The 56,100-nt window shown below is 64.3% G+C and carries 55 protein-coding genes (1 of these 55 only partly in view); 26 read left to right on the top strand and 29 right to left on the bottom strand.

The genetic code is table 11. The features are described from left to right. The 5 genes from ACH488_RS12335 to ACH488_RS12315 form a co-directional block, all read right to left on the bottom strand. Positions 1-703, bottom strand: partial view of an SDR family oxidoreductase gene (locus ACH488_RS12335; RefSeq protein ID WP_397322557.1) — the 5' portion only. The gene continues 47 nt to the left of window position 1, outside the view; the window shows 703 of its 750 coding nt (coding positions 1-703); its start codon is at positions 701-703; its stop codon lies off the left edge, out of view. Between the two features lie 72 nt (positions 704-775). Continuing rightward, the gene (locus tag ACH488_RS12330) at positions 776-2,116 is read right to left on the bottom strand and encodes an MFS transporter (RefSeq protein ID WP_397324522.1); all 1,341 of its coding nucleotides are present in this window, start codon (positions 2,114-2,116) and stop codon (positions 776-778) included. Between the two features lie 58 nt (positions 2,117-2,174). Then, positions 2,175-3,188, bottom strand: coding sequence for a biotin-dependent carboxyltransferase family protein (locus ACH488_RS12325; RefSeq protein WP_397324521.1), 1,014 nt, complete (start codon positions 3,186-3,188; stop codon positions 2,175-2,177). After that, on the bottom strand, positions 3,185-3,922 hold the full coding sequence (locus tag ACH488_RS12320; RefSeq protein WP_397324519.1) for an allophanate hydrolase subunit 1: 738 nt from the start codon (positions 3,920-3,922) through the stop codon (positions 3,185-3,187). The genes ACH488_RS12325 and ACH488_RS12320 overlap by 4 nt, the downstream gene beginning before the upstream one ends. Before the next feature lies 1 nt (position 3,923). Further along, positions 3,924-4,712, bottom strand: a complete 789-nt coding sequence (locus ACH488_RS12315; protein ID WP_397324518.1) for a LamB/YcsF family protein — start codon at positions 4,710-4,712, stop codon at positions 3,924-3,926. 330 nt (positions 4,713-5,042) lie between these two features. On the opposite strand from ACH488_RS12315, the gene ACH488_RS12310 reads away from it, so the two are divergent. Both ACH488_RS12310 and ACH488_RS12305 read left to right on the top strand, forming a co-directional pair. Further along, a complete protein-coding gene (locus ACH488_RS12310) occupies positions 5,043-5,987 on the top strand; it encodes a LysR substrate-binding domain-containing protein (RefSeq protein ID WP_397324516.1) in 945 nt (314 codons plus the stop codon). A gap of 125 nt (positions 5,988-6,112) precedes the next feature. Then, positions 6,113-6,334, top strand: coding sequence for a hypothetical protein (locus tag ACH488_RS12305; RefSeq protein WP_397324515.1), 222 nt, complete (start codon positions 6,113-6,115; stop codon positions 6,332-6,334). 294 nt (positions 6,335-6,628) lie between these two features. Here ACH488_RS12305 and ACH488_RS12300 read toward each other — a convergent pair whose 3' ends face one another. Together ACH488_RS12300 and ACH488_RS12295 are read right to left on the bottom strand one after the other, a co-directional pair. After that, on the bottom strand, positions 6,629-7,303 hold the full coding sequence (locus ACH488_RS12300; protein ID WP_397324513.1) for a 4-carboxy-4-hydroxy-2-oxoadipate aldolase/oxaloacetate decarboxylase: 675 nt from the start codon (positions 7,301-7,303) through the stop codon (positions 6,629-6,631). Positions 7,304-7,313: 10 nt separating this feature from the next. Continuing rightward, on the bottom strand, positions 7,314-8,522 hold the full coding sequence (locus ACH488_RS12295) for an aspartate transaminase (RefSeq protein ID WP_397324512.1): 1,209 nt from the start codon (positions 8,520-8,522) through the stop codon (positions 7,314-7,316). 298 nt (positions 8,523-8,820) lie between these two features. On the opposite strand from ACH488_RS12295, the gene ACH488_RS12290 reads away from it, so the two are divergent. Next, the gene (locus ACH488_RS12290; RefSeq protein ID WP_397324511.1) at positions 8,821-9,438 is read left to right on the top strand and encodes a hypothetical protein; all 618 of its coding nucleotides are present in this window, start codon (positions 8,821-8,823) and stop codon (positions 9,436-9,438) included. Between the two features lie 173 nt (positions 9,439-9,611). Then, positions 9,612-9,968, top strand: coding sequence for a nuclear transport factor 2 family protein (locus ACH488_RS12285; protein ID WP_397324509.1), 357 nt, complete (start codon positions 9,612-9,614; stop codon positions 9,966-9,968). Here ACH488_RS12285 and ACH488_RS12280 read toward each other — a convergent pair whose 3' ends face one another. From ACH488_RS12280 to ACH488_RS12250, 7 genes are read right to left on the bottom strand one after another with little or no spacing between them, the layout of a single operon-like run. Next, the gene (locus ACH488_RS12280; RefSeq protein WP_397324508.1) at positions 9,969-10,403 is read right to left on the bottom strand and encodes a hypothetical protein; all 435 of its coding nucleotides are present in this window, start codon (positions 10,401-10,403) and stop codon (positions 9,969-9,971) included. Positions 10,404-10,448: 45 nt separating this feature from the next. After that, positions 10,449-11,252: an HpcH/HpaI aldolase/citrate lyase family protein gene (locus ACH488_RS12275; protein WP_397324507.1), complete on the bottom strand. Its 804-nt coding sequence runs from the start codon at positions 11,250-11,252 to the stop codon at positions 10,449-10,451. Continuing rightward, positions 11,237-12,022, bottom strand: a complete 786-nt coding sequence (hpaH, locus tag ACH488_RS12270; protein ID WP_397324505.1) for a 2-oxo-hept-4-ene-1,7-dioate hydratase — start codon at positions 12,020-12,022, stop codon at positions 11,237-11,239. The genes ACH488_RS12275 and hpaH overlap by 16 nt, the downstream gene beginning before the upstream one ends. Positions 12,023-12,026: 4 nt before the next feature. Further along, positions 12,027-13,115 carry a 3,4-dihydroxyphenylacetate 2,3-dioxygenase gene (gene hpaD / locus ACH488_RS12265; RefSeq protein ID WP_397324504.1) on the bottom strand — a complete coding sequence of 363 codons (1,089 nt, stop codon included), beginning with the start codon at positions 13,113-13,115 and terminating at the stop codon, positions 12,027-12,029. Positions 13,116-13,142: 27 nt separating this feature from the next. Next, positions 13,143-14,654: a 5-carboxymethyl-2-hydroxymuconate semialdehyde dehydrogenase gene (gene hpaE / locus ACH488_RS12260; protein ID WP_397324503.1), complete on the bottom strand. Its 1,512-nt coding sequence runs from the start codon at positions 14,652-14,654 to the stop codon at positions 13,143-13,145. Between the two features lie 12 nt (positions 14,655-14,666). Further along, a complete protein-coding gene (locus ACH488_RS12255; RefSeq protein ID WP_397324501.1) occupies positions 14,667-15,320 on the bottom strand; it encodes a GntR family transcriptional regulator in 654 nt (217 codons plus the stop codon). Next, positions 15,313-16,818 carry a fumarylacetoacetate hydrolase family protein gene (locus ACH488_RS12250; protein WP_397324500.1) on the bottom strand — a complete coding sequence of 502 codons (1,506 nt, stop codon included), beginning with the start codon at positions 16,816-16,818 and terminating at the stop codon, positions 15,313-15,315. The genes ACH488_RS12255 and ACH488_RS12250 overlap by 8 nt, the downstream gene beginning before the upstream one ends. 256 nt (positions 16,819-17,074) lie before the next feature. Here ACH488_RS12250 and ACH488_RS12245 point away from each other — a divergent pair, with 256 nt between their 5' ends. Next, complete coding sequence (locus tag ACH488_RS12245) at positions 17,075-17,779, top strand: alpha/beta fold hydrolase (protein WP_397324499.1); 705 nt, start codon at positions 17,075-17,077, stop codon at positions 17,777-17,779. Between the two features lie 79 nt (positions 17,780-17,858). On the opposite strand, the gene ACH488_RS12240 is transcribed toward ACH488_RS12245, so the two are convergent. After that, complete coding sequence (locus ACH488_RS12240) at positions 17,859-18,275, bottom strand: hypothetical protein (protein WP_397324498.1); 417 nt, start codon at positions 18,273-18,275, stop codon at positions 17,859-17,861. Positions 18,276-18,459: 184 nt separating this feature from the next. On the opposite strand from ACH488_RS12240, the gene ACH488_RS12235 reads away from it, so the two are divergent. From ACH488_RS12235 to ACH488_RS12220, 4 genes are all read left to right on the top strand, one after another. After that, positions 18,460-18,648: a CsbD family protein gene (locus ACH488_RS12235; RefSeq protein WP_397324497.1), complete on the top strand. Its 189-nt coding sequence runs from the start codon at positions 18,460-18,462 to the stop codon at positions 18,646-18,648. A gap of 316 nt (positions 18,649-18,964) precedes the next feature. After that, positions 18,965-19,234, top strand: a complete 270-nt coding sequence (locus tag ACH488_RS12230) for a GlsB/YeaQ/YmgE family stress response membrane protein (RefSeq protein ID WP_397324495.1) — start codon at positions 18,965-18,967, stop codon at positions 19,232-19,234. Continuing rightward, positions 19,227-19,484 (top strand): hypothetical protein, encoded by a 258-nt coding sequence (locus ACH488_RS12225; RefSeq protein WP_397324494.1) that lies wholly within the window; start codon positions 19,227-19,229, stop codon positions 19,482-19,484. The genes ACH488_RS12230 and ACH488_RS12225 overlap by 8 nt, the downstream gene beginning before the upstream one ends. 189 nt (positions 19,485-19,673) lie before the next feature. Further along, entirely contained in the window at positions 19,674-20,546 is an 873-nt protein-coding gene (locus ACH488_RS12220) for a helix-turn-helix domain-containing protein (protein ID WP_397324493.1), read from the top strand. A 131-nt stretch (positions 20,547-20,677) separates the two neighbouring features. Here the strand turns inward: ACH488_RS12220 and ACH488_RS12215 are convergent, their stop codons facing one another. The 3 genes from ACH488_RS12215 to ACH488_RS12205 all read right to left on the bottom strand — a co-directional run bounded on the left by ACH488_RS12215 (position 20,678) and on the right by ACH488_RS12205 (position 23,770). After that, positions 20,678-21,511: a DUF1206 domain-containing protein gene (locus ACH488_RS12215; protein ID WP_397324491.1), complete on the bottom strand. Its 834-nt coding sequence runs from the start codon at positions 21,509-21,511 to the stop codon at positions 20,678-20,680. 59 nt (positions 21,512-21,570) lie between these two features. Then, on the bottom strand, positions 21,571-21,771 hold the full coding sequence (locus ACH488_RS12210) for a hypothetical protein (RefSeq protein ID WP_397324489.1): 201 nt from the start codon (positions 21,769-21,771) through the stop codon (positions 21,571-21,573). A 100-nt stretch (positions 21,772-21,871) separates the two neighbouring features. Further along, complete coding sequence (locus ACH488_RS12205; protein WP_397324488.1) at positions 21,872-23,770, bottom strand: DUF2264 domain-containing protein; 1,899 nt, start codon at positions 23,768-23,770, stop codon at positions 21,872-21,874. Between the two features lie 175 nt (positions 23,771-23,945). Here ACH488_RS12205 and ACH488_RS12200 point away from each other — a divergent pair, with 175 nt between their 5' ends. From ACH488_RS12200 to ACH488_RS12180, 5 genes are all read left to right on the top strand, one after another. Beyond that, the gene (locus ACH488_RS12200; protein WP_397324487.1) at positions 23,946-25,052 is read left to right on the top strand and encodes a substrate-binding domain-containing protein; all 1,107 of its coding nucleotides are present in this window, start codon (positions 23,946-23,948) and stop codon (positions 25,050-25,052) included. 181 nt (positions 25,053-25,233) lie between these two features. After that, positions 25,234-26,541 carry an ABC transporter substrate-binding protein gene (locus tag ACH488_RS12195; protein WP_397324485.1) on the top strand — a complete coding sequence of 436 codons (1,308 nt, stop codon included), beginning with the start codon at positions 25,234-25,236 and terminating at the stop codon, positions 26,539-26,541. A 111-nt stretch (positions 26,542-26,652) separates the two neighbouring features. Next, on the top strand, positions 26,653-27,537 hold the full coding sequence (locus ACH488_RS12190) for a carbohydrate ABC transporter permease (RefSeq protein ID WP_397324483.1): 885 nt from the start codon (positions 26,653-26,655) through the stop codon (positions 27,535-27,537). After that, the gene (locus ACH488_RS12185; RefSeq protein WP_397324482.1) at positions 27,534-28,451 is read left to right on the top strand and encodes a carbohydrate ABC transporter permease; all 918 of its coding nucleotides are present in this window, start codon (positions 27,534-27,536) and stop codon (positions 28,449-28,451) included. The genes ACH488_RS12190 and ACH488_RS12185 overlap by 4 nt, the downstream gene beginning before the upstream one ends. Beyond that, on the top strand, positions 28,448-29,452 hold the full coding sequence (locus tag ACH488_RS12180) for a hydroxyacid dehydrogenase (RefSeq protein ID WP_397324480.1): 1,005 nt from the start codon (positions 28,448-28,450) through the stop codon (positions 29,450-29,452). Before ACH488_RS12185 ends, ACH488_RS12180 begins: the two co-directional genes overlap by 4 nt. 79 nt (positions 29,453-29,531) lie before the next feature. Here ACH488_RS12180 and ACH488_RS12175 read toward each other — a convergent pair whose 3' ends face one another. The 3 genes from ACH488_RS12175 to ACH488_RS12165 all read right to left on the bottom strand — a co-directional run bounded on the left by ACH488_RS12175 (position 29,532) and on the right by ACH488_RS12165 (position 33,634). Further along, on the bottom strand, positions 29,532-32,126 hold the full coding sequence (locus ACH488_RS12175) for a GH32 C-terminal domain-containing protein (protein WP_397324478.1): 2,595 nt from the start codon (positions 32,124-32,126) through the stop codon (positions 29,532-29,534). A 27-nt stretch (positions 32,127-32,153) separates the two neighbouring features. Continuing rightward, a complete protein-coding gene (locus ACH488_RS12170) occupies positions 32,154-33,359 on the bottom strand; it encodes a NosD domain-containing protein (RefSeq protein WP_397324477.1) in 1,206 nt (401 codons plus the stop codon). A gap of 80 nt (positions 33,360-33,439) precedes the next feature. Beyond that, positions 33,440-33,634 (bottom strand): hypothetical protein, encoded by a 195-nt coding sequence (locus ACH488_RS12165; RefSeq protein ID WP_397324476.1) that lies wholly within the window; start codon positions 33,632-33,634, stop codon positions 33,440-33,442. 557 nt (positions 33,635-34,191) lie between these two features. On the opposite strand from ACH488_RS12165, the gene ACH488_RS12160 reads away from it, so the two are divergent. The 7 genes from ACH488_RS12160 to ACH488_RS12130 all read left to right on the top strand — a co-directional run bounded on the left by ACH488_RS12160 (position 34,192) and on the right by ACH488_RS12130 (position 42,607). Further along, positions 34,192-35,478: an ABC transporter substrate-binding protein gene (locus ACH488_RS12160; protein WP_397324474.1), complete on the top strand. Its 1,287-nt coding sequence runs from the start codon at positions 34,192-34,194 to the stop codon at positions 35,476-35,478. An 84-nt stretch (positions 35,479-35,562) separates the two neighbouring features. Beyond that, on the top strand, positions 35,563-36,450 hold the full coding sequence (locus tag ACH488_RS12155) for a carbohydrate ABC transporter permease (RefSeq protein WP_397324472.1): 888 nt from the start codon (positions 35,563-35,565) through the stop codon (positions 36,448-36,450). Beyond that, on the top strand, positions 36,450-37,484 hold the full coding sequence (locus ACH488_RS12150; RefSeq protein ID WP_397324469.1) for a carbohydrate ABC transporter permease: 1,035 nt from the start codon (positions 36,450-36,452) through the stop codon (positions 37,482-37,484). Before ACH488_RS12155 ends, ACH488_RS12150 begins: the two co-directional genes overlap by 1 nt. Positions 37,485-37,568: 84 nt before the next feature. Beyond that, positions 37,569-38,609 (top strand): LacI family DNA-binding transcriptional regulator, encoded by a 1,041-nt coding sequence (locus ACH488_RS12145; RefSeq protein ID WP_397324467.1) that lies wholly within the window; start codon positions 37,569-37,571, stop codon positions 38,607-38,609. Between the two features lie 42 nt (positions 38,610-38,651). Then, entirely contained in the window at positions 38,652-40,217 is a 1,566-nt protein-coding gene (locus tag ACH488_RS12140) for a glycoside hydrolase family 32 protein (protein ID WP_397324465.1), read from the top strand. Positions 40,218-40,230: 13 nt separating this feature from the next. After that, positions 40,231-41,160 (top strand): carbohydrate kinase, encoded by a 930-nt coding sequence (locus ACH488_RS12135; protein ID WP_397324464.1) that lies wholly within the window; start codon positions 40,231-40,233, stop codon positions 41,158-41,160. A 40-nt stretch (positions 41,161-41,200) separates the two neighbouring features. Further along, positions 41,201-42,607 (top strand): NosD domain-containing protein, encoded by a 1,407-nt coding sequence (locus tag ACH488_RS12130; RefSeq protein ID WP_397324463.1) that lies wholly within the window; start codon positions 41,201-41,203, stop codon positions 42,605-42,607. Here ACH488_RS12130 and ACH488_RS12125 read toward each other — a convergent pair. The 3 genes from ACH488_RS12125 to ACH488_RS12115 form a co-directional block, all read right to left on the bottom strand. After that, positions 42,590-44,458 (bottom strand): acyltransferase, encoded by a 1,869-nt coding sequence (locus tag ACH488_RS12125; RefSeq protein ID WP_397324462.1) that lies wholly within the window; start codon positions 44,456-44,458, stop codon positions 42,590-42,592. The two genes, ACH488_RS12130 and ACH488_RS12125, sit on opposite strands and share 18 nt — an antisense overlap. Before the next feature lie 64 nt (positions 44,459-44,522). After that, on the bottom strand, positions 44,523-45,590 hold the full coding sequence (locus ACH488_RS12120; protein WP_397324461.1) for a LacI family DNA-binding transcriptional regulator: 1,068 nt from the start codon (positions 45,588-45,590) through the stop codon (positions 44,523-44,525). 59 nt (positions 45,591-45,649) lie between these two features. Continuing rightward, complete coding sequence (locus ACH488_RS12115) at positions 45,650-46,111, bottom strand: phage tail protein (RefSeq protein WP_397324460.1); 462 nt, start codon at positions 46,109-46,111, stop codon at positions 45,650-45,652. A 174-nt stretch (positions 46,112-46,285) separates the two neighbouring features. On the opposite strand from ACH488_RS12115, the gene ACH488_RS12110 reads away from it, so the two are divergent. After that, on the top strand, positions 46,286-47,515 hold the full coding sequence (locus ACH488_RS12110; RefSeq protein WP_397324458.1) for an ATP-binding protein: 1,230 nt from the start codon (positions 46,286-46,288) through the stop codon (positions 47,513-47,515). A gap of 84 nt (positions 47,516-47,599) precedes the next feature. Here the strand turns inward: ACH488_RS12110 and ACH488_RS12105 are convergent, their stop codons facing one another. Next, the gene (locus ACH488_RS12105) at positions 47,600-48,949 is read right to left on the bottom strand and encodes a protein kinase (RefSeq protein WP_397324457.1); all 1,350 of its coding nucleotides are present in this window, start codon (positions 48,947-48,949) and stop codon (positions 47,600-47,602) included. A 359-nt stretch (positions 48,950-49,308) separates the two neighbouring features. On the opposite strand from ACH488_RS12105, the gene ACH488_RS12100 reads away from it, so the two are divergent. After that, on the top strand, positions 49,309-49,902 hold the full coding sequence (locus ACH488_RS12100; protein ID WP_397324456.1) for a histidine phosphatase family protein: 594 nt from the start codon (positions 49,309-49,311) through the stop codon (positions 49,900-49,902). Positions 49,903-49,920: 18 nt separating this feature from the next. On the opposite strand, the gene ACH488_RS12095 is transcribed toward ACH488_RS12100, so the two are convergent. From ACH488_RS12095 to ACH488_RS12085, 3 genes are all read right to left on the bottom strand, one after another. After that, on the bottom strand, positions 49,921-50,205 hold the full coding sequence (locus ACH488_RS12095) for a hypothetical protein (protein ID WP_397324455.1): 285 nt from the start codon (positions 50,203-50,205) through the stop codon (positions 49,921-49,923). Between the two features lie 169 nt (positions 50,206-50,374). Then, positions 50,375-50,605: a DUF6458 family protein gene (locus tag ACH488_RS12090; RefSeq protein WP_397324454.1), complete on the bottom strand. Its 231-nt coding sequence runs from the start codon at positions 50,603-50,605 to the stop codon at positions 50,375-50,377. A 156-nt stretch (positions 50,606-50,761) separates the two neighbouring features. Continuing rightward, positions 50,762-51,742 (bottom strand): SDR family oxidoreductase, encoded by a 981-nt coding sequence (locus ACH488_RS12085; RefSeq protein ID WP_397324453.1) that lies wholly within the window; start codon positions 51,740-51,742, stop codon positions 50,762-50,764. A 132-nt stretch (positions 51,743-51,874) separates the two neighbouring features. Here ACH488_RS12085 and ACH488_RS12080 point away from each other — a divergent pair, with 132 nt between their 5' ends. Further along, positions 51,875-53,749, top strand: a complete 1,875-nt coding sequence (locus tag ACH488_RS12080) for a glycoside hydrolase family 15 protein (protein WP_397324451.1) — start codon at positions 51,875-51,877, stop codon at positions 53,747-53,749. Positions 53,750-53,950: 201 nt separating this feature from the next. Here the strand turns inward: ACH488_RS12080 and ACH488_RS12075 are convergent, their stop codons facing one another. Then, entirely contained in the window at positions 53,951-54,157 is a 207-nt protein-coding gene (locus tag ACH488_RS12075; protein ID WP_397324449.1) for a hypothetical protein, read from the bottom strand. A gap of 145 nt (positions 54,158-54,302) precedes the next feature. Between ACH488_RS12075 and ACH488_RS12070 the strand changes: the two genes are divergently transcribed. Both ACH488_RS12070 and ACH488_RS12065 read left to right on the top strand, forming a co-directional pair. Then, positions 54,303-55,169: a class II glutamine amidotransferase gene (locus ACH488_RS12070; protein ID WP_397324448.1), complete on the top strand. Its 867-nt coding sequence runs from the start codon at positions 54,303-54,305 to the stop codon at positions 55,167-55,169. A gap of 62 nt (positions 55,170-55,231) precedes the next feature. After that, positions 55,232-56,080: a hypothetical protein gene (locus tag ACH488_RS12065; RefSeq protein ID WP_397324446.1), complete on the top strand. Its 849-nt coding sequence runs from the start codon at positions 55,232-55,234 to the stop codon at positions 56,078-56,080. The last annotated feature ends 20 nt before the right edge of the window (positions 56,081-56,100 follow it).

Here is a 56,100-nt window from a genome sequence, read left to right as displayed (position 1 = left end):
TGAGCTCGAGCATGCCCACGTTCACGTGGCGCGGGGTTTCGATCGCGTAGTCCAGGGCGTTGACGATGTCGTCGGTGGTGAGGGATTCGTAGCCTTCGTAGTAGGTCTTCCAGGCCTCTTCCATGGCCTCGGGGGAGCCGCCCATGTTCCGGCCGAAGATTTCCGTCTCCACCCGGCCCGGGCAGATCTCGGTGACGCGGATGCGTTTGCCCACGGTGTCGTTGCGCAGCTGCCGGGAGATCTGGTGCACCGCGGCCTTGGTGGCGTGGTAGACCGTGTGGCCGTAGAAGTTGTACAGCCCGGCGATGGAGCTGATGTTGACCACGTGGCCCAGGTCCCGTTCCACCATGCCCGGCAGGACCAGGCGGGTGAGCTGGAGCAGGCCGCGCAGGTTCACGTCCACCAGTTCGTCGATGTCCTGTTCGGAGGAATCCAGGATGTTCCCGGGACGGGACACCCCGGCGCAGTTGACCAGTACGTCCACTTTGAGGTCCCCGACGGCGGCGGTCAGCGCTGCGGTGTCGGTCAGGTCCACCACGTGCGGGACAGCACCGGTGCGCTCGGCCAGTTCGGCCAGGCGTTCCTCGTTGCGGGCCACGGCGTGGACCGTGAGGCCGCGCTTGGCCAGGCGCTCAGCGATCGCGGCGCCCATACCGGTGGACGCACCCGTGACCAGGGCGGTGGTGTAGTCGGAAAATGACATGGGATCCTCCAAAAAGGTGGGAAAAGGGGCGGGCACCATCGCTCAGCGACAGCACCCGCCGGTTGTAGATACTTAGGCGTCGCGCAGTGGTTCGTGCGCGCGGTCCTTGACGGTGCTGACCGCAATGAGCGTGCCCAAGGCGGTGACCACTGCATAGAAGGCCGGCATGTAGATGTTGTTGGTGCTGCTGATCAGCCAGGTCATGAGCAGCGGTGCGGTACCACCGAACAGTGCCGAGGAGATGTTGTAGCCCACGCCGTAGGCGGAGTAGCGGACGCGGGTGGGGAAAAGTTCCACGAGCAGGATGTGGATCACAGCGGTGTGGCCAGCGAAGATGACGGCCATGATGCAGGCACCAAGGATGGCGAGGCCCATCTGGCCGGTGGCGATCAGCGCGTAGGACGGGATGCCAAGGACAGCCATGGCGATGGCCGAACCGGCAATGACCTTCTTGCGTCCCAGGCGATCGGACAGGGCGCCCATGAACGGGATGGCAATGCAGATAACCACGAGGCTGCAGGCAGTGACCAGCAGGGCTTCGCCGATGGTGAAGTTGAGCTGCTTGCCCTTGAGGAACGTGGGCATGTAGGAGAAGAGGACGTAGTAGCCGGAGCCGTTCATCAGCGGAATGAAGAGTGCCAGGAGCATGGCGCGGCGGTGGACCGGGCTGGCCAGGGCTTCCTTGAGCGGGTTCTTGGAAAGCCCGCCCTCTTCCTTGAGCTTTTCAAAGTTGGGGGTGTCGCTGATGGCCTTGCGGATGTACCAGCCGATGATGCCCATGGGGATGGCGACCAGGAACGGGATGCGCCATGCGAAGGAACCGAAGCCGCCGCCGTCGATCGCTGCCTGGGTGAGCCACGGGGACATGGCGTAGGCAACCAGGGTACCGGTGAGCAGTGCCGCGAAGGACGCGATCTGGGCGTAGGAGGTGATGATGCCGCGCTTGCCTTCGGGGGCGTGCTCAGCGAGGAAGGTCATGGCGCCGGCAGCTTCGCCGCCCACGGAAAAGCCCTGGACCAGGCGCAGGAGGACCAACAGGATGGGGGCAGCAATGCCGATGGCCGCATAGGGCGGGAGCAAGCCGATTCCAGCGGTGGCGACGCTGATCAGCATGATCACGAACACCAGTAGCTTCTGCCTGCCGATCCGGTCGCCGAGGTAGCCGCAAACGATGGCGCCGAGCGGACGGACGAAGAAGGAGACCGCGTAGCCCGCGAACACAAAGAGCAGAGCGTTGTCCGGGTTTCCGGGGGCCAGGAACACGAGCGCCAGCGTTCCCGCCATGAAGGCGAAAATACCGTTGTCGTACAGTTCCACGAAGATGCCAACACAACCTGCGGTGACAACCTTGCGGGTTTGGCGGCCTGTGAGCCGCTCATGCTGCTCCGGCGCAGCATTTGCTGGTGCGGTCATGACTTTTCCTTACTGGGGATGAACGTAGCAACGCCTACGGGTTACGAGGACAGGTTCTTCAGCTGCATGCCGCAACCGGCAGGTCCTGCCATTGGGGCCGGCATCCAATGCCGAGGAGTCCAAAAACGGTGGTGACGGATTCGCGGAGGGTTTCAAGCTGCGCCCGCGAGCGTCGATGGGCGGCAGTTGCGTCTGCCACCGAAGTCTTGCGGAAGCGGAGCTTGTCCCCCGGCCGCGCTTGGGCCAGGGCATCCAGTCCGTTGCTGGTGACTACTGCAAGGACCGGGTACCCGGCGGTGACGCCGCGTCCGCGGTGCAGGACCAGCAATTCTTCCCTGGAGGGAACCTCGACGGCGCCCACTGGCACACCGCGGGAAAGTACCTCGCCGCTTGAGGTTCTTTCCGGTAGTTCGCCGCCAAGTCGAAGGCCGATGTGGTTGCTGCGGCCGCTGACGGTGTATTCGGAGGAGAAAAGCAGTTCGCCGGATTCACCGAATTCGGTCACGTCTGGCCCGTCGGTTACGTCGACCAACAGGTTGGGTCCCATGCTGGGACGCTCTAGGCCCAACCGAAAGAGCGGGAGATCGAAGTAGGGTTGCCGCACCGGACCCACGGTGCGCCTGGTGGCAAGGGTGGTGCCTTCTTTGAGCTGCAGGCCGAAGCCCACCACCGTGTCCGGAGCGACGCTGTCCAGCAGTGTCTCCGCTTCCACCGAACCGTGAATTGCCAGGTAGGCGCGGAGGCCGCTGTGGATGCCACGGATGGAAACCGACTCGCCGGCGCGGACCGAAACCGGCTCCCACTGGCTGCACGGGCGTCCACCGACAGTGAGCGTCAAGGGCGCACCCGTTACCGCGATCAGGATGTCCACGCTGGTGGTCATGCGGAAGTCCAGGGCGGTGATCTCCACAAGGGGTTCGTTGTCCAGGTTGCCGGCCAGGATGTTGGCAGCACGAGCGGAGTACTGGTCCAGGGCACCATTCACGGGGAGCCCGAAACGGGGTCCACGGAAGCGGCCAAGGTCCGTGACCACCGAATTGCCGGGCTGCTGGATGCGGATTTCGCCGGTCATGGCCGTGCCTCCGCTTCCCGGGGTGCCAGTTCGTTGCCGGCCAAGGCGTGGAAGTCACGTACGTCGATCTGGCGGAACCGGAGGATATCACCGGGCTTGTAGGGGACCAATGGTTCGCGGCGGATGTTGAGCACGGTCAACGGGGTCTGGCCGATGACGCACCAGCCACCTGGTGCCACTGCCGGGGCAATGACGGCTTGGCGGCCGGCAACCGAGACGGCGCCGGCAGGAACGCTGAGCCGCGGATCCTTCAAGCGGGGCACGGGCTTGGGGAACGCCGGCCCGTCCATCATGGGGGAACCGGCGGGTGCGCCCAGGCAACGGATGGTGTACGTCTTCTCGGTGTGGAGGCGGATGACGTCCTCGGTGGAGATGCCTTGGTATTCGGCGACTTTCTCCAGGTCCGGGCCAAATTCGCCGCCGTAGACCACGGGAACGTCGAACTCACGGGGAGATGCCGCAGAACCTGCGGACCGACCGAGTTCGCCCAGGCCAAGCTTGACGAAGGCGCGCATCTGGCCGGCGGACACCATCACGGGATCGAACTCAACCAGCACGGAGTCGTAGGTGGGAACCGCAGCATGGAGGCCCTCGGCACCGCAGTCTTCCAGCCAGTCGGCCAGGCGGTGGACCGTCAGCCAGTTGTCTTCGCTGGCCGCCGAGATTGCAACCACCCGAAGCGCGGAATCACCCGATTCGTAGATCTCGGTAGGAGCCACTGTCAGGACGGACATGTCAGGCCGCCTTCCTCTTGGCGTCCATGACCTCGGCCAGCGGAGCAATGCGCACACCGGCTGCGATCAGCTCGGAGCGGATCAGGCGGGCGAGTTCCACGGCGCCGGGGTTGTCGCCGTGCAGGAGGACGGTATCGACGTCGATGTCCATGTCTACGCCGTTGGCGCAGCGGAGCTTGCCTTCGACCACCATGCGGAGGGTCCGCTCCACGATTTCTGCGGGGTCGTGGAGGACCGCACCGGGTTGGCTGCGGGGAACCAGCGTGCCGTCCTCCTGATAGGCGCGATCCACAATGCCTACGATCGCTACATCCAGCCCTGCTTCACGCGAGGCTTTGGCGAGTTCACCTTCCTGCGCCACGACGATGAGCTCGTTGTCCACGCGGGCGGCTGCCTCTGCGACGGCTTTGGCGTAGTCGGCACGGACGGCTACCAGGTTGCCCAGGCGTCCGTGGGGAGCAATGTGGGTCACTTTGGTGCCGTGGAAGGCCGCGAAGCCGTTCAGGGCACCCATTTGGTACAAGACATCGTTCTGGACCTCGCTCGCAGAAAGGCCCATGTCCCTGCGACCGAAGCCGCGCAGGTCGGGAAAGCTCGGGTGTGCTCCGATGCCGACTCCGCGGCGGACGCACTCGGCAACGGTTGCTGCCATGATGTCCGGATCGCCCGCGTGGAACCCGCATGCGATATTGGCGCTTGAGACGATCTCCAGGAGCTCCGAGTCGTCGCCAATGGTGTAGGCGCCGAATCCTTCTCCGAGATCCGCAACAAGATCAATCATCCGGTTCACGTGGTTCTCTTTCCGTGGTTCTGCAAATATGGTCCGGACAATAAACAGCCTTCAGAAAGGCAAAGGATAATTTCCGGAGAATGGCAATCGCTGCTGGAATTCCCAAGCGTCGCCGCAAGTTCTTTCCAAAAGTCTCGCATTGGTCAACCACGTTGCACAAAGACCTAATAGCTATCCCGTGATAGCTCTCCGTTATGACGTGCACCACCGTGGGCTGTGTCCGCGGTCCCACCAACCACGCGCTGGCAGTGCCGCTATATTTGATCATCGGGACTTGCCATCCTGGGACTCCCCCACCCGGCACTCGTGACTCCCAAGGAAGGTAGATCCATGGACACGCGGAAGCTCTCATACTTCGTCCAAATCGTTGATTCAGGGAGCATCACCAAAGCCGCTGCCGCCCTGCACGTGGCACAGCCGGCACTCAGCCAGCAGGTCTCGGCATTGGAAACGGACCTCAAGCAACGCCTGCTGATCCGCAGCAAGCAAGGGGTGGAGCCCACGGCGGCCGGCCACACGCTGTACCGACACGCGCAGTCCATCCTTCGCCTGGTTGAGCAGGCCAGGCAGGACGTGGCCACCTCCGGCGCAGCACCGTCCGGGCGCGTCTCGATCGCGATCGCGCCGTACAGCATGGCCTCGAGCCTGACGCCCCAGATCATCAGCGAAGTGGGACGGCGCTACCCGGACATCGTGGTCCACCTGACGGAGATCTTCGGCGGCGTCCTGAGCGAGGCCATCAAGAACGGGCGCCTCGACATGGCGCTCATCTACGAGCCTGGGAAGATCCGCGGCGTGCAGTTCACCACCATGATCGTGGAGGATCTTCACTTGGTGGTCCACCCTGACGTGGACCTGACCCACGGCAAGAGCACCATCACCCTCAAGGAAGCCAGCTCGGTGGGGCTCTTCCTGCCGGAAAAGAACCACACCTTGCGCCAGATCATCGAGAAGGGCATGGCAGACCAGGACCTCGAGCTCCGGCTGGTGGGCGAAGTGGAGTCCGTCCCCTCGCTCACCCGCCTCATCAGGGCAAACCTGGGCGGGACCGTGGTCCCCAAATCGGCGGCCGATGCCCTGTTCCCGGACCAGGACTTCAAGGTCCTGCGGATCGTCGAACCCGGGCTGCAGAGCAAGATTGCCCTCTGCACGCCGGACCACGAGCCGCTCTCCGAGGCTGCCTCGGCGGTGCTCCTGGTGGTCAAGGAGATGCTGCACCAGCAGCTGATCTCGAAGTATGGAACGGACCCGGTGCAGCTGCCCGCGCATCCATAACGAAGTCTTATCCGGACAGACAGCTTTGGTCTTATTCAAAACCGTGTGAGTTACCTAATATCGAATTAACAAGAAATTCGAAATACAACCCACGGAAACCGCGGGCCTGTTCAAAGGATAAAACGGTGAAAAAGATCAACTCGACCGGATGGGTTTCCAATCCAACCCGCGGAACGATCAGCGCACGTACCGGATTTCACTGCCCTCGGAATGGTTTCTGGCGTCCCATCGGCGGAGTCGGCGAACCCTTGTTCGTCTTCGAAGGCAGCCTGATGCCGGCCCACGCCGGAAACAGCATCGAATGGCACCTCGTGGACACCCGCCCCGGACACGCAGGCCTCGACTAAATCCCACGCACCCGCCGGCCGCCCCGCCAAACCCGGCCAGCCGCCGTCGTACGTCAATCACCGCCGCACCGCACCCAAGGCGCCCTGCCACGGACCCACAGTCCAGGCAAGGCGCCTTATTTGTGTGGCGCCTACTTGTGCCTGCGCCGGGCAACGGATTGTGCCCCGCCACGCCGCCCACAAACCGCGCCGGCCGTGTGGCCGTGCGGCCTGCAGCCTGCAGCCTGCAGCCTGCACAAGGCAACACACCAAAAGGGCCGGTCACCGAGGTGACCGGCCCTTTAGCGTGGAAATCTAGTCCTCTACCAGCAGGCCCTTCTGCTTGAGCTTCTCGGTGAGGCCGCACAGCTCAATGGTGTTGCCGCCGTCGTGGTAGAGCTTGATGAGCTCGCGCTCGTGGTCGTCGCGGGCCTGTGAAAGCGCGATGACTTCCTCGGCTTCTTCACGGCGGACCACAACCACACCGTCAGCGTCGCCGCGGAGGATGTCGCCCGGGTAGATGATCTCGTCGCCGAAGACGATCGGGTGGTTGATGGGGCCGAGGGTTTCCTTGACGGTGCCCTTGATGGACACGCTGCCGGAGAACACGGGCAGGCCCAGTTCAATCAGGTCCTGGGTGTCGCGGACGCCGGAGTCGGTCACCATTGCCGCAATGCCCTTGGCCTTCATGGCGTTGCCCAGGACGTCGCCGAACGTACCGGCCTCGGCCATTTCCTGCGCACCGACCAGCACGACGTCGCCGGCCTGTGCGTAGTGGATGGCCACCTGGAGCATGAGGTTGTCCTGCGGAGCGCAGGCAACGGTGACGGCCGGGCCACAGAAAGACATGGAGCGGTCGATCGGCTTGATCCTGGAGCTCAGCGCGCCGCGGCGGCCCTGGGCTTCGTGGATGGTGGCGGAGGAGAACTTGGCGAGGCGGGCGACGACGTCGGCGTCGGGGCGCTCGAACTTGGTCTTGACGTGGATCATTGCGGTTCCTTTAGTTGAGGGCGTTGACGGCATCGCGGATGGAGTCCACGCCGGCGTTGATGGTCTCCAGCGAGGTGGCGAAGGAGATCCGGAAGTACGGGCCCAGGCCGTAGGCCGAGCCTTGGATGACGGCCACGCGGGCGGCGTCCAACAGGTAGAGCGTGAAGTCCTGGTCGTTTTCGATAACGCGGCCGTCGGGCGCCGTCTTGCCGATGACGCCGGAGCAGTTTACGTAGGCGTAGAACGCGCCTTCCGCCGGAGCAACGGACAGGCCGTTGATCGAGTTCAAACCCTCGACGGCGGCATCGCGGCGCTTGCGGTAAACCTCCACGCTGTCGCGGACGAAGGACTGGTCGCCATTCAGTGCGGCGGCTGCAGCCGCCTGGCTGATCGACGACGGGCACGAGGACGTCTGCGACTGCAGCTTGTTCATGGCAGCGATCAACGGTGCAGGTCCCACGCCATAACCCAGGCGCCAGCCCGTCATGGCGTATGCCTTGGACACGCCGTTGACCAGCAGGATGCGGTCCTTCAGCGCCGGGGCCGCAGTGACCAGGCTGGTGACGCGGCCTTCGCCGAAGTAGACCTCGTCGTAGATCTCGTCGGTGAGGACGAAGACGTGCGGGTTCTCCTCGAGAACGGCACCGAGGGCCTCGAGTTCCTCACGGGAGTAGACGGCACCGGTGGGGTTGGACGGCGCGTTGAGGATGAGCCACTTGGTCTTCGGGGTGATGGCTTCGCGGAGGGCGGCCGGGGTGAGCTTGAAGCCGGTTTGCTCGCCGCACGGAACGATCACGGGAGTGCCGTCGTTGGCCAGGACCATGTCCGGGTAGGACACCCAGAACGGGGCCGGGACAATGACTTCGTCGCCTTCGTTGAGGGACGCCATAAGCGCGACGTACAGGACCTGCTTGGCACCGCCGCCGATGGTCAGCTGGTTCGCTGCATACGAGTGACCGGTGTCCCGCTGGATCTTGTTCAGGATGGCTTCCTGCAACGCGGGGGTACCGGTGACCGAGGTGTACTTGGTCTCGCCTGCGTTGATTGCCTCGATCGCGGCGGCCTTGATGTGGTCCGGGGTGTCGAAGTCCGGCTCGCCGACGGTCAGGTCGATGATCGGGATGCCTTCAGCTTTCAATTCGCGGACGCGGGCGGCCGCGGCGACGCTGGCTGAGGCCTTGATGCGGGTGACCCTCGACGCCGGCAGGAACTCGGACATGTCTCCTCCAGGAAAGTGGAACTCGGGACGCGCGGATTCGCGGATCCCTTTGTTCGAGACTAAGTACGTCCGGGGTGCCGTGGATAAGACCTAATGTGCGTGGATTCATAAGGGGGCCTTATGACGTGGGTCTCTTTGCGGGTTGTCTGAGCCTGAAACCGCATGATTGGGCGTAAATGGGTTCTCATCCATGCACTTTGCTTATGGGTTCACGCGGTATTGGTATTTCCACGGCCGGGTGGACGGTGCCTAGATTCGAGGGGTCAGCAGTGTCCGAATCCTGTTCGAAAGGGAGCCCATGCCAGCGCAAACCCGGCCATCCCAGCACGCGGCTGCGGCATCACCCACGGTCCCGACGGGTTCGGCCATCCTGACGGGTTCGGCGCGGTCCGGTGAATCGCACCAGGCCCAGGGGCGTTCGGCCACGGGCAGGTACACCTACCGCGCCAACTCCCAGGCACGCCCCGCATCAGCGCCCAACGCCGAGCACGCCAAACTCGCCCACGCGCTGGGCGTCCACCGGCAACTCCTCTCCCACGCCGCCAGTTCCATCAGGACGCTGACTGCGGCCAGGAACGACCTGATCGCGCAAGCAGTGGAGGACGGACTGTCGCTGGCCACCGTCGCAGCAGTCACCGGGGAAAACCTCCGTACCGTCCGAACCATAGCTCTGGCTTATGACGATCTGCACGTGAGCGGCCTCCCCCGCCAGGCCCAACTGGATGCGCTCAAGGCCAAGAGCCAGGAGTTGCACGCGGCCGAACACCATCGAGGGCAGATCACCGAGCGCCGGGAAGCACTGATCGTCATGGCCCTGCGCAACCAGGTGTGCGACGACCTTGAACTCGCTTCACTCACCGGCCTTACCCCGGACCACATCCGCCGCTCCACCCGGGGCATCGCCCGCCCGGCTTAGGGCACGGCTGCGGACTCCCCCACACTGCAGGCCCCGCATAAGGCGGGAAGGCAGCGGAAGCTGGCGGGCCGCCGTCGTACGTTTTCGCGGCAAGGGGGACAGACCGCAGGGCGCGCGACCACCAAACGGTACGGACCGTTGTCTCCCGGCAGCCGCGCCGGTAGAACAGAGTGATGAGCGACGTGAATTCGTGGATGGACCAATACCAGCGTGCGTGGACCTCGAACGAGCCGGACCACATCCGCGCGCTGTTCACCGAGGACGCCGTCTACAACACCCGGCCGCACGACCCGCAGGCCTGGCACGGGCACGAGGCAATCGTGAACGAGTGGACGGGCGATTCCTCCGACAAGCCCGAGGACTGGACCTTCGAGTGGACCCTCCTGGGCCAGGACGGGGACACCGCGTTCGTCCAGGGCCTGACCACCTATCTCAACGGCCAACCCGCCTACGACAACCTGTGGGTCATCCGTTTCGCCGAGGACGGGCGGGCGCGCGAGTTCACGGAGTGGTACATGGCGCGGAAATAGCTACCGGGGGCTGACCAGCACGTTGTCGTGGATCTTGGTCAGTCCTTGGAACTCCGGGCGGGAAGTGTCCACGCCGTCGTTGACCAAGGTGGACTCTGAACCGTCGACGCTGGTGACAGTGACAATCCGCTGAGCGATCCCGGCCGCCGAGCAACCCGTCACCCACCGCTCAGGAAGTCCGACGGGTACCACCGTCAAACAAACGGCGCCGGCGGTTTTGCTCCTGCCCGCGTAGTACTTCACATCGTGGTAGGTAGCGAGCAGCCGGGTCGACCCGGGCTCCACCTCAAAATCCACACCGGAAAGACCCACGGAATCCGGCAACGTATCCTCCGCCGTCGCCTCCCGGTCCAGCACCCTCAATCCCGCCGGCTGCGGCGTGCACGCGACAAGTACGGCCAACAACGCACACACCAACAAAACACGGCTCTTCATAGCTCTGCCCCCTCAGGCTGTAGATCGTTCGAGCCTACCCGAGGGTCAGTAGCTGTCCCGCTCGGCCTTCTCCGACGCCGGGATGAACGTCTTCGCGAAACCCTCCGACGCGCGGGCGAGCACGGCGACGTCCGCACCGACCAGCACGAAGGAGGCTCCGGCGTCGAGATAGGCACGGGCGGTGTCCGGGTTGAAGGCGTTGACGCCGGCGGGCTTGCCTGCCGCTTTCGCGGCTTCCAGGCAATGCTCGACGACGGCCCTCACCAACGGGTTTTCCTGCTGTCCCAGCAGGCCCATAGACGCTGCGAGGTCCGAGGGGCCGAGGAAGATGCCGTCCACGCCGTCCACTGCCAGGATCTCTTCCACGGCGGACGCGGCGGCCTCGGATTCGATCTGGACGGTGAGGCTGATGGTTTCCGATGCCGTGGCGAGGTAGTCCGGGACCCTGTTCCAGCGGGAGGCCCGGGCCAGCGCGGAGCCGACGCCGCGCACCCCGTGGGGCGGGTAACGGACAGCGGCGACGGCGGCAGCGGCCTCTTCAGCGCTGTTCACCATCGGGATGAGCAGGTTCTGCACCCCGAGGTCCAGGTATTGCTTGATGACCACGGTGTCGTTGACCGGGGGCCGGACCATGACCTGCAGCGGGTATCCGCTCACTGCGTGGAGCTGGGAGAGGATCGATTCGAGGCCGTTGGGGCTGTGCTCAGCATCGATCAGCAGCCAGTCCAGGCCGGAACCGGCACAGATCTCCGCCACGAGTGGACTTCCGGAGCACACCCACATCCCCGCGAGCGGCCGACCCGCTTCCGCAAGGGCGGTGTAGAAGGTTGGGGTCAGTTGAAGTGGCATGTGACAACTCCCAACGGTCCGTAGTCGGCGTGGACGGTATCACCTTTGTACACCCAGAGGGGCCGGGTGAACGAGCCTGCCAGGATGATGTCTCCGGCCTTCATCGAGTCCCCGTGCGCGGCGATTTTGTTGGCCAGCCAGTGGACCCCGTTGGCCGGGTGGTCCAGGACGCCGGCGGCCACTCCGGTCTCCTCGACGGTCTGGTTCTTGTACAGGATGGCCGAGACCCAGCGCAGGTCCACGGCATCCGGCTTCACTGGGCGTCCGCCGATCACCATGGCTCCCATCGCGGCGTTGTCCGAGATGGTGTCCACGATGGTCCGGCCCTCCATCTCGATCCTGGAATCCAGGATCTCGAGGGCCGGAACCACGTAATCGGTGGCGTTGAGGACATCGAAAATGGTGCAGCCGGGGCCTTTGAGCGAGTCTTTGAGAACGAAGGCGAGCTCCACCTCAACCCGGGGATGGGTGTACTGGTCCCAGGCTACGGAGCAGCCGGTTTCGAAGACCATGTCATCGAAGATCGCCCCGTAGTCCGGTTCGGTGATGCCCGTGGCGGCCTGCATGGCCTTGGACGTGAGTCCGATCTTCCGCCCCACCAACGTGCGGCCGGCTTCCTCGTTCCGCTGCCGCCACAACTGCTGCACGGCGTAGGAATCCTCCACCGTCATCTCGGGGTAGCGTGCGGTGAGCCGCGGCACCGGTTTACGGTTCCGGCCCGCTTCCACCAGTTCGTCGGCAATGGCTTCGATCGTCTTCGCGTCCAGCATGGTTTTAGACCTGCGCTCCCAGTTTGAATCCCTCTGCTGAATTGCCCTCGGTGGGACGGGTGTAGGAGAAACCGTCGGCGCCCACGGTCACGGCCATCTCCGACTTCTCTTCGCGTTCGATGATCGGCTGGGGGTTTCCGTCGAGGTCCAGGACGAGGGAGGCCTCGGTGTACCAGGACGGGACCACGGGGTTGCCCCACCAGTCACGGCGCTGGTTGTCGTGCACGTCCCAAGTGACGGTGGGGTTGTCCGGGTCGCCGGTGTAGTAGTCCTGGGTGTAGATCTCGATGCGGTGCCCGTCCGGGTCCAGGATGTAGAGGTAGAACGCGTTGGACACGCCGTGGCGTCCGGGGCCGCGCTCGATCCGGTCGCTGATGCGCAGGGCGCCCATCTTGTCGCAGATCTGGATGATGTTGTGCTTCTCGTGCGTGGCGAACGCGACGTGGTGCATGCGGGGTCCGTTGCCGCCGGTCAGGGCGGTGTCGTGCACGGTCTGCTTGCGGTGCATCCACGCGGCGTACGTGACGCCGTCGGCGTCCTTGATGTCTTCGGAGACGCGGAAGCCGAGGTCTTCGAGGTACTTCCGGCCGCGGGGGACGTCCGGGGTGACCTGGTTGAAGTGGTCCAGGCGGACAAGTTCACCGGCGGAGTACAGGTCGTAGCGCTGGGTGAGGCGCTCGACGTGCTCAACGTCGTAGAAGAACTCGTACGGGAAGCCCAGCGGGTCCTCGACCCGGACGGAGTCGCCCACGCCCTTGGTGAAGCCTTCCTTGCGGCGTTCCACCCGGCAACCGAGTTCGCGGTAGTAGGCCTCGGCGGCGTCCACTTCGGCGGGCGACTTCACCCGGTACGCGAACGCGGCGACGGCGGCTACCGGGCCCTTGCGCAGGACCAGGTTGTGGTGGATGAACTCTTCCAGGGAACGCAGGTAGATCGCGTTCTCGTCTTCCTCGGTCACGTGCAGGCCCAGGACATCGACGTAGAACTCGCGGGACTTGGCCAGGTCGGTGACCACGATGTCCATGTACGCGCACCGGACAATATCCGGGGCCGGGACCGTGGGGGTTGGGATGGGGCCGGTGAAGTTGCTCATGATGGTCTCTCTTCGTTGAAAGGTGGTTTAGGCGCCGAATTTGGGGGTGTGCACGGAACCGAGGGTGATGTGCACGGCCTGCTGGTCGGTGTAGAAGTCGATGGAGCGGTAGCCGCCCTCGTGGCCCAGGCCGGAGGCTTTGACGCCGCCGAACGGGGTGCGCAGGTCACGGACGTTGTGGCTGTTGAGCCACACCATGCCGGCCTCCACGTTCTGGGAGAAGTTGTGGGCACGGGTCAGGTTCTGGGTCCAGATGTAGGCCGCCAGGCCGTACTTGGTGTTGTTCGCCAAGGCGAGGGCCTCGTCGTCGTTCTCGAACGGGGTGATGGCCACGACGGGACCGAAGATTTCCTCCTGGAAGATCCGCGCGTCAGGTGCGACGTCGGCAAACACCGTGGGTGCGATGTAGTTGCCTTCGGGCAGGTGGTCGGGTCGGCCGCCGCCGGCGAGGAGGCGGCCTTCCGACTTGCCGATCTCCACGTAGGAGGCCACCTTGGCGTAGTGCTCGGGGTGGACCAGTGCACCCACCTGGGTCTTGGGATCGTGCGGGTCACCGACCACGATGTTCTTGGCCCGAGCGGCGTACTTTTCGCAGAACTCCTCGTAGACAGCGCGCTCAACGAGGATCCGGGATCCTGCGGTGCAGCGTTCGCCATTGAGCGAGAACACGCCGAACAGGGCCGAGTCGATCGCGGCGTCCAGGTCCGCGTCAGCGAAGACCACGCACGGGGACTTGCCGCCGAGCTCCATGGACAGGCCCTTGAGGTTGGCGGCGGCGTTGCGGAAGATCGTCTGGCCGGTGGTGGTCTCGCCGGTGAAGGAGATCAGCGGAACCTCGGGGTGCTTCACCAGCGCATCCCCGGCTTCTTCGCCCAGGCCGTTGACCAGGTTGAACACACCATCGGGCAGGCCTGCGTCCTTGAAGATGGTGGCCCAGAGCGACGCGGACAGCGGGGTGAACTCGGCCGGTTTGAGGACCACGGTGTTGCCGGTGGCCAGTGCCGGGGCAAGCTTCCAGGACTCGAGCATGAACGGGGTGTTCCACGGGGTGATCAGACCGGCCACACCGATCGGCTTGCGGTTTACGTAGTTGATCTGCGATCCCGGGACCTTCATGGCGTCATCGAACTGCGCCACGATCAGGTCCGCGAAGAAACGGAAGTTCTCCGCAGCGCGCAGTGCCTGGCCCTTGGCCTGGGTGATCGGCAGGCCGGTATCGAACGTCTCCAGCTCGGCGAGGCGGGCTTCCTGCGCTTCAACGGCGTCGGCGATCTTGTTCAGGACGCGGGCACGTTCGCGCGGCTTCATCTTCGGCCACGGACCATTCACGAACGCTTCGCGTGCAGCGGCGACAGCCAGGTCGATGTCTGCCTTCTGGCCTGCAGCGGCGGTGGCGTAATTCTGGTTGGACACCGGATCCAGGACATCGAAGGTCTTCCCGGAGACCGAATCAACGAACTCACCGTTGATGAAGTGCTGGATGTGCGTGGGCAGATCCTCGGGAACGTAATGCTTGGTGGTTTCTACGGAGGTCGTCATCGTTGAGTTCCTTTAGTTAGTGGTTGCCAGATAGGCGTCGAGGGTGGCGGCGCGGTGTTGGCGGGCTGCTTTTTCGATGGTGTCGGCGTCTGCTCCGGACTCGATGAGCTGGAGCAGGGCCTCGTGTTCGCGCACGGATTCCTGGGCACGGCCGGGGACGAACCGGAATGTCGATGACCTCAGCGAGGCCAGCCGGTTCCAGCCGCGGTGGACCAGGTCAAGGATGTGCGGGTTGGGGCAGTGTTCAAAGAGGACGCTGTGGAAGTCCTGGTTCAGGGTGGTGAACCGGACAGGATCGAAGTGCTCCAGGCACTCCCGCATCTCGGCGTTCACCGCACGGGCCCGGGCGATCGTGGCGGGATCAATGAGCGGTGCGGACAATGCCGTGGCTGCCCCCTCCACGATGCTCAGGGTCTGCATGGTGTAGAGGTACTCGGTGGGGTCGATCCCGGAGACAGTGGCGCCGACGTTCCGTTCGAACTTCACCAGCCCTTCGGCTTCCAGGCGGCGGATTGCTTCGCGGACCGGGACCACGCTGAAGCCCAGGTCCTCGGCGATCTTTGCGAGCACCAGCCGGTAACCGGGTGTGTAGGTGCCCTCCACGATCCGGGCCTTCACGGCCTCATACGCTTGCTGGGATTTGCTCCCGACGGCGGTTTCAGTCACCTTGGGCTCCTTCCGGGCCTTGTTTGGCCAGCCATTCGGCGTACCGGGCCTGCCATTGGGCATTCATCGGGTAGAGGCCATCCACGCTGTTGCCTTCCTGGACCATTTGGAAGATAAAGACTTCTTCCTTCTCCTGGGCGATGCAGTCGTCCACGAGTTCCTCGGCGATGGCCGGCGGGATCACCAGGATGCCGTCGGAATCGGCAACGATGATGTCCCCGGGCTGCACGGTCGCTCCCCCGCAGGCGATGGTGATGTCCGTGTCCCACGGGATGTGGCGGCGTCCCAGCACTGCCGGGTGCGGATTCGCGAAATAGGTGGGCATCTCCAGGTCCGCCACGGCCGAGTAGTCCCGGACACCGCCGTCGGTGATGATCGCCGCTGCACCGCGGACCTGCGCGCGCAGGGCCAGGATGTCCCCGACCGTGCCGGTGCCCTTTTCGCCGCGGGCTTCCATGACCAGGATTTCGCCCTCGTTGACCGAATCGATGGCTCGTTTCTGGGCGTTGAAGCCGCCGCCGTGGGTCTTGAAGAGGTCCTCGCGGTTGGGCACGTAGCGCAGGGTCCGGGCCAAGCCCACCACTTTACGGTCGGGGCGGGTGGCCTGCAGGCCGTCGATGCTGACGTTGTTCAATCCGCGCTTGCGCAGCTGCGAAGACAAGGTAGCGGTGGCGACCGATTCGAGCTTGGCTTTCAGTTCAGGCGACAGACCAGCCGACGCCGGCGCCAGTCCGGCGGCTTCCCGGGAACCGTATGCCTCTTCGCGCTGCGTGTCATCGGTCTTGGGCAAGGCACCAAAGTCCGCGAACGGCGTCGTACCTTCCGTTACTTTGGTGGTGAGGCGGCCGGTGCTGAAGTCGCCGCCGGTGACTTCGATTTCGACGACGTCACCCGGCTTGGCGACGGACGCGCCGGCCGGGGTGCCGGTGAGGATGATGTCGCCCTCTTCGAGGGTCAGGAGCTGGGAGAGGTCCGCGACGAGCTGGGCGAAGGGGAAGAGCAGGTCCTCGGTGGTGTCGTCCTGGACCAGGTCACCGTTATGCCACGTACGGATCCGCAAGGCGGCAGGATCGACGGCGTCGGCCGGGATCAGCGCCGGGCCCACGGGGGTGAAACCGTCTCCGCCCTTGGACCGGACGTTCGAGCCCTTGTCCGCGTAACGGAGGTCGTAGACACCGAGGTCATTGGAGGCTGTGACCCACTCGACGTGGCTCCACGCGTCTTCCAAGCCAACGCGGCGGGCAGCCTTGCCGATCACCAGGGCGATCTCACCCTCGTAACCCAGCAGCTCACAACCGGCCGGACGCTCCACCATGCCCGGCACCTCGGCCGAACCCAACGCCAGCGACGACGACGGCTTCAGGAAGTACGACGGCTGCGCGGGAGTCCGCCCACGCTGGGCAGCACGGCTCGGGTAATTGATGTGGACCGCAATCACCTTACGTGTCCGGTCCAGCACATCCTGGCCCAACTCCTGCGTCCGGAACTCCACTGTCACGACGCTTCCTCCTGAAAATATGGGCGGTCTTGATATCCGATGCTTCGTCTATCAGGTACGAAATCGTATACGAAAACTATGGCGTGTGAACTGGATCGCGTCAACCCCTTTTCCACGGAGGGCTCAGATTCTGCTGGATCATGCGGGGTTTCCCGCTGGCGAGGCCGCGTATTTACGCAGGTGGCTGGCGGCACAAGCAGAATGATCCAGCAAAAAATGGGTTCATCCTGTCAGTGGCCTCCCGTAGGGTCGGGGCATGGACATCATCCTGGTACCTGGTTTCTGGTTGGACGCGTCGTCGTGGGAGGAGGTGACGCCAGCCCTCGTCGCGGCGGGGCACACGGTTCATCCCTTGACTTTGCCGGGCTTGGAGTCCGTTGATGCTTCACGGTCCGGGATAGGCCTGCGGACGCACATCGATGCAGTGATCGAAAAGGTTGATTCGCTGGACGGTGACGTGGTCCTGGTGGGCCACTCGGGCGGCGGCGCCATCATCCACGGCGTGGCAGATGCCCGCCCGGACCGTGTTGCCCGCGCCATCTATGTGGACAGCGGACCGCTCGGGGAGGGTGCTGTCATCAACGACGAACTGCCCAACGATGGCGATGACATTCCGCTGCCTCCGTGGGAAGGTTTCGAGGACGCAGACCTGGTGGACCTGACGGACGAACTTCGCGACGCGTTCCGCGCACGGGCAATTCCGCAGCCCAAGGGAGTGGCCTACCACCAGCAGCGTCTCCACGACGTTCGCCGCTACGAGGTTCCGGCCACGATCATCGCGTGCGAATTCCCGTCCGCCATGCTCACCGAAATGATGGACGCCGGGCATCCGTTCACTGAGGAACTGGCCCGCATCCGGGACGTCGAACTCGTCGACCTGCCCACGGGGCACTGGCCGCAGTTCACCAAGCCCGCTGAACTGGGCGAGGCGATTCTCAAGGCAGTTGAGCGGCGCGCTTAACGCAGGAGCCGGCGTCGGGCGTTAATGCCCGACGCCGGCCATCGCCTTGGGTGCGCCGCCAACCGCCAGCGCTGCCCGGCTAGGCCTTGGGTGGCGTGTTGGTGGCCGGACCCTCAGGGGCTGCTCCGCCCTCGTCCGTCCAGTCGCTGCCCGTGGTGTCGTCGAGCGCGGGATCGGAGACCACATCACCCTTGACCGTAGGAACCGTGGCGGGCTTGTCTGCAGAGTTCTGGCCGTTCTTGGAGTCCAGAATGCCCGGGAACATGGTCTCGGCCTTCTCCATGAGCTTCTTGCCGGCCGCATAAAGGTTGTCCAGGATGTCCGGAACTGATTCCTGAACGGTTTCGGCCGCGTGGTGGACGTTTTCCTGCACGTCCGGGTTCTTCCACACCTTCTCCGAGCCTCCCCTGATCCGGCGGTACACCTCCGGCCAGGACTTGGATCCCCACACGTAGCCCACAGCCACACCCGCCGCGAACAAAATCTTCCCTTTCACAGGAATCACTCCTTTCGAGGTGCCATTTCCCTTATTGACCCTAGTACCCACCAAGACACACTGTCACGCACGTTTCGAGGTCCAAATGATGGCGCATTTGCCGAATTGCCCGCAGCGACTAAACTTTTATGCCAACCAGCGGAAAACCGCCGGCAAGGACATCGCAACCCGAGGAGTGAAAACCATGGGACTGGGTGACAAGATCAAGAATGCCGCCGAAGAACTGGGCGGAAAGGCCAAGGAGAAAACCGGCGAGGCTACCGGCGATCCGGAGCTGCAGGCAGAGGGTCAGGGCGACCAGGCCTCCGCAAACCTGAAGCAGGCCGGAGAGAAGGTCAAGGACGCGGCGAAGGACCTGTTCGACAAGAAATAGGGCCTCAACTGGGCAGATGCAGCAACCCCAAGAGTCCCCAGCAACGCGACCCAAAGAATAATCAGGTTACTTGCTGTTACCCCCGTGAACGGCTAGCGTTACTGGTGTAGTACCGACGTCGAATCAGATCGGCAGGAGTGCTCTTGGTTGCATTTAACAAATGAATCGCACATTGCGGACACCACTTAATCCCCCCATTTACCGGGCCGCGACGAAGTTTGAATCACAGCGCCCGGGAACCCATATTTAAAATCCGGTGAACCACACTTTCTCATCGGGTTCCTGGAATTTTCACATCAAGAAAGTAGGAGCAAAAATGGGTTTCTTTGGATTTCTTTTGCTCGGCCTCCTGGCTGGCGCCATCGCCAAACTGATCTTGCCAGGACGCCAAGGTGGCGGCTGGCTGGTAACCCTCTTGCTCGGCGTCGTGGGCGCCTTGCTGGGTGGCTGGATCGGCGGCCTGATCTTCGGCGAGGGACTCACGCAATTCTTCGCCATCCGGACCTGGCTCCTGGCCATCGGCGGTTCCATCATCGTGCTGCTGATCTGGGGCATGGTCACCAACCGAAGGGCACACCATGGCTGACGAAAACACGGGCGGAACCAACGAAGACCTGGAGGGCCAGTACCCCGAGGGCGATTACGGAACCGGAGGTGCTTCTCCTGAGGCATTGAAGGACGATGCCGGCGGCGACTACACCGCAGGAGACTACGCCGAGAAGACCGTGCCCTCCGCCGATGCGGAACTGGACGAGAAGAACACCGAAGACGTCCCCGCGGATCGGCCTTTCTCCTCTGAACCGGGAGACGAAGCCGCAGGCACGGGTCACCCGTAGGCCGCAGAACCAAACCACAAAAAGAGAACCCGGAGGCAGCCGTTCCTGTCTCCGGGTTCTTGCTTGTCCGCATCTTGTACGCACTGCGCCTGTAGGGCAGGCCAGGGTGTCCTGATACTTTCGGGCAAGGATAGTCGGGGCGGGACCCATGCCCGCCCCGTAGCGTGATTGCCAGGAATGGAGGTGCCCGTGCAGGAGTGGAACAGGGCCATCGAGCTCATCGAGAAGGACCTGACTGCCGAAGTGGATGCCAAAGCACTGGCCAGGATTGCGTTGACGTCGGAGTACCATTTCCGGCGCATGTTCGCCTCGCTGGCTGGATTGCCGGTCTCCGAGTACATTCGCAGGCGCCGCTTGACGGCGGCCACTGCGGAAGTCATCGCGGGATCCACTGTTTTGGACGTTGCCGTGCGCTATGGCTACAGCTCAGCGGAGGCCTTCAACCGGGCGTTCAAGGCCTTTCACGGACTTACTCCCTCAGAGGCCAGGCTGCCCGGAGCAGTCCTCCATTCCCAACCACAGTTGAGGTTCCACCTCCGCGTCGAAGGGAATACCGCCATGAAGCACCGCATCGTCACCAAATCCGCCTTCCGGTTGATCGGCCGAAAAACCCGCGTTCCGCTGGTCCACGAAGGCCCCAATCCGGCCATCATCGAGTTCCAGCGCAGCATTGATCCGTCCGACACCAAACGGCTCATCGGGCTGTCCAACACCGAACCCGGCGGGCCACTCTCGGTCACGGACAACCTGGACGACGGCCGGTCTGAAGGCAGCGAGCTCGACTATTGGCATGCCGTCGCCACCACCGACACCGCCCCCGCTCCGGATGGCTTCGACGTGCTCGAGGTCCCGGAGGGATTGTGGGTGGTGTTCGAAACGGAGGGAAAGTTCCCCGAGGCATTGCAACGGCTGTGGGCCGACGCAGCCACGGAATGGTTTCCGGCCAACCCCTACCGGTGGGCACCCGGGCCCGAGTTGCTCAGCGTCACGGCGGAGCCCGGGGGAACCCACGGCAGCGGGCAACTCTGGATTCCCGTGGAGCCCGAGGGGCAGTCAGCCTAGGGGCTGGAGCAGCGCGAGCACGTCGTCCAGTGGCAGCACCCGCTTGCCGGTACTCGCGGACCAGGCGCGTGATCAGCGCGGTACGTGCCTCTCAGTGAGGCTGTACCCCTCCAGCCTCCCGGCAAACCGTGTCAGGCGTGCATCGTCTTCGCCTTCACCATGAGGAACAGGCCGTAAGCGATCAGGCCAACAGCCACTGCCACCAACAGGTACGGCCCGTAGGGCTGCTCCTTCAGGGCCTTGAGGCTGCCGTCCAGGCCGGTGGATTGCTCGGGCCGGGCGGACACGGCGGCAATGACCACCAGCAGGCCAACCAGCAGCAGGGCGATGCCTTTGGCAATGTACCCCACGGTGCCAACCACTATTTGGAAGGTCCGGAAATCCTTCCGGGAGGAAAGGACCAGGTCCTTCTTGAACGACCGCGTGAAACCACGGACCGCGAAGACGATGCCGGCGATCATGATGCCCGCGCCAATGGCCACCAGCAACACCACCCCGAAGGGAGCCTGCATGAGCGTGGCCGTCCCGTCGCTGGTGGATTCACGGCTGTTCTTGGCCTGGCCCACGGCGAAGGACATGATGGTCAGTGCCAGGCCCGCGAACACGATGCCTTGGCCCGCTTCGGAGAGGCGCTTGGTCAGCTTGGGATTCGTTTGCCTGCGGTGGCCAAAGATTGCGTTGGTCAGTTGCCAGAGGGCCAGTGCGGCACAGGCTGCGAAGCAGACCCACAAGAGGAGGGGCCCGAAAGGCTGGGAAGCCAGTTGGGCGACCGCGCCAGACACATCGGCTTCACCCCCGTTGCCAAAGGCCAACTGCAACGCGATGACACCGATCAGCACATGCAGGATCCCGCTGACTGCGAAGCCCGAACGGGCCGCTATTTCAAAGGCTCGCGAGTTCGAAGCTTCCTCGGCAGCGTCCGCGGCCTTCTTTATCTCTTCCTTGATGGCAAGCCTCCTGATCAATCATGGCGTGCACACCATGGTGCCACCGGATCACCCTCAAGGCCACGTTCCGGAAGTACCTAGTAACCGCACACGGATTGGGGCCAAATGCTCCGCAGGCCCACACCCAGGGGGTTGAACGTCTCGCGGACCGACGTCACTGCGCGGTTCTGGCCGTCACCACCGGAGTGGAATCCCTCCGCTGCTCCGCCAGGACGGGAATCGGCCATTGCATGGGCCGTTCCTGTGTTCGAGGACGGGAGGATGATCTGGTCAGGCATGTCGGCAGTCCTTCCAAGGGTTCCCGTCAGCCCGCTTGGCTGACAGTTCAACCATCGGACGGTGCCCTCAAGAACGACGCCGGGTCATCTCAAGATTTGCTCAAGATTTGGCGGGCACCTCGAAAGACACCCTGAGCTGCTGCCCACCGGGCAGTTGAACGGACGCCTCGATCAGCGCACCGTCGAGGTGAAGTTCGACGGCGGCAGGCTCGCCGGCGGGCGGCTCACCTCCGAGGTACACCAGGGACGCGAAACAGGAGCGGTCTCCAGTGAGCAGTCCTTCGAGGTAGGGGCAGCTTGCGAACATGCCCAGCGGCGAGACGCCCTCGGTGGTCAGGACTCCTGTTGAGGAATAGCCGTGGAGCGGCCATATGCGGGTGTGCAGATTGTCCGCCGAGAGGACTTCCCCGGATGATTGGAGCGGCACTTCGGAAGCCAACGCATATCCGCCCTCCCGCACGCCCAACCCTGATGAGCCGGGGCCTTCCACCACGTGGACGCGCAACTCATAACCGTGAGCGGCCGCAGTCCCCGAGGCAATCCGCCAGAGGGAGTGCGCGGGATCGTCATCGTCGCTCCAGACGGGAGCGTGCCAACTCGCAGCCTGTCCGGATCCGGCTTCGAGGCGGTTGATCCGGGCGCGCCGGCTTGGCGTGCCGGACGCATTGAGGACGGCGATGTGGTTGTCCACGGGAGAATTCGTAAAGAGCGGGGCCGTGTGGCTCGAGTAGGCCAGGCGACGGTACTGCGGATCGTCCGGGCCGGGCGCATAGTACTTGTCGCTCCCGTGGTTCAACACGCGGGCTACGCCGTCAGCGGCAGTTGAATGCAGCAGGTAGTTGGGTCCATCCGCCCGGCCGAGCATGTCCCCGTTCTCCACAGGCGACGGTTCCTCCACAGCCGTCCACACCGGATGATCGGCGGGCAGGAGCAATCCGACGAACGCCTTCGACGTCCAGTACGGCGACGCCGGGCCGGAGTATTCCTGGGTCATCGGCTCAAATGCGCCGAACCACCCAAGGGACGGCAGGCCGCCGTCGTACGCGCCGTTGTCCAGGAAGTATTTCGCCGCACCGCTGGCGATCCGCCGCGTCTGCCCGGGGTTCAGGGGCGTTGCGCAGATGGCCTCGCCGAGGAACAGCGGCGCGACGGCGGCATAGCGGTAAATCAGTGAACGGCCTTGGAAGACAGGGGCTCCTTTCGCACCGAAGAAGGCCTGGTGGTCCTCGAGGAACGCAGCCAGGCGGGTCCGGTACAGCTCAGCTTTCGCGTCCGCCCCCGGATGCCGTCCGGCCGCGAACTCGGACCACAGCACGGGGTACAAATGAAGGGCCCAACCGCAGTAATAGTCGAAGAAATCGCCGGTGCCGTGATTGTCGCCGTCCCGGTACCACCCTCCGCCCACATACCAGTCTTCAAGGCGTTCCAGTCCGTGCTCGATCTGCCCTGCGTTGTGCTCAAGACCAGCACCGGCCAGGAATTCGGCGATGAGCACTTGGAACAGGACCCAGTTGTTATCCACACAAGTGCTGGACGACGAACCCTGCAACCAGGCCGCCACCTGGGCTTGCTCAGCTCTGGACAACGTGTTCCACAGCCATGGCTTGGTCAGTTGGAGGCCCAGCACTATGGATGCCGCCTCCACGATGGGCTGTGAGCGGTCCCTGATGGGCAACCACTCCTCGCCGCTGCCGGGCCGGGTTCCCTCCAGGAGACCGGCACGGTACAGGGCGAGGTGGCCGTGGGGATCGTCGCCCCGCTCCCCCGCCACCCGGAACGCGGCAAGCATGAAGGTCCGTGCAAAGCCCTCCATGCCGTCGGACAGAACGCCCGACGACGACGGCCGGCCCGCCAACGGGATCAAGGCCTTGCCTTCGGAAAAGTACGGGCGAACCGCGAGGAGCTGTTGGTCGGCGAAAGAGATCCAGTGCTCCCTTGTCCACCCGGTGATGGGGCTCAGCTGGTAGTCCGGGTGGGGCATGGTGAAACCGGTAGCCATGGGTCTCCTGCGTTGTGCGGCGTTGCCTGCCCACCCTAGGCCAGCTGTGCAACCTCCGGAACGAGGTGAACAGAAGTGAACGTGGGTATTCGGCTCGACAAACCTCCGGCGGGGTTGTCCGGTAGTCCATAATGAACAAACTGAACACAAGTGAACTTCGATAGGCGGGAACCGCATGCTGTCCGAGGATCGTCAACAGCTCATCTTGAAGGAACTGGCCCTGCACGGATCGGTTAATGCCGCCGAATTCGCGGCAAAGCTGGGGACCTCCGGGATGACAGTGCGGAGGGACCTGGCCCTCCTCGCCGGACAGGGTTTGATCGAGAGGGTCCACGGCGGGGCGGTCCTGGCCGGTGGCCGGGCGGCCACCTCCAGCCCAACGCAGCAACCGTCAACATCGTGGCGCCCGGGCGGGAGACGGCCCTTGGCGACGATCGGCATGATCGTGCCATCGGCGTCGTACTACTTTCCCGGGGTGATCCGCGGCGCCGAAGCGGCCGCGCAGGAGTTGGGCGTCCGGCTGGTGCTGGGGGTGTCCAACTATTCCGGAGCCGAAGAACGGCGCCAGCTCCGCAGGCTCTACGAACACGGCGTGGACGGAATCCTGGTGACCCCGAGCGAGCAGTCGTTGGCGGGCACGGAGACCCTCGAGTTGCTCGCCGAGGCGAAAGTGCCCGTGGTTGTGGTGGAGCGGTCCATCGACAACGCCTTGGACCACGGCCGGCTCGAATCCGTCCGGAGCGACCATGTCCACGGCGCCGAGATCGCGGTGAACCACCTGCTGGGACTGGGGCACCGGAAGATTGGGCTGTGCCTGCGTGAAAACAGCCCCACCGCACCGCAACTGATCGACGGTTACCACCTGGCCATGCGGCGCGCCGGCCACGACTACAGCGACTCAATGGTCCGCTCCATGTCCCGCGCGCAGAACGATCCACAAGCCCATCGGTTGGTGGTGGACGGGATCCTGGACTGGTGCGCGGAGAACCACGTGACCGCCGCGATTGTCCATACGGACGAGGACGCCCTCCAATTCGCGAGCGCCTGCCAGGAACGGCAAATCCGCGTTCCGGAGGACCTCGCGATCATCGCCTACGACGACGAGATTGCCGCCCTGGGTGCCGTTCCGCTGACGGCGGTGGCGCCGCCAAAGTACGACGTCGGCCACCAGGCTTTGGTGATGTGCCTCAACCGGATCGGGGCGAGGCTCGGGAGCACCACGGCGTTGCAGCGGGTGAACCTGTCCCCCGCACTGGTGGTACGGGATTCGACCCAGCCTTAGACCCGCCGAAGTGGCATTGACGCCAAGGTTTGGCAGCATGCCGAACCTTAGGCGAAGAATTGTTCAGTTCTGTTCATCTTGTTGAGCATGTTCACTTTTGTGGATTTCATGGATCCCAGTCACCGTGCCGGAGCCTTCCAGCACTCACGACTCCGCATCGTGAACTTCAAAGGAGAACAGAATGAAGCGTCGCCAGCTTCTGCTCGGAGCAGTGGGCCTCCTGGCCAGCACTGCCCTGGTGGCCGGATGTGGCAGCACCCCGGCAGCTACACCCGCGCCAGCCCAGGATCCAACAGGAAACATCACCTTCTGGTCCTCGATGGCGGGCATGGACAAGGTGGCCGAGGCCTTCAACGCCAGCCAGGACAAAATCAAAGTAACGTTCGAAACGGTCCCCAACGGTGCCAGCGGCGGCTACGCCAAGCTCTCCACGGCCATCACCGCGGGCAACGGCCCCGACGTCGCCACCATCGAATACCCCCAACTGCCCCAGTTCGTCAGCAACGGCCAACTCCAGCCGCTGGACGGACTGATCGACAAAGCCGCCACTGTGGACAAACTCTCCGACGAAACCAAAGGCTTGGTCCAGTTCGGAGACCAGACGTACGCCCTCCCCTACGATGCCGCGCCGATGATCATGTGGTACCGCAAGGACATGCTGGACAAGGCAGGCGTGGGCGTCCCCAAGACCTGGGACGAGTTCGAGGAAGCAGGCAAGAAGCTCAAGGCCGTAGCTCCCGGGGCGCACCTTGCCAGCTTCAACCCGAACGAGGCCGCACTGACTGCAGCCCTGTCCTGGCAGGCAGGCGCCAAGTGGTTCGGCACCGAGGGCGACAGCTGGAAGGTGGGCGTCAACGACGCCGCCACCCAGAAGGTAGCCACCTACTGGCAGAAGCTGATCGACGAAAAGATCGTGAAGGTCCAGCAGTCCTTCAGTGACGAATGGTCGGCAGATCTGGCGAGCGGCGCCGTCGTGGGTGTCCTGGGCGCCAACTGGAGCGCCACCGGCATCCAGAAGCGGACTGAAGCCAGCGGCCAGAAGGGCCAGTGGATCGCCGCCGAAGTGCCCAACTGGGGCACGCCGGCGGACGCGTTCTATGGGGGATCGAGCTTCAACATCACCAAGAGCAGCAAGAACCCGGCTGCCGCAGCGAAGTTCATTGAGTACTTGGCCACGAACCCTGACGCCATCAAGGCGCGCGGGAACACCGGCTCGGCGTTCCTTGCCTTCCCCGGCCTGACACCGGTGGCGCAGAAGGCCTTCGACGCCAGCTACTTCGGCAACGACATTTACCAGGTCTTCGACAAGGCCTACGGCACCATCACCCCTGGCTGGCAGTGGGGTCCCAACTGGGACATCACCAATACCGCGCTCAAGGACGCCTACGGAACACTGACCACGGGCGGCAAGGTGAGGGACGCCGTCGAGACCGCCCAGACCGCCACCGTGGCCGGGCTTAAGCACAACGGCCTCTCCGTCAAGGAGTAGGCCCGCGTGGGCGGGCGGAACTGCACCACAAGGCAGAGCCGCCCGCCCGGCGAGGAGCACATCATGGCCCCGACTAAAACAGCCCCTGAAGCGCGGCGCAGAAGCCGTTCAATGTCCGGAACCGGCGGCCGCACCGCTGCTTTGTTCCTTACCCCCTTCTTCGCCGTCTTCGCGCTGGCGATGGTGGCGCCGGTGATCTATTCGATCGTCCTCAGCTTCTTTGCCCAGCAGAAGTCGGGCCTGGGTTTCGGCCAGGCGAAGACCTCGTTCGTTGGCTTGGAGAACTACCTGCAGGTCCTGCAGTCCGAGAGCTTCGTGGGTGGCATCGGCAGGCTGGCGTTGTACTGCCTCATCTATATCCCATGCATGGTGGGTGGCGCCTTGGCTTTCGCGCTCCTGCTGGACGCGGCGGTGGCCAAGGCCAAGAAGCTCTTCCAGCTCCTCGTCTTCCTGCCGCATGCCGTACCGGGCGTCATTGCTGCGCTGATCTGGGCGTACCTTTACACACCGGGCGTCAGCCCGATCGTTTCGGTCCTGCAAGGCGGGGGGATCTCGCTGAACTTCCTGGACAACCAGCTGATCCTGCCTTCCATTGTGAATATCGCTGTGTGGGAGTGGACGGGATACAACGTAATCATCCTGTTCACTGCGTTGCAGGCCGTGTCCCGCGAAGTCCTGGAAGCCGCACGGGTTGACGGTGCCGGGGAAATCCGTACCGCGCTCAGCATCAAGCTGCCCCTGATCCTTCCTGCTTTGAGCGTGATCATGCTGTTCACCGTAATCGGCACCCTGCAGCTCTTCACCGAACCGTCCATTATTGGCAAGGCGACGGCTTCGGTGACCAGCACGTGGGTCCCCAATATGTGGGCCTACGACGCCGCGTTCAACAGGCACAACCTGAACCAGGCGGCCGCGGCTTCCATCCTCATCGCCCTGCTGGCAGCCGTGCTGTCCTGGGCCGTGACCCGCTTCAGCTCAAGGATGAACAAAGCATGAGCGCCCAAACACTCACCCGACCCACAGCAAGCAGCAAGCCCGCACCCCGCGGAAAGCGCAGCCGAAGATCAGCCCGCACCGGCGGTTTCGCGAGCAAGCTCACCGTCAACGCACTGCTGGTCCTGGGCTGCGCCTACATGGTCCTCCCGGTCCTGTGGTTGTTCTTCGCCTCCACCAAGAACGCCTCCGACCTCTACGCCACCGGCGCGTACAGCTTTGGACAGCCCGCGTTCTTCGAGAATGTGGCGGCTGTGATCAACCAAGACGGCGGCGTCTTCCTCCGCTGGATGGCGAATTCCATGTTCTACGCGGCGTTCGGTGCAGTCTTCGGCGGGCTGATCTCCGTGATGGCCGGCTACGCGTTCGACAAGTTCCAGTTCCGGGGCAAGGACTCCTTCTTCGGAATCGTCCTTGTGGGCGTGCTGATCCCGAACACGGCCACGGTGCTGCCCATGTACATGTTGGCCTCCGTTTTCGGGATCACCAACACCGTCTGGGCCATCCTCATCCCCGTGCTCTGCAACCCGTTCGGCGTGTACCTGGCAAGGGTCTACTCGGCCGCCTACGTCCCTGCGGAGACGCTCGAGGCCGCACGGGTTGACGGCGCAGGTCCGGTCCGTAGCTTCTTTTCACTGGGCCTTCCGATGATGATGCCGGGCTACGTCACCATCGCCCTGTTCCAGTTCGTGGGGGTCTGGAACAACTTCATGCTTCCCCTGGTGATGCTGCAGGACCAGAAACTGCTACCCGTCAGCGTGGGCATCTCCATCTGGCAGGGCTACTCCCTGCCCCAGCCGGAGTTCACGCCCATGGTGATCACTGGCTCACTGCTCTCCGTGATTCCGCTGCTGGTGGCTTTCATCCTGCTGCAGCGTTTCTGGAAATCGGGACTCACGGCAGGGAGCGTCAAGTGACTTTGAACGTTGCACTGGCCATGCCGGAACAAACCGCCCGGGCCGTGTTCCCCGCCCGCAGCCTGGATCCCCTGCGTCCGGCACTCAATCTCCTGGGCCGCGACCCCATCCAGGACTTCCACTCCCCCAAGGGCCGGGCACTCCTGCGGGACGCGGACATCCTTCTCACCGGCTGGGGTTGCGCCGTGATCGATGACCATGTCCTGGACCACGCCCCACGGCTCAAGTACGTCCTGCACGCCGCCGGCAGCGTGAAGCACCACATTGGCGACGCCTGCTGGGAACGCGGCATCCAGGTCAGCTCAGCAGCGGACGCCAACGCCATTCCGGTGGCGGAGTACACCGTGGCCATGATCATCCTGGCCAACAAACGCGTCCTCCAGATCGCGCGGGCCCTCCACAGCACGCGCACGGAAGTCCTGCCCGAACAGCTCTTCCCGGACATGGGCAACTACCGCAAGCGCGTGGGCATCATCGGTGCGTCCAGGATTGGCCGGCACGTCATCCGGCTCCTCTCCGCCTACGAACTCGACGTCGTGGTTTCGGATCCGTACCTCAGCGCCGCGGAGGCGAGCGCCCTCGGCGTCGAACTTGTTGGCCTTGACGAACTGGTGGCGAGCAGCGACGTCGTGAGCCTCCACGCGCCGTCGTTGCCGTCCACCAGGAACCTCATCGACGCGCGGCTGATCAACCTGCTTCGTCCACAGGCCACGTTTATCAACACCTCCCGGGGCGAACTGGTGGACCAGGACGCGTTGCTGGCACGGGTGGAGCGCGGCAACCTCTTCGCGGTCCTCGACGTGACTACGCCGTGGGTACTGCCCTCGGGTTCCGCGTTCTACACCCACCCGAACGTGCTGTTGACACCCCACGTGGCCGGTTCGTTGGGCAACGAACTGCAGCGCATGGCCGCGAGCGCGGTAGAGGAAGCCTTGCGGATTTCCCGCGGGGAGCCGCTGCGCTTCCCCGTCCGGGCGGAGGACCTCGCGTTCACTGCGTAGTGGCTTGGGGGACGTACGACGACGGCTGGCGGGCTTTCGCGCCCTACGGAACCAGCCGCCGTCGTGCGTTAACCGAACGTCACCACATCGCTTTGTTGAGCGGCGTGACTGTCAGGCTTTCCAGCCGCGCGGTGCCTCCTTCCGAAAAGAGGGCCAGTCCATTGGCGCCCGCTGCCGGGAAGACCTGGTCCGTCAGGGTTGCCAAGCCGTCCTGGGCGAAAACTTCCACGGAGGCCCGGTCCACGTACAGCCGAAGCTTGAGCTTTCCGTTGATGAGCTGGGCGGGCACATCGTCAACCGAGGCGAAGGCAGGGTGGAAGCCTTCGTTCCCGGAGTTGGTCCGGTCGATGGAGAGGCGGCCGGAGGCGGTTGTATATCCGATCCTGGTTGCTTCGGTCCCGTTGCCAAGCACCTTCAAGCCAAAGGCCGAGGCTGTTCCGGGAGAGAACTCGGCATCGAGCTGGACCACATCCCCTGTGATGGGGAGGTTGCTGGTTCCCGGGGCCATGTCCTGCGCGGACGCGGTGTAGGCCGCTGCCGTGTTCTTCAAGGTGTCCACCTGCTGTACCGCTTTCTGGCTCAGCCGTGGACCTTGACTGGTCTGGGTGAGGGTCACTTCACGGGGAAGGGCCATGGTGCCCCGCCATGTGCTGCTTGGCGTTGACTGCCCGTAGTCCCAGTTGTTCATCCAGCCCAGCATGATCCGCTTCCCGTTCGGCGCATTGCTGAAGGACACTGCGGCGTAGTAGTCCTTGCCCCAGTCCAGCCAATCGTGCTGCTCAAGCCGGGTGATGTCCGAGGCGACGAACTCGTCGGCCAGGATATGCCCCCAGCCGCCGCGGTTGTTGTCCACGATCCGGATGGTGGCCTGGCTGCCCTTGAACTGGCTGACATCCCACGTTTTCCAGTCCAAGTGTTCAGAGTCAGACCCCGTGGTGGTACGGACCGCTTGGCCGTTGACCATAAGGTTCACCGTGGTTTCACTGCTCCGTGGCTTGGCAGGTTCCGAGCCGAGCACCATGTTGTCCAGGGTCAGATGGCCCCACGCACCGGTGGCGTTGTCCACGATCCGGATCCGGGCGATCTGGCCGTAGTACTGCGAGACATCCCAGTTCTTCCAGTTCAGGTCACCCGAGTTGCTGCCCGTGGTGGTCCGGACCGGAACGCCGCCTACCAACAGTTCCACTCGGAGCGAGCCGTCGGTGCGGTTGCCGCCGCCCAGCAGGAACCCGATGTTGGTGTTGGTGAGGTAGAACTCCGGGGAGGTGATGGTTCCCGTGTTGTTGTCCGCATTGGGGCCACCCTCGAAGGTGTTGATGCGTTTACCGATGGCGTACTCACCGCCCACCGTGGAGGGGTTCCTGGCCGCCTCGAAGTCTCCGGTCAACTGCCAACCGGCTGAGCTCAGGGTTCCGGGGTAGTCGAAGCCATCGAACAGCAAGTACCCCGGCGGTGGCGTGTTTCCTGGTTGTTCTCCGGCTTGCCTCGGGTGGTTTCCGCCGCCGGCCAGGAAATTGATGTAGTCCTTGGTGACCGTGAAAGGTGCGGACTCCATGGTGCCGGTGGGGTTGTCTCCTCCGTTGAAACCGTTGACGAGGCCGGCACCAATGGACCCTGACACTGCCTGTTGTCCAGGCAGCGTTCCCGTGGCTGGAGCGTTTCCCCACGGACCTGATGGGTTGGCCGGGTCGTTGGAGACAGTCCATCCGTTAAAGTTGCCGCCGTTGAATCCTGCCAGGAGGTTGCCTGGCGGCGGAACATCAGCCGGATCGGTGGTTTCCGAAGTGAAGGTGGTGCCATCGAAACTGCCCACGAAGTACTGGCCCCCGCTGCCACCGGCCACTGCACCGGGGTTGATGTTGACCACCAGGACCCACTTGGTGTTGTTCGGATTCCCGTCCACCGCCAACGGGAAGAGATCGGGGCACTCCCACTGACCACCCGTGGCGTTGGCCGGCTTGAAGTCGTTCAGATAGGTCCAGTTCTTGAGGTCGGTGCTCTTGTAGAACAGGACCCGGTGTTCATTGGCCTCCACGGCCGCCATCACCCAGTACGAACCTTCTTGGTACCAGAACACCTTCGGATCGCGGAAGTCGCTGGTGTTCCTGTTGAGGACAGGATTGCCCCCGTATTTGGTCCACGTTTGGCCGCTGTCCGTGCTGTACGCCAGGGACTGCGCTTGCTTGCCGGCGAGCGTGGGGTGGCTGCCAGTGAAGTTGCTGGTGTACACCGCCACCAAAGGTGGATTCTGCAGTGTCCCGAAACCGCTGGTGTTTTGCGTGTCCGCCACTATCGATCCGGAAAAGATGTCCTCCGTGGCCTGGCCGCTGCCGTTGAACGTCTGGGCAATGGCCAGTGGCTGCTCGGTCCAATGCAGGAGATCCGTGGAACTCGCGTGGCCCCAGCTCATGTTCCCCCACGTGGTTCCGGAGGGGTTGTACTGGTAGTACATGTGGTAGGTGCCGTTGTAGTAGACCAGCCCGTTGGGATCGTTCATCCAGTTCTTCACGGGCGTGTAATGCAGGTAGGGCCGGTACTGCTGGGTGGCCGGATCAGGATCGCTGGCGTGCGCGGGTGTGGGTACGGTGGCCGCGGCCAGGACCGCGGCAAGTGAAACGACGACGGCGGCCGCCACCATGGCGTGCACGCTTGGCTTGGTGCGTCTTGTCCTCATTGACAGTCCTGCTTCCTTCGCGTCGGGTCAGGGTGTGGCCCGGAACGAATAGGAACTGGAGTAATGCACGAATTCGCCTGTCCCGCCGCTGTCCAGCACCTTGGTTCCAGTGGTGGAGCCATCCAGCACTACCGTGTTCGCCGCCACGGAGGAGACCGTGTTGTTCGCGGCGATGTAATTGTTGGCGCCCGAGGCCACCAGGATGATGGTGGGTTTCTGGCCGGACGGACTCACGGAGCCGGATGGGACGTCGTAGCTGAAATGGTTTCCGGTCACTGTATTTCCGCTGCCGGCAATGTGGACCAGTCCGAAGAGGTCATCGAGTCCGTTGTTGTACGGCTTGAGGGGATCGAAGGGTTCCATCTGCCGGAGGAAATGGTTGGCTCCCACAAGGTTCTCCGTGCAGCTGCCTTCGAAGTTCACCATGCCCGGATAGAACGCGTGGAACCGGTTGGCCGTGATGGACGACCGCGTGCAGTTCTTGAAATGGACGCTGCTCTTGCCCCGGGGGAACACGTTGTTGGCGCTGACCAGCAGGCCCATGTGTCCCTCGGCGAAGATGGAGAAGCCCACGTACCCTGCGCCGATCAAGTTGTCCGTCACCTTGGAGGCCTGCCCGGATCCCGTGAGTTCGACGCAGCTTCCACACTCTGCCAGGAAGTTCCCGCTCACGCTGAGCGCGTCCGTGTCCCGGACCACCAGGCCGTGCTCCAGGTAAACCATGCCCATGCCTTCCACACGGCAGGAGTCGTTGGCCGAATCGAAGCGGATGCCCGTCTTACCGTTCACGTAGGAGTTCTGGTTGGAGTTGAAGGACACCCCGTCCAGGCAAAAGTTCTGGAAAACGATCGAGCTGAGCCGTGGATCCCCCGTGCGGTACACCCTGAAGGCGTCGGTGTTGCCGTCGGTGTTCTCCACGCGGATGCGGCTGCCGCCTGGATTGATCTCGTGCCAGCTTGAGGTGTTGCCCGCGTTGTAGCGGATGCTGCTGGACGTGAAGCCGTGCCCGGAGCCCCTGATCGTGAGGAAGCTAATGTCAACGTTGACGCGGGTCTTCAACGAGTAATCGCCCGGCGGGATATATATGACCGCTCCGGGTTTGGATGCCTGGTTGGTTTGCTGGGATTTCACATCGGCGATGATGCTGTTGATGATCAGCCCAATGTCGTTGTAGGGCGTGGCGGACGGATTGCCGGGGACGGACCATGTGGTGACGTCGTAAACAGTGGTCACTGCGTGTTCTCCTCACATCGTTGGGGGTAGTGCTTGAGTGGCCTGGTACTTGCGTTGAGGGCGGTGCTGACTGCTTGCTTCTAGAGCACTCCGATGATGCTGCGATGCCCCCGGGGTGCCTGCATGGCCTCGGCGGAGTGCTCCTGGTTTCGCGCCGGTGGACTGTCCTTCGCCAGTGCCTCCCTGGCGGAAAGTACGACGGCGGTGCCCGCAACGGCCGCTGCGGGGATCAACCGGAGGATGCTCCTGCGGCTGAGGGATGAGGATGGATCCATGGTTCTCCTTCGAACTCGGTGTTGATCAGGTTTGCGCTTGGCAGTGCAGGTCCGGCTACGTGGTGCAGCGCACGCTTTCCCGCCGGGCGCACCCCTTCGGCGAGACCAACGCACCCGGTCCCGCCCCACGCACCCCGGGGCACGGGGGCGATCGGCGCAAACGGGTGCGACCGCAGGAAACAACCCTCGGCGCACCCGTTCCCGCCCGGCGCACCCCTTCGGCGAGGCCACCGCACCCGGTCCCGCCCCACGCACCCCGGGGTACGGGTGCGACCAGCGCAAACAGGTGCGGGCTTGAACAGGAAGAGCCATGCCAAACACTTGCCAAATCAGCCAAAATATGCCAAAACGATTTGCCTTGCGGCGGGGATCACTTTATGGCCGCAAAATCTCCGGCGTCAAGGGGTCGAAAAATTTCCACGGAGACCGTTGACACATCCGCCCACCCGGCCCTAATGTCGTTGCCAAGTCGTTTTGGCAAAACGATTTTTCAAAGCCAAAAGCAATCCCCACCATCTCTCTGCAATTTCCGTTCAAGAGAAAGTGAGTCGACAGCGATGTCCACTCGAAAGACCATCTCCAAGCTCGTCTCCCTCGGCGGGCTGTGCACCGCCGTCGCACTCGTAGCCACCGGTTGTGGCGCCGGCGGACCCGCACCATCGTCCGGCGGATCGGGCGGCTCAAGCACCGTCAACGTCCTGGTGGAAGCCGGCGGCCATGCCGAGCTCACGGGCGTAGCCGAACAGTGCAAGAAGGAAGCCGGAGTCGACGTCAATTTCGTGGAACTCCCCTACGACGGCATGTTCAACCGCCTGTCCAGCGAATTCTCCTCCGGCAACGTCTCCTTCGACGTAGCAGCTCTCGACTCAGTGTGGCTCCCCAGCTTCAAGGATGCCGTCCAGCCCATCGACGAACTGTTCACCGACGAGGCAAAGAAGGACATCTTCCCCGCCCTGGTGAAGGAAGCCAATGTGGACGGCCACTTCATCGGCATGCCCGCCTGGACCAACGCCGAGATCATCCTGTACCGCAAGGACCTGTTCGAGGACGCCAAGAACAAGGCTGATTTCCAGGCCAAGTACGGCTATGAACTGGCTGCCCCCAAGACCTGGAAGCAGTACCAGGACGTCTCCGAATTCTTCACCAAGGACGGAATGTTCGGCACGGACGTCAAGGGTGCCGTGGAAACCGAGTGGCTGGCCCATGTGCTCCAGGCCGGCTCCCCCATGGTCCTGGACAAGGACAACAACGTGGTGATCGACAACGCCGCCCACAAGCAGGCGCTCGACTTCTACGTAAGCCTGGCCAAGGACGCCCCGAGTGGCGCAGCACAGGTGGACTGGGCGGCAGCACAGAACCTGTTCAACCAGGGCAAGACCGCCATGACCCGTTTCTGGGCCCACGCCTACCGCCAGATCCCCGCCGATTCCCCGGTGGCAGGAAAGGTGGGAGCCGCAGCAATGATTGGCGGCAGCGCCGGCGTCGCGGGTGTCCCTGGACCTTGGTACCTGTCCGTTCCCAAGGCGACCAAGAACACCGAGGCAGCCAAGAAGTTCGTCAAGTGCGCCTACGACTACAACAGCATGGGCATCGACTCCAAGCTCGGCCTTGCCTCCCGCATCAGTGCATTCGAGAAGTACCAGGACCAGCCGGGCTACGAGAGCTTCAAGCCGCTCATCGAAACCCTCAACGCTCCCGCCACGGCTACCCGTCCGGCAACGGCCAAGTGGCAGCAGATTGTTGACACCGTCCTGATCCCGCTGCTCCAGAAGGCGGTGGCCGGCGGCGACACCTCGGCCCTCCTGGCCGACGCCAAGAAGCAGATCCAGGACCTCCTGAAATAAAGACTCCGCGGCCGGCACCGTCCGCAAAGGACAGTGCCGGCCGCGGCCCCAACCAGCAGAACATACCCAGCAGAAAAGAAAACCGTGCGTATCTCCGATCGCCGCTTCGCCCTCTTCCTGATGACGCCAGCGGCTCTGTTCCTGGCAGTCTTCGTCGCCTACCCGCTGTTCCGCCTGGTGGCAGACAGCTTCTTCAAGATCTCTCCCATCGCCGGCGGACCCCGCGACTTCGTGGGCTTCCAGAACTACGTGACAGCCTTTACTTCCGAGGCCTTCACCAGCGCAGGTTGGCGGACCATCGCCTACACCGTGGTGGTGGTGACCCTGGAGTTCGCCCTTGGTCTGGGCATGGCCCTCCTCTTCACCACGCTGGGCAAGAAGTCCCAGATCTGGCGAACCGTCTTCCTGTACCCGCTCATGATCGCCCCGATTGTGGCCGGCCTGCTCTGGAAGTTCCTGATGATCGACAACTTCGGCCTCATCGGAACCCTCCTCCACCAAGCCGGAATCCTGGAGAATCCGAACCAGATCGGCTGGTTGTCCGACCCCAACATCGTGTTGTTCTCCGTGGCCATCCCGGACATCTGGCTCACCACCTCCTTCATGTGCCTCGTCCTCTTTGCGGGCCTTCAGAACATCCCCGGCGACCTCATCGAGGCAGCCCGCCTGGATGGCGCCCGCGCACCGGACTTGCTGTTCCGGATCATCATCCCGCTGCTGCGGCCTGTGATCGCCGTAGCACTGGTGGTCCGCGGAATCGACGCCGCGAGGGCCTTCGACACCATCCTTATCCAGACCAACGGCGGCCCCCAGTCCGCCTCCGAGACCATGAGCCTGCTCATCTACCGCACCATGATCCGCTTCGGCGATCCGGGCCTCGCGAGCGCCATGGGCACCATCTACCTCATCGCGATGCTCGCCGTCGCCTTCTTCGCGGTGGCCACCATTTGGCGGCCAGGAAAGGACAGCTGATGAGCACCGCAGAATCCACGTACGACGGCGGCAGGACGGGTACCGCTTCCGCCTCACCGGAGCGCGGAACAGGCATCGCCCTCCGGCTCGCGGCGGCAAAGCACCCCAACGTTGTTGCCGAACACAGCGGGCCGCGAGTGCCGGCGTCGAACGCTTCCGATGCCCGGCCGCCACGCAGGCGCCGCGGAGTCAACCGCGAAGGGCTCGAAGCCGGACGCCGGAGCACCCGGACCATCCTCTGGATCCTGTTGGCAGCTGCGATGGTGCTGTATGGTTTCCCGTTCCTGTACTTGCTGTTCACGTCCTTCAAGACGCCGATCGATACCATCGCGGTCCCGCCCACCATCCTCCCGAAGGAATGGACACTGGAGAACTACATCAACGCGCTGGGCAGGGGCGGAGTGGTGGCGTCGTTCATCAACTCCATCCAGACTGCGGTGATCAGCACCCTGCTCTCCCTGGTATTGGCTGTCCCCGCGGCGTACGGCATCACCCGCTACAAGACCCCCAGCGGCAGGGTGTTCATCATGGCCGCACTGGTGACGCGCATGGTGCCGCCGGTGGCCATCGGCATTCCGCTGGCGTCAATGATGGCTTCGATTGGCCTTGCGGACACGCCCATTGCACTGTCCATTGCCCACACCACCATCTCGCTGCCGCTGTCCATCTGGCTCATGTCCAGCTTCTTCGAGGCCGTTCCGCGGGACCTGGAAGAAGCGGCAACCGTTGATGGCTGCAGCAGGCTCGGCGCGCTCTGGCGGGTGGTGATCCCGGTGGTGTCCGGCGGCATCGCAGTGACGGCCATCTTTGCCTTCCTGGCGTCCTGGAACGAGTTCCTGTTCGCACTGCTCATGACGGCCATCCGTTCGCAGACCACGCCCGTGGTGATCGCGAACTTCCAGACGCAGTTCGGCCTGGACTGGGGTTCAATGACAGCCCTCGCGGCGGTCTATTCCATCCCGGTGATCCTGCTGACCCTTCTCCTGCAACGCAAGATCGTGGCGGGCATGACGCTCGGCGCGGTCAAGGGTTAGCCGGCAACATCAGCTCCGGCATCACCGAGTAGCCTACTGATAGCCCCTCCCGGGCATCGCAAACCATAAGGACGTGGAAGACAGATGAGCAACAAGAACATCGGTATCAAGGATGTGGCCGTCGCTGCCGGTGTGTCCGTTACTACCGTCTCCCATGTGCTCAACGAGGTCTCCTACGCCCGGGTCAGCCCTGAAACCAGGGACAAGGTGCGGTCCGTTGCCGAGGAGCTCGGCTATGGCCCCAACCGGCTGGCCCAGGCACTGCGGACGCAACGAACAGGCATGCTGGGGTTGGTCAGCGAGGAAATCGCCACCACACCGCACGCGGGGCGGATCATCCTCGGCGCGGACGAAGCCGCGAAGGCCCGCGGGTACAACCTCATGATCATCAACACTCCGGGGTCGGCCAGCCTCGAGTCACGGCAAGCTGATGTCCAGGCCCTCCTGGAGCGCCGCGTGGACGGCATCCTGTACGCCACCATGTACCACCGGAACGTGGAACTGCCGTCCAACCTCGGCAGCGTTCCCTCGGTCCTGGTGGACTCTGTGGCCACCGGAGGAAACATCACGGCAGTGATCCCGGACGAGGACGGCGGCGCACGGGCTGCCGTCGGAGCGTTGCTTGCCGCGGGCCATACCCATGTGGGCTTCATCAACAACACCGATGATGTTCCCGCTACCCGCGAGCGCCTCCACGCTTTCAGGTCCACGCTTTCGGAGGCAGGGCTCGACGGCGGCGCGGCACCTGTCGAGTCGGAGGTTTCCGAAGTGCAGGGCGGCTATGAGGCCGCCAAGCGGATCCTGTCCCGGGAGGACCGGCCCACGGGCTTGTTCTGTTACAACGACCGGATGGCGATGGGCGCCTACCGTGCCGCCGCAGAGTTGGGCCTGAACATTCCGGGGGACCTCTCCGTGGTGGGCTTCGATGACCAGGAACTCATCGCGGCCAACCTGTACCCGGGCCTCACCACTGTGGCCCTTCCGCACTACGAAATGGGTGCCTGGGCCACAGAGCACCTGATTGACGCCATCGAGGGAAAGACAGACCTTGCCCCGATGGCCCTCCACCCCACAGTCCTGGGCTGCCCCCTGGTCCGGCGCGAATCCATCGCGGCCCCACGGTAAGCCCCACCCGAACCCTTCACCGTCCTAAAAGGAACGCACACCATGTCCAGTAGCCTTGATGCCGTACGCCCGGAAACAGCCCCGGCGGCCACTCCCTGGTTCCGGCCCGCCATCCATTTCACGGCAGCGGATACCTGGCTGAACGACCCCAATGGCCTGGTTTTTCACAACGGCCTCTACCACCTCTTTTTCCAGAACAATCCCTACGGAAATGTCTGGGGCAACATGTCCTGGGGCCATGCCACCTCGCCCGATCTGCTGCACTGGACCGAACACCCTGTGGCCATTGCCTGTGACTCCACGGAGGACATCTTCTCCGGCAGCGTAGTAGTGGACCACGGCAACACCTCGGGTTTCGGCTCGACAGCAGCACCGGCCCTGGTGGCGGTCTACACGAGCGCCTTCAAGGACACCTCGGCGCACAGCGGCACCCAGGCACAGTCCCTCGCGTACAGCACGGACGGCGGAATGACGTGGCGAAAGTACAGCGGCAATCCCGTCCTGACCCGTAACTCGGCGCACTTCCGCGACCCCAAAGTCTTCCGCTACGAAGGCGAAGCCGGCACCTATTGGGTGATGGCCGCCGTCGAGGCCCAGCAGCAAAAAGTGGTCCTCTACCGCTCCGAGGACCTCAAGTCCTGGGACTTCCTCAGTGACTTCGGGCCGGCCAACGCCGACGAAGGCGAGTGGGAATGCCCTGACCTCTTTCCCCTTCCCGTGGATGGGCACCCGGGCAACGTCAAATGGGTGTTGATTGTGAACGTCAATCCCGGCGCGGTGGCGGGAGGTTCCGGAGGGCAGTACTTCGTGGGAGATTTCGACGGCGTGAGCTTCGTTGCGGACGCCGATTCGCTGGTGGCGCCTTCCGGACTGGCGTCCCTCCGTGACCCTTCCGCCCGGGCAAAGGCCCTGCAGCAAAGCCTGTGGCTGGACTGGGGACGTGACTGCTACGCGTCCGTCTCCTTCAGCAACGCCCCGGACGGCCGCCGGATCATCATCGGGTGGATGAACAACTGGGACTACGCCAACCACCTGCCAACCTCCCCGTGGCGTTCCTCCATGACCTTGGCCCGGGAACTGCGGCTCTCGGGCGTCGGCGGCGTCCCGCGCCTGGTCCAACAACCCGTGTTGCCCGCGTTCAAGGACCGCGGGCTCCCCTGGACCGAGGGTCCCTTGGAACTGGCGGATTCATCACTCAAACTGCCGGACGCCCTACCAGGCCGCGCCCAAGTGATCGAGGCCGAGATACTCCTCGGAACCGCGGAACGCCTGGGACTCACGCTCCTGGAGAGCAGCGACCGCTCCCTCGGCACGGTGCTGCGCTACGACGCGGCCACTGCCCGGCTCACGCTTGACCGCACGCAATCAGGCGACACCGGATTCCACGCGAAATTCGCCTCCGTGGAATCAGTTCCAGTGGCTCCCGTGGATGGCGTGCTGAAGCTCCTCGTGGTGGTGGACCACGCTTCCGTGGAAGTCTTCGCCCAGGATGGAACCGCCGTCCTGACGGACCTTGTCTTCCCCCACCCCGGACAAACCGGGAACCGGCTGGTGGTGGAGGGCGGCACGGCAACGGTCCTGAAGCTCACCGTCTCGGCACACGCCTAAAGGAGAAACCGCAATGCACACCATCCAGCAGACACCGGACGTGGTTGTTGTTGGCGAGGCGCTCATGGACATCGTCGTCTCGCCGCAGGGCTCCGTGGAACACCCGGGCGGCTCGCCCGCCAACGTCGCCTACGGGTTGGCGCGTTTGGGGGTACCGACCGGCCTGCTCACCTCCCTGGGCGAGGACCACTACGCCGCCGCGATCGAGCAACACCTCCATGGCGCCGGCGTCAACCTCCTCTCCGGTTCCAAGCGACCGGGCAAGACCGCGACGGCGACCGCCACCCTGGCGCCCGACGGTTCGGCACTCTATGACTTCGACATCGCCTGGGACCTGCCCCTGGCGGCTCCAACCGGCCTTCCCAAAATCCTGCATACCGGCTCGATCGCGGCTTTCCTTGAGCCGGGCGCCACAAAGGTCAAGGAGCTGCTCCTGCACGCGCACAAGCGCTGCGTCATCACCTTCGACCCAAACATCCGCCCCGCCTTGCTGGGCAGCCAGGCGGAGGCCAGAATCAGCTTTGAAGATCTCATCCCCTTCACGGACGTCGTCAAACTCAGCGATGAAGACGCACTATGGCTCTATCCAGGCCTCTCGCTGGAAGACGTGCTCCAGCGGATCCTTGAATGCGGTGCGGGCCTGGTGGTGGTTACCAGGGGATCGGAGGGCTCCGTGCTGTCGACGCGAGAGGCAACAATCGTTGTTCCGTCAGTGAGGTCGGCAGTGGCAGACACCATCGGTGCGGGAGACTCCTACATGTCCGCGCTGATCTACGGACTCCTCCAGCACGGCGGTGCAGGTTTGACGCCCAAAGCCCTGGAATCCTTGGGCCATATGGCAACCAAGGCGGCGGCAATCACCGTACGCAGGGCGGGTGCCAACCCGCCCACGCTGGCAGAGTTGCAGGCAGGACTCCCGGAAATCCAACCCTCTGCCCAGTAGCTCCACATACTCCCAGACCACCACACAGAGGTAACACGCCATGACCAGCAACAACTTCTACGACGTCACCACCTGGCCCGTCGGCAACCCGGCCGAGGACATTGGCGAAGTCATCAACAGCATCATCGCCGACATCAAGGAACGGCAAGCGGACACCGACGCGAACGACGGCGGCAAGCCGGGTGGCGTTATTTACTTGCCGCCGGGGGACTACCGCCTGCGGACCCAGGTGCTGATCGACATCAGCTTCCTGAAAATCCAGGGCTCGGGGCATGGCTTCACGTCGTCCAGCATCCGGTACAACGTGCCGCAGGAAGAATGGCCCGGCTTGCACGAGCTCTGGCCCGGCGGGAGCCGGATCCTGGTTGACCTTTCCGTCGGCTCCGACGCCGGGCAAGCCGAGGGAGCGGCCTTCCTCATCAAACGGGAGGGCAGCCCGCGCATCAGCTCCGTGGAGTTCACCAACTTCTGCATCGATGGCCTGCACTTCACCGCGGATGGCTCCCAACTGCCAGCCGAAAACACGTACTCCAACGGCAAGACCGGCGTTTTCGTGGCCAGTGCCAATGACTCCTTCCGTTTCAACGGAATGGGTTTCATCTACCTTGAGAACGCCCTGACCATCCACAACGCAGATGCCCTGTCCATCCACGACAACTTCATCGCAGAATGCGGCAGCTGCATCGAACTGCGTGGCTGGGGACAGGCCTCGAAGATCACCGACAATCTGATCGGAGCAGGTTTCAAGGGCCATTCGATCTATGCCGAGAACCACGGCGGACTCCTGGTCACTGCCAACAACGTCTTCCCACGCGGTGCCAGCAGCATCCACTTGGAAGGCGTCACGCGCTCCAATATCTCCAACAACCGGCTGCACTCGTTCTATCCGGGGATGGTGGTCCTGGGATCGAACAGTTCCGAAAACCTTGTTGCCACCAACCATTTCCTCCGCGACCACGAGCCGTGGGCGCCCTTCTTCGGCACCGACAACGGCCTTGACGACGTGTATGGACTGCTCAGCGTGGACGGCAGCGACAACTCACTTATTGCAAACCACTTTTCGCTGATCGTCGGGTCGGACAGCATCAAACCGCGGGGCGCAACCCCGGTGGCCATTCGGCTGAAGGAGGGAACCGGCAACTTCGTCTCCACCAACCACGTGGTGGCGAAGGATGTCCATGCCACCTCGAGTGAGTCCTGCTTCGAAGCCCAGGTGGACGCCTTGTTGGCGGCCAAAGGCAGCGACGGCTTGGACGTCACAACCGTCATGGTGGATCCCGCGTCCACACGCAACACCATCCTGGATTCCGGTACCGAGGCGCAGGTTGTCGCGGACAGGGCAAGCAACGCCCTCAGGGCAACTCCCGGCATTGGCCTCCTGGCCGGGCCCGTTGCTTCCCAGCCCGTTGCGTCCCAGGTGGATGGGCTGTCACAGCCGCGGCAGTGAAAACGCCGGCTCTGGCCTGTGCACGCCACGTGGCCGGTAGCCCAGCGCCTCGGCATGGCCGGCCATGTCAGCGAGGTACCAGATGATGGCCAGCCACATCTCGGTGCCCTGCAATGTTGGCAAGTGCTGCACGCCGCTGTCCGGCGAAGCGCTGAAGGCCATGCCCTCGCCGGGATGCCACCACCCGAGCGCCTGCTCCAGTTGGCGGGTGGCCCACGCTTTCCCGTCACCGGCACGATAGGTGGTTTGCTTGGAGGCCAGCCACAGCGGATGGACCACATCCAGCACGTTGCAGGCATTTTGGGTGCCGGGGGCGAAGTACCGAGGATCGGCTCCCTGTTCCAGGACCGTGTCCACGAGGTTCTCCACGTGCGGAACAGGGAGGCCAAACTGGGCGAACGTGCCTCTGGTGAGCCGGTAGTAGCCGTTCACCACTTTGAGGCGGGTGTCATGTGCCGGCGTTCCCCAGGTTCCACTGGCTGGATTCACCCGGGCCAGCAGCCAGCCGAACAAGGCTTCCACGGACCCGGCGCTGTGGGGGTTGACCCTGCTGAGTGGGTCCAGCCGGCTGAATCCGGCGGCCGCGGGAGCCAGGCGGTGTTGCCGGGCAAGGTTCCAGTACGCCGCTGTTCCCCACGCATCCACCCACGCCCCGGACTCCCACGCTTCCTTGCGCCACGGAAGGGCGTCCAGGGCCACTACCAAATCAGCGGCGGAGGTGTTTGCCACGGCGTGGATGGGGTGTGGGAAACCGCTGCCCAGAAGGTCCAGGGCGTAGCCGACGGACAACACGTGGTAGGTGGCCGGACCCTTTCCGAACTCAAGGGAGGCGTCCGGTTGTGCCCCGAATTCGGGAACCAGCCCCGTCACCGGATCCTGCAGCCCGGCCAGCCGAAGGGCCTGCTCGGAAGCCGGCAGTTGTGGGGGCGCCGAACCGTGCAACAAGTCCGCGATCTCCACGGCATCGCACTGGGCGCGTACCGTGCGGAGAGCACCCGGCCGGTCAACGAAGTACCCGCCGTCTTCACCTACCCAGCACCGGGCCAAGACGTCCGTCGCTTGGGCGCGTGCCGCGTCAGCGAACGCGGCGAGCCTGGAGCGGAGGCCGCCGTCGTTGGCGCTGACCGCGGCGGGACCCGCGACGGCGGGTACCAAGCCAGCCTCCGGACCAGCGACGGCGGGTACCAAGCCAGCCTCCGGACCAGCGATGACCGGCACCAAACCATCGTCCGGACCCGCAACGGCAGGGACCAAACCAGCCTCCGGACGGGCACTCGCAGGGGAACCTGCCGCACCATCCCGGCGGTCCCGTAGCTGCCGGGCCGGGTTCCCGCCCACCACGGACCATTCCGGCACGTCCTTGGTCACCACGGCCCCTGCTGCGAGGACTGCGTGCGATCCCACGGTGACGCCGTCCAGGACCACCACGTTGGAACCGACCCACACATCGTCCCCGATCACGATGCCCTTGCTGCTGAGCGGTTGCCTGAAGACTGGCTGGGCGGGGTCCATGGAGTGGTTGAAGCCCAGGATGGAGGTGTGCGCGCCGATCCGCACAGCATTGCCCATGGTCACGGCACCCCGCACCACCGTGAAGGCGTTGATGGTGCAGTTCTCCCCCATGGACACTTCGCCCGTGACGTAGGCGTGGGCGGCAACATACGAATCCGGGCCGATGGCGAACGTCTCCGGGTCCACATTGGCAAGCGGGGACAGGAACGCGCGCTCGCCGATGGTCACGCCCTCGCGCTGGGCCAGGGCCTTCTGGTGCTCGATTTGGGCTTGGTGTTCCTCCGCTGAGGCGTTGTTCCAGAAGGTCCAGGGCGAGTAGTCGTAGCTGAGCGCATGCATCCCCTCATTGTTGGTGGACGCCCCGGAAGGGTCAACGAACGGGTGCGCAATCGATCATTATCGGTCATCTGCGGTACGTCGTAGTGGAACTCCGCACTGCCAGCCCCGGCAGCAGGGACAAGTGCTGGACGGGCAACTCACTGCCGTCGGCGAGGCTTTGCACCCGCGACTGGAGGAGGCGCATCGCCGCGGCGCCCACCGCCTGCTTGGGAGGTGCGACGGCGGTCAACGGCACCATGGAGAACGCGGCCACTTCGTCGTCGTACGCCACGATGGAGAGGTCTTCGGGTACCCGGAGTCCGCGGGCGGTGGCCAGTTCCACAAGGCGGGACGCGTGGGCGTCCACGTGCACAATGGCGGCCCGTGTTCCCGCGGCCAGGCAGTCGTCGAGGAACAGATTGAGCACCACGTCCGCACCAGCCGGGTCCCTGCCAAGGTCCGGCAGCGCACGGAAGGGTGCGTCGCCGTCGAGCCCCAGCGCCTCCACGGTGTCCCGGTATCCCGACGTGAGGAAGGCCGCCGTCGGGGTTTCCCTGCGGAGGGCGAGGCCGATGGACCGGTGGCCCAAGGCGGCGAGGTGTCGGACTGCCACCACCCCGCCGTGGGCATGATCGGTGCGGACGGTGTCGTATTCACGGGCTGTTTGCGGGTAGGTGATGGACCGTTCCATGAGGACCACCGGTACCTCCAGCGAGTCCAGCCACGCACCGGTGTCCGTAGCTGTGGGTTCGTAGGTACTGGTGGCCACCACTACGCCGCGGACGCCCAGGCCCACCAGCCTCCGCACGCGCTCCTGCTCGGTTTCCCGGTCATAGTGGGTGACGCCCAGGACCAGCCGCGTGCCCAGTTGGGCTGCGACGCTCTCCGCCCCCGCAATCACCTTGGCGTAGTAATAGTCCGACGTCGGCACCACCAGCCCGGTGATGGAACCATCCGCCGGGGTGGCCAAGCGGCCCGGCAAGGTTGCCCCGCCGTGGACACGGACCAACAAACCGGCCGCGGCGAGGTTGTTGATGGCACGCCTGGCCGTGATCTCGGAAATGCCCAGCTCCCTGGCCAGGCCCGTGGTGACCACCCGGCCATCGCGGCGGGCGAGGGTGAGGATGCGTTGGTCGCGTTCGGCAGCAAGCATGGGGCGATCATAACTGATCGAATATGACCGTTTGAATGGTGATCGCCGGGTAGTGAGTGCTAGTACTCACCCTTGATCACGAAGAACGAGCCGCGGATTTCGCCGGCCAGCTTGGACTTCTGCCGTGCGAACTTGAAGTTGGCCGCCAGTTCTTCCGGTACCTCCATGCCTTGGGAGAGCTTGAAGCCTACCGCCCGCTTGGAACCTTCCTCCAGGCCATAGAGCACGTTGATGGACAGCCCGGATTCGTAGAACACGTAGGTCCAGCGGGTGCCCTCCACTTCGAACGAGGTCACTTCCAATGGCTGCGACTGGATCACGAGGTCCCGCTCCTTGAGCACCCGGTTCACGTAGTCGACGATCTCCGGCGACTCCGCCGCGGGCACCACGGTAAAGACGTGATCGTACTTGTTCTTGAAGTACCGTGCTTCGTTTGCCCTCAGTCCTGCCAAGGCGTCTGCTACCGGGGATGATTCCAGCCCGACGGTGGAAACGTTGTGGAAGTCTACGGTGTACGGCATGTGTCCTCCTGGGGTGTGGATTTTCTGTGTTGGCTTCACCCTACGTCCGCCGCCCAGGGGCCCGCTTCTTGAATCCTGCTCGGGTTTTGCGCACCACGGCATGACAAGAGGGCGCTCCCACCGGCGGGTATCATCAGCATGGAATCCTAATGAAGCTTGGGGGGACAGACTCAGATGGCGCGTGGTCAGGGACAGCTCGCATTCACGGACGAGGTCAGCCGGGACCTGACCCTGCGTGAATATGGCCTTGACCCGTCGTTGGATTCGCCCCTTCTGCCCAACACAGCCGTACTGAGCGCGCTGCAGAACCTCGTCCGGCTCGCCACGGAACTGTGCGGAGCCCCCTTCGGCGTAGTCAACATCATCAGCGCCGAGTATCAGCACCAGGTGGGAGCGTGGGGCGTTGACCCGGGCGTCTGCTCCCGCGAAGATTCCATGTGCGCCAAGGTCTTCCTCTCGCGCGAAAAAACGGTGGTTCCGGATGCCACCCTGGACCCCCGCTTTGCGGACAGTCCTTTTGTCACAGGCGAGATCGGCAACGTCCGCTTCTACGCGTCCGTCCCGCTCCAAACCGACTCGGGCTTCGTCCCCGGCACGCTCTGCGTCTTCTCCGACAAACCCCAGGAGCTTCGGCCGGAACAAGTGGGCATGCTCGAGGTCCTGGCCCGCCAAGTGGTGGAACTGCTCGAACTCCAGCACCGGACCGCCCAACTGGACCGCACCTACGCCGAGTTGCGCGACAGCAACGCCAAGCTCGCCGGATTCGCGGGCCGGGTCAGCCACGACCTCCGGATTCCACTGACCACCATCCTGGGGTACGTGGAACTCGTGGAGGACGATCCCGACGTCCAGACCGGCACCAGCACGGCCAAATACCTGGACAAGATCGGCGCAAGCGGCCGCCGGATGCTCGCGATGCTGGAAGACGTGCTGAGCTACTCCCGCGTTGGCGGGGGCATCCAGCCGTCGTACTCCTCGCTCCGGGAGGTGGCCGGTGAGGTTGCCCGGGACCTCGGAATCGACGACGACGGCATCCTGGACGTCCAGGACCTGGCCGTCTATGCCGATCGCGGACAACTCCGGACCTTGCTTCAGAACCTGCTCACGAACGCCATGAACTACCGCAGCCCGGAGCGCGATCTCAGCATCAGCATCAGCGGGGTTGCCAACTACCACGGCGCAACGGTCTACGTGGCGGACAACGGCAAGGGCGTCGCCCCGGAGGATCGCACCAAGGTCCTGGAACCGTTGGTGCGGCTCCGGAGGCCGGGCGACGGCGCCGGCTCAGGACTCGGCCTGGCCACGTGCAGCAGCATCGCCAAAGCCCACGGCGGGGACCTCACGCTCTCGGAAACCCCCGGCGGCGGACTCACGGTATCCGTCAGCTTCCCGGCTGGACTTTAGCGGGTCAGCGCCGGGTCACCCACGACGGCGACCTCCCGCCGTCGTGCGTTTGCGGACCGGCAGTCGGCGGCTGCTGCGGACTTACTACCGGTCGTCGTTGCCCTTGTCCTTGGGGGCCTTCTTATCGCCCTTGCTGTCGCTCTTACCGTCACTCTTGACGCTCGCGAGGTCCCTGCCGTTGGCGCCGCCCACCGCGCCCGAGGTGGTGGCCGGAGCCGGGTCTGGCTGTGCCGGCAGGTTGGCGTGGACTGGCTGGACGGGCTCCTGCACAGGCTCGACGTTGGCTGCAGGTACCGCGTCTGCCCGGGTGGTGCTGGCCGGATCCACGGGAATGCCGGGCTGGCGCTCACTGACGGAGATGGCAGGATCGGCCGTCCGTGAAGGCTCGGGCGTACCGGTAACGGCACCTCCGTGGAGGAGGAGTGCCACGGCCACAGGGATCCCGGCAGCGGCAACGGCTACGCCACCGAGGAGCCTTCGCCTGGTCTTCCGTGGGGTATCCCTCCGGGACATGGCACGCGGTGAAATGGCACGGGGCGCAGGCTGGGGAACAGGCTGCAGGAGGGCCGTCCGGCCAGCGGCGAACTTACGCCGGGGGCTGCTCAGGACCGCCTCCACATCCGACGCTCCGGGACGCCGCTCGGGGTCCATGTCCGTCATGGCCTTTAGGAGCGTGCGGAGTTTCTCCGGAACACTCAGGGGAACCTCCGGCGCGCGGTGGAGCCTTGCAGCGGCACTTTCCACCGGCGTGCCGGGGTACTCCGCCTTGCCGGTGAGGCATTCCAGCAGGACCAGCCCCAGCGAGTAGATGTCACTGGCGGGAGTCAGATGGAGACCTTGTGCCTGTTCCGGGCTGAGGTATTGCGCTGTTCCCAGGGTGAGTCCGGTTGCCGTCAGGCGACTTTCCGACATGACCAGCGCGACGCCGAAATCGGCCAGTTTCACGGACCGCGCCGTCTCCGAGCCCTCCGAAACCAGGATGTTCGCTGGCTTGATATCGCGGTGGATCACGCCTTGCCGATGGACCTGTGCCAAGGCACCGGCCAGGCGGAGACCAATCGCGGAGACATCGTTGACCTTCATGGCACCTTCGGCCAGGGTGGCGCGCAGGTCCCGGCCCTCGGCGAGCTCCATGACCAGATAGGCCCGCTCGTCATTGTTGCGTGCATCCACGCCGGCATCGAAAGCGCGGACCAGTCCCGGATGGTCAAAGGCCGCGAGCAGCCGCATTTCCGTCTGCTGGCGAACGCGGAACGATTCATCGCCCGATCCGGGCAGGAAGAGCTTGACCGCCACGTCGCGCCCGAGCCTCACGTCCCGCGCCTGATACACGGTGGACATGGCACCCCTGCCAAGGATCCTGCCCAACTGGTAGCGCCCGTCCAGTAATCCTTCACCGGACTCCGAAAGCACGGCTTCGTCGTTAGTGCCCACCAATTGTCACGCCCTCCGGGCGCACCTGGGTGCCTTGGACCTACCAACTGTCCACCACTACCAGGCAACGCCGTCGATCAAACTTTCACGGTAGCCGCTCGGGCCAACCTTCCGGGGTCAGCGCCGTGCAGCTCGAGCAAATCCTGCGTCAGAACAGCATTATCCGGTTTCTCCAGATTGGTAATCAGGATACTTATTATTGTCGGATGAGGGCAACCTGCCGGACAACCCCCCTCACCTGGGTGCAGGACTCCAATCACTGGAGGGCATCAGCCTGCCGCGCCAGGATGGAGTTGGGGCAGCGCCTAAATTGCTCCATGTGGCGCAGGAAACTGCGGCGGACGTGGGGGCAAGGCAAAATGGGAGGCATGACCCTCACAACTTTTGCCCTCGTCCGCCATGGCCAGACCGACTGGAACGCCGAGCGCAGGTTGCAGGGGGCCACGGACATTCCCCTCAATGAGATCGGCCGGCAGCAGGCCCGCGACGCCGTTGACGTGCTGTCCGGCTACGAGTGGGACACGATTGTTTCCTCGCCCCTGAGCCGGGCGGCCGAGACTGCCGACCTGATCGCGGAAGGACTGGGCCTGACAGTGGCACGCCGCGTTCCCGGGCTGATCGAGCGCAGCTTCGGACCCGCCGAAGGCCTGCAGGCCGGACCCGAACTGGAAGCCCTGCGCATCCCCGGAGGCTTCCGCGGTGGCGAGAGCGACCATGACGCCGCAACGCGCGGAACGGCGGCCCTTGAAGAACTCGCCCGCGAATTCGCAGGCCAGCGCGTGCTGGTGGTGAGCCACGGGACGTTGATCCGGCTCACCCTCAACCGCGCCATCGGCCGCACCCTGGACAGCGTCCAGAATGCGGCGCTGAACCTGGCACACCACCACCCGGTGGATGGCTGGGATCTTGAGTTCTACAACGGCGAGCGCCTCACCGCAGAGGTCGCCGGCTAGGCACCTTTCGGCTGGGACTTAGCCGGCCTGGAGGCGGCTGCGGAGTTTGTCGGCGTAATCGTCGTAGGCGGCAGCGATCTCCTCAAGATCCACTGTCAGGGGGAAGTCGATCACGGGTTGGTGCTCGGCCATGAAGTTGGCGGTCTCCTCCACCACGGACTGCTGGTCGAAGCCGTCCAAGCCAATCTCGGCGAGGAAGTCCGGGGTGACCCGGACCACGGATTCACCCGTCTGCCCCTCGGCGGCCCAGCGCACTGCGTATTCGTCCTGGTTCACACGTTCAATGTCGAAAGACTTCTCCATAACAGCAGCCTACGCGGTCAAAAAGCGCACGACGGCGGGGCTGCCGCCGTCGTGCTTACTGCTTTCGTCAGTCACTGCCAGGCCGCAGGTGACGGCGCGCATCAACCGCAACACCCAGCGTTACCGCCACCTCCGCAATGACACCGCCGCTAACCGGCCGGTGCGAACGTCAGACTTCGGGGCGCCGTTCAACGATGGTGTCCGGGGCGGTGCGCCGCTCCACCACGGTATGGCGGGTCCTGCTGGACATGATGATGGAGATGATCAGGCCGAGGACTCCTACGGCCATCAGGATGTAGCCGATCAGGACTTGGTCCATGAAGGGGATCAGCCCTGGAGCCAGGGCAAAGGCGAGGATCGCTCCGATGGCTATCAGGGCTATGGAAGAACCTATTCTCATGATGTGCTCCTCTGTGTGGCGTTCGGCCCAAGGGGGAACCACTGGCCGACCGGATATGATCAGCCTACTTATCAACTGGGGATGAAGCCAGAGTTTGTGGCCGTCATTGTCCGTGTGGGGATCACAGTCCCCGCCGCCCGGATCTTCGGGAACGGTTCAGCGCCCATACCGTGCGGCGAACCGGGCGATCGCTTCCTCCGGAGTGGGCACGGTACCAAAAACTTCGGCCTGGCGCGAGGTATGGGCGACGTAACGGCCCGTCTCGAACCAGGCAGACATGCTTGCCATATCCCCCACCAGCGGCGCGAAGCGGGACGTGACCTTGCCCGCGAACTGGAGTACCGGCGTCGGAATCGATGTCACCTTGATGTCCACTGCGTCAGCTTCCTTGGTAACCCGGCCCCCGGCGTCCGGCGTTCCGGGCGCTGTCCGCCTCGTTTCGGGAATGCCCGGCGTTTTTCCGGTGTGCCTGGACAACAAACCAGCTGCCTCGAGCATGCTCACGGGCCTGGTCCAGCCGATGTCGACGCGCTCCCCGCTGGCGATATCGGCGTCGACTGCGGCGGCGAGGTACTGTGCGAGGTCGCTGGCCAGGACGAACGTCAGCGGAACGTCCTTGCGGCCGAACCACATGATGCGGCCCTTCTGGAAGGGATCGCCACGCATGCCCGCGATCTGGTCGAAGAAGGCTCCCGGTCGCAGCGCGACGAATGGGACACCCAGCTCCTCCAGCTTGTCCTCGGCGAGTTTCTTGTGCCAAAAGTGCGGAACCTGCGGGGTTTGGTCGCTGGTGAGGATGCTGATCAGGACGAACCGGCGGATTCCCGCATGGTTCGCGGCAACGGCCAGGTTGTTGTTGCCGAAAGTGTCGATCGCCTCGGCGTTCTTGTCATTCCTGGTGTAGCCGGCAGCCGTCGAGATCACGGCATCCACGCCGGTCATCGCCCGGATGAGCGACCCGACGTCGAGCATGTCGCCGCGGGCGATCTCCACGCCCTTGGCTTGAAGCTTGGACGGATCCGATGTGTCGCGCACCAGCGCGCGGACGGGCTTGCCGCGTTCGAGCAACTGATCCACCACCTGGCTACCCAGGTATCCAGTGGCGCCAACAACGAGGACGGGTTTTTCTCCAGCCATGGCTCCTCCTGGAATCGATGCTTCCAGAACACAGGGGTGGTGTACAGGTAAAGCAGCGCCTTGTACGCAAAGCACAGAAACTACGGGTAGCGTCGGGCTTAGTCCAGCCTGTCCGAACGCAAAGGAGCTGAAATGGCGAGAATCGAGGACTACGCACTCATAGGCGACCTCCACACCGCCGCCCTGGTGGGCCGCAACGGATCCATCGACTGGATGTGCCTCCCCCGGTTCGATTCGCCCGCGTGCTTCGCCGCGTTGCTCGCCGATCCGGAAGCGGGCCGCTGGCTCCTCGCCCCGGCCAACCCCGACCCCGCCAACGGCGGCAACTGCACCCGGAGGCAGTACCGGGAGGACACCCTGGTACTGGAGACAGAATGGGACGTGGAAGGTGGCAGCGTCCGCGTCATCGACTTCATGCCCGTGCGCGACGACGCCGTGGACCTGGTCCGGATCGTCGAGGGGATCAGCGGCGAAGTGGACATGAAAATGGAGCTGGTGCTCCGCTTCGACTACGGCCGGGTGGTGCCGTGGGTGCGCAAACACGGGCAGGGAATCAGCGCCGTGGCAGGGCCGGACTCCGCCTACATCACCACGCACGCGCCCTTGGAGGGACGCGACAACCGCACCATCAGCGAATTCACCGTCAAAGCCGGCCAGCGGGTCCCGTTCGTGCTGCGTTGGGCGCCCAGCCACGAGCCAGAGCCGCGGCGCATCGACCCCGCTCGCGCGCTCGCCAACACCACCTCTTTCTGGCGTGAGTGGATCGACCGCAGCGAAATCACCGGCAAATACAAGGAGCCGGTGGAGCGGTCCCTGATCACGCTCAAGGCCCTGACCTACGCCCCCACCGGAGGGATCGTCGCGGCAGCAACAACCTCCTTGCCGGAGCAAATCGGCGGCCCCCGGAACTGGGACTACCGCTACTGCTGGCTGCGGGATGCCACCTTAACACTCCAGTCGTTGCTCGCCGCCGGATACACCGAAGAGGCCTCGGCGTGGCGGGACTGGCTGCTGCGCGCCATCGCCGGAGATCCTGCCGACCTGCAGATTGTGTACGGGCTCGACGGCGCCAGGCGGCTTCCGGAAATGGACCTGCCTTGGTTGGGTGGTTACGAAGGCTCGACGCCGGTACGCATTGGCAACGCCGCCGCGCCGCAGTTGCAGTTGGACGTGTGGGGTGAAGTCCTGGACGGCCTGTCCCTGACACGGGCGGCTTCGCCCGCAGGGACGGTGGACAGTTCGTGGGACATCCAGGTAGCCCTTATGGAATACCTCGAAGGTGCATGGGATCAGCCCGATAACGGGCTCTGGGAAATGCGCGGACCGCGGAGGCATTTCACGCATTCCAAGGTCATGGCCTGGGTGGCCGCGGACCGGATGGTCAAAGCCGTGCGGAAGTCAGGGCTGCCGGGCCCTGGGGGCCGTTGGGCGGATTTGAGGTCCACCATCCACACGGAGGTCATGACCAAGGGATTCAACGAGGACCTCAACACTTTCGTCCAGTCCTACGGAAGCAAGGAGCTGGACGCGAGCCTGCTCCTCATCCCCCGGGTCGGTTTCTTGCCGCACCATCATTCCCGGATGGTTGGCACGGTGGAAGCCATCCAGGAACGGCTCACGGAGGACGGGCTGGTTCTCCGCTACCGGACCGAGTCCGGGCACGACGGCCTGCCCGGCGACGAAGGGGTGTTCCTGGCGTGCTCGTTCTGGATGGTGGACGCGTTCCTGGGCATCGGCAAGCGGGGCGAGGCCACTTCACTGTTCGAACGGCTCTTGTCTTTGCGGAACGATGTTGGACTGCTCAGCGAGGAATGGGATCCGCGGACGCAACGGCAGCTCGGCAATACGCCCCAGGCCTTCAGCCATTTCCCGCTGATCCACTGTGCGTTGCAACTCCACCACGGGCAGGCCCCCGGGAGTGACACGCCGATCGGGGGCCACGGCGGCGACGCGGAGATGTCCCGGAACACCGAGCCCACACCTGGCAAGCAAACAACGCAGGGCTGAGCAGGCGCCCGTCGGCGGGGTACGGGATGGGGATACGGGACGCAGGAGGTGAGCGCGTGCGGCTACACTCCGGGCCGAGTGGCACCTTGGCGACCTGCCCGCGGAGCCGGGTCCCGCCGTCGGGCGGCTACACTCCGGGCCGAGTGGCACCCTGGCGACCTGCCCGCGGAGCCTCGTCCCGCCGTCGGGCGTTTGCTGCGGTCAGCTCTCTGTCTTCTGATCGTCGGGATCCGGAGCCTCGGCTCTTTGCTTGGCCTCCTCCAGGTGCTGGTCCAGTTTCCGCTCGGCCTCGCGCCGGCGCTGGCCGACGGTGCGCATTTGCTGGGTGGTGGGCGAACCGGCGTCGCTATCCTGCCATTGCCGGTCGTCCCCCGAGGCTGAGGGCTTCTCATTGTGGTCTTGGCCCATAGGAAAATCGTCCCATTCATGGCGGTGCCGCAACACCCCCGGCTCTTGGGCGGCGCAGGATGGGCGGGTAGCGTGAGCCCTGGACAAGCGATTCCACCAGCCACCTTGCCCGCAGCCATGATCGCTACAAAGAGAGGGGCCTCGGATGTGCCGGCTCTTCGGGCTGCATGCGGGCTCACTTCCGGTGCGCGCCACCTTTTGGCTCCTGGACGCGCCGGACAGCCTTTCCGTCCAGAGCCGGCGGGAACCTGACGGTGCAGGCATTGGGATCTTTGGGCCTGACGGCACGCCGAAAGTCGCCAAACGACCCCTCGCAGCATGGGAGGACCATGCATTCGCCCGGGATGCACGGACGCTCCGGAGCACCACGTTCCTGGCCCACGTCCGCTACGCCAGCACCGGCGCGCTCACGGTGGCCAACACTCACCCGTTTGAGCAGGACGGGCGGCTGTTTGCCCACAACGGCGCATTTTCCGGCTTGGCGGCGCTCGACGATCGGCTGCGCTCGCTGGGGGTCACAGACTTGGTGCATGGCCAAACCGACAGTGAACGGTTCTTCGCACTCATCACTGCGGAGGTTCGGTGCACCAGCGGAGACGTTCATGGCGGGATAACCCGGGCAGTCAGCTGGATCGCGGCCGAACTGCCGGTCTTCAGCCTCAATTTCATCCTGACCACGGCAACGGACGTCTGGGCTTTGCGCTACCCGGCGACGCACGGGCTTTACATGCTTCGACGGGATCCCGTCACGCCCGCTCCCGCTGCTCCTTTGGACGCCCGAAGCAAACGAATCCACTCGCGGAGCACGGAACTCGCCGGCTCGCCGCACGTCCTCTTCGCTACCGAGCCCATGGATCACAACCCCGGCTGGCGGCCGCTTGAATCCGGCGAACTGGTGCATGTTGGACCCGGCCTCACGGTGGCGTCCACGTTTCCCTTCCCGGCTGCTCCGGTGCATCAGCTAACGCTCGCAGACCTCGACCCGGCAGCCGCAGAGTCGCAACGTCCCTGAGGTTTTCCACATAGGCGTTGTGGGACGTTCTTTCGGAGTTGGCATGGTGTCAGGGTTGGTTTATGGGAATTGGCGGTGGGGTTGAGGCGGCAGAGGTGGCGGACGCGGGTTCCGTGGCCACTTCGGGTGTTGCCGGGCTGCTGCTTGATGCCAAGAGTGTCACGGAAAAGATTCCGGGTACCCCAGAGCATCTTCGGCCGGAAACATCGGCACCCTCCAAACAGGCCTTCTCTGAACCTCTCGAGGGCTCCCTGGGTGGTCTGGGTGCCTCTTTGAGTGATGCTTTGGATGATGGGGCCGCGGCCCTTGAGACCCTCCGGGACACGGCCCTGCCGACAGCGCGTTTGTTCGATTTTCAGGAAGCGGCGGATTTCGCTGGCCGGGTCGAGGAACTCGCCCGCTCCATCGAGTACCTGCAAATCGTCGCGGCCCAGGCGGTGGAACGAACCCGCGAAGAAGCCAAACACGCCCGCACCGTACCCGCATTGGGCGGCACCACGGGGTGGCGGACCGGATGGACCGAGGACGACGCACCCGCCGGGACCAGCCCACTCACCGCCGGCCCTTACACCACCAGCAACACCAACAGCAGCGGTAGTACGGGGGCTGATGCTGGCAGTGGTGCTGGTACGGGTGTTGGCACTGGTCCGGGTGCTGGTGGTGTTGGTGCTGGTGCCGGCACGGACGTGGCCGGGGTCCCGGCCCAGGGTTCTGTGCTTGATGACGGGTACCGGAACGCCGCGGAGTTCCTTCGCGCGCGGTTGCGGATCGAGATCCGCGAAGCCCGGCGCCGTCTGTCCCAAGCCGCGGCCCTCCTGCCCACCACCACCCTCACCGAGCTTGTCAATACTTTTGTGTATGAGGGGTCTGGGTTCAGCCCAAGTAGGGTTCGATGCGTTCGGGGTATGTGATGGCGAGGATGCCTAGTGCT

Source organism: Paenarthrobacter sp. NPDC018779 (assembly GCF_044391085.1).
Taxonomy (GTDB): Bacteria; Actinomycetota; Actinomycetes; order Actinomycetales; family Micrococcaceae; genus Arthrobacter.
Note: the sequence above shows the minus strand (reverse complement) of the source record. Positions and strands in the feature narration are given on the sequence as shown.

Excerpts from the sequence above, each read along its gene's own strand:
- ACH488_RS12160 (WP_397324474.1), top strand. The coding sequence starts at position 34,192 with ATGTCCACTCGAAAGACCATCTCCAAGCTCGTCTCCCTCGGCGGGCTG.
- hpaE (WP_397324503.1), bottom strand. The coding sequence starts at position 14,654 with ATGACGACCTCCGTAGAAACCACCAAGCATTACGTTCCCGAGGATCTG.
- ACH488_RS12165 (WP_397324476.1), bottom strand. The coding sequence starts at position 33,634 with ATGGATCCATCCTCATCCCTCAGCCGCAGGAGCATCCTCCGGTTGATC.
- ACH488_RS12295 (WP_397324512.1), bottom strand. The coding sequence starts at position 8,522 with ATGTCCGAGTTCCTGCCGGCGTCGAGGGTCACCCGCATCAAGGCCTCA.
- ACH488_RS12190 (WP_397324483.1), top strand. The coding sequence starts at position 26,653 with ATGTCCGGAACCGGCGGCCGCACCGCTGCTTTGTTCCTTACCCCCTTC.
- ACH488_RS12325 (WP_397324521.1), bottom strand. The coding sequence starts at position 3,188 with ATGACCGGCGAAATCCGCATCCAGCAGCCCGGCAATTCGGTGGTCACG.
- ACH488_RS12200 (WP_397324487.1), top strand. The coding sequence starts at position 23,946 with ATGCTGTCCGAGGATCGTCAACAGCTCATCTTGAAGGAACTGGCCCTG.
- ACH488_RS12095 (WP_397324455.1), bottom strand. The coding sequence starts at position 50,205 with ATGGAGAAGTCTTTCGACATTGAACGTGTGAACCAGGACGAATACGCA.
- ACH488_RS12175 (WP_397324478.1), bottom strand. The coding sequence starts at position 32,126 with ATGAGGACAAGACGCACCAAGCCAAGCGTGCACGCCATGGTGGCGGCC.
- ACH488_RS12210 (WP_397324489.1), bottom strand. The coding sequence starts at position 21,771 with ATGCCTGACCAGATCATCCTCCCGTCCTCGAACACAGGAACGGCCCAT.
- ACH488_RS12075 (WP_397324449.1), bottom strand. The coding sequence starts at position 54,157 with ATGGGCCAAGACCACAATGAGAAGCCCTCAGCCTCGGGGGACGACCGG.
- ACH488_RS12330 (WP_397324522.1), bottom strand. The coding sequence starts at position 2,116 with ATGACCGCACCAGCAAATGCTGCGCCGGAGCAGCATGAGCGGCTCACA.
- ACH488_RS12090 (WP_397324454.1), bottom strand. The coding sequence starts at position 50,605 with ATGAGAATAGGTTCTTCCATAGCCCTGATAGCCATCGGAGCGATCCTC.
- ACH488_RS12195 (WP_397324485.1), top strand. The coding sequence starts at position 25,234 with ATGAAGCGTCGCCAGCTTCTGCTCGGAGCAGTGGGCCTCCTGGCCAGC.
- ACH488_RS12080 (WP_397324451.1), top strand. The coding sequence starts at position 51,875 with ATGGCGAGAATCGAGGACTACGCACTCATAGGCGACCTCCACACCGCC.
- ACH488_RS12110 (WP_397324458.1), top strand. The coding sequence starts at position 46,286 with ATGGCGCGTGGTCAGGGACAGCTCGCATTCACGGACGAGGTCAGCCGG.
- ACH488_RS12290 (WP_397324511.1), top strand. The coding sequence starts at position 8,821 with ATGCCAGCGCAAACCCGGCCATCCCAGCACGCGGCTGCGGCATCACCC.
- ACH488_RS12300 (WP_397324513.1), bottom strand. The coding sequence starts at position 7,303 with ATGATCCACGTCAAGACCAAGTTCGAGCGCCCCGACGCCGACGTCGTC.
- hpaD (WP_397324504.1), bottom strand. The coding sequence starts at position 13,115 with ATGAGCAACTTCACCGGCCCCATCCCAACCCCCACGGTCCCGGCCCCG.
- ACH488_RS12235 (WP_397324497.1), top strand. The coding sequence starts at position 18,460 with ATGGGACTGGGTGACAAGATCAAGAATGCCGCCGAAGAACTGGGCGGA.
- ACH488_RS12125 (WP_397324462.1), bottom strand. The coding sequence starts at position 44,458 with ATGCATGCGCTCAGCTACGACTACTCGCCCTGGACCTTCTGGAACAAC.
- ACH488_RS12130 (WP_397324463.1), top strand. The coding sequence starts at position 41,201 with ATGACCAGCAACAACTTCTACGACGTCACCACCTGGCCCGTCGGCAAC.
- ACH488_RS12230 (WP_397324495.1), top strand. The coding sequence starts at position 18,965 with ATGGGTTTCTTTGGATTTCTTTTGCTCGGCCTCCTGGCTGGCGCCATC.
- ACH488_RS12310 (WP_397324516.1), top strand. The coding sequence starts at position 5,043 with ATGGACACGCGGAAGCTCTCATACTTCGTCCAAATCGTTGATTCAGGG.
- ACH488_RS12085 (WP_397324453.1), bottom strand. The coding sequence starts at position 51,742 with ATGGCTGGAGAAAAACCCGTCCTCGTTGTTGGCGCCACTGGATACCTG.
- ACH488_RS12225 (WP_397324494.1), top strand. The coding sequence starts at position 19,227 with ATGGCTGACGAAAACACGGGCGGAACCAACGAAGACCTGGAGGGCCAG.
- ACH488_RS12115 (WP_397324460.1), bottom strand. The coding sequence starts at position 46,111 with ATGCCGTACACCGTAGACTTCCACAACGTTTCCACCGTCGGGCTGGAA.
- ACH488_RS12065 (WP_397324446.1), top strand. The coding sequence starts at position 55,232 with ATGGGAATTGGCGGTGGGGTTGAGGCGGCAGAGGTGGCGGACGCGGGT.
- ACH488_RS12100 (WP_397324456.1), top strand. The coding sequence starts at position 49,309 with ATGGGAGGCATGACCCTCACAACTTTTGCCCTCGTCCGCCATGGCCAG.
- ACH488_RS12205 (WP_397324488.1), bottom strand. The coding sequence starts at position 23,770 with ATGGCTACCGGTTTCACCATGCCCCACCCGGACTACCAGCTGAGCCCC.
- ACH488_RS12140 (WP_397324465.1), top strand. The coding sequence starts at position 38,652 with ATGTCCAGTAGCCTTGATGCCGTACGCCCGGAAACAGCCCCGGCGGCC.
- ACH488_RS12070 (WP_397324448.1), top strand. The coding sequence starts at position 54,303 with ATGTGCCGGCTCTTCGGGCTGCATGCGGGCTCACTTCCGGTGCGCGCC.
- hpaH (WP_397324505.1), bottom strand. The coding sequence starts at position 12,022 with ATGCTGGACGCGAAGACGATCGAAGCCATTGCCGACGAACTGGTGGAA.
- ACH488_RS12135 (WP_397324464.1), top strand. The coding sequence starts at position 40,231 with ATGCACACCATCCAGCAGACACCGGACGTGGTTGTTGTTGGCGAGGCG.
- ACH488_RS12185 (WP_397324482.1), top strand. The coding sequence starts at position 27,534 with ATGAGCGCCCAAACACTCACCCGACCCACAGCAAGCAGCAAGCCCGCA.
- ACH488_RS12320 (WP_397324519.1), bottom strand. The coding sequence starts at position 3,922 with ATGTCCGTCCTGACAGTGGCTCCTACCGAGATCTACGAATCGGGTGAT.
- ACH488_RS12275 (WP_397324507.1), bottom strand. The coding sequence starts at position 11,252 with ATGCCACTTCAACTGACCCCAACCTTCTACACCGCCCTTGCGGAAGCG.
- ACH488_RS12285 (WP_397324509.1), top strand. The coding sequence starts at position 9,612 with ATGAGCGACGTGAATTCGTGGATGGACCAATACCAGCGTGCGTGGACC.
- ACH488_RS12120 (WP_397324461.1), bottom strand. The coding sequence starts at position 45,590 with ATGCTTGCTGCCGAACGCGACCAACGCATCCTCACCCTCGCCCGCCGC.
- ACH488_RS12150 (WP_397324469.1), top strand. The coding sequence starts at position 36,450 with ATGAGCACCGCAGAATCCACGTACGACGGCGGCAGGACGGGTACCGCT.
- ACH488_RS12145 (WP_397324467.1), top strand. The coding sequence starts at position 37,569 with ATGAGCAACAAGAACATCGGTATCAAGGATGTGGCCGTCGCTGCCGGT.
- ACH488_RS12280 (WP_397324508.1), bottom strand. The coding sequence starts at position 10,403 with ATGAAGAGCCGTGTTTTGTTGGTGTGTGCGTTGTTGGCCGTACTTGTC.
- ACH488_RS12245 (WP_397324499.1), top strand. The coding sequence starts at position 17,075 with ATGGACATCATCCTGGTACCTGGTTTCTGGTTGGACGCGTCGTCGTGG.